Annotated in this window: 56 protein-coding genes (2 of these 56 cut by a window edge); 16 read left to right on the top strand and 40 right to left on the bottom strand. The window is 64.1% G+C overall.

Features of this window, described 5'->3' with window-relative positions; genetic code table 11:
• Positions 1–946: the start of an excinuclease ABC subunit UvrA gene (locus ASH00_RS15635; protein WP_200954836.1), read on the bottom strand. The gene continues 1673 nt to the left of window position 1, outside the view; only the first 946 of its 2619 coding nucleotides appear in the window; the start codon lies at positions 944–946; its stop codon lies beyond the left edge, outside the window.
• 103 nt (positions 947–1049) lie between these two features.
• On the opposite strand from ASH00_RS15635, the gene ASH00_RS15630 reads away from it, so the two are divergent.
• Positions 1050–1352, top strand: coding sequence for a DUF4193 domain-containing protein (locus tag ASH00_RS15630; protein ID WP_056550228.1), 303 nt, complete (start codon positions 1050–1052; stop codon positions 1350–1352).
• Positions 1353–1362: 10 nt separating this feature from the next.
• Here the strand turns inward: ASH00_RS15630 and ASH00_RS15625 are convergent, their stop codons facing one another.
• The 3 genes from ASH00_RS15625 to ASH00_RS15615 form a co-directional block, all read right to left on the bottom strand.
• Entirely contained in the window at positions 1363–1620 is a 258-nt protein-coding gene (locus ASH00_RS15625) for a YegP family protein (RefSeq protein ID WP_056550225.1), read from the bottom strand.
• A 63-nt stretch (positions 1621–1683) separates the two neighbouring features.
• Positions 1684–1977 (bottom strand): DUF503 domain-containing protein, encoded by a 294-nt coding sequence (locus ASH00_RS15620; protein WP_056550222.1) that lies wholly within the window; start codon positions 1975–1977, stop codon positions 1684–1686.
• Between the two features lie 6 nt (positions 1978–1983).
• Positions 1984–2742, bottom strand: a complete 759-nt coding sequence (locus ASH00_RS15615) for an SDR family NAD(P)-dependent oxidoreductase (protein WP_056550219.1) — start codon at positions 2740–2742, stop codon at positions 1984–1986.
• 150 nt (positions 2743–2892) lie between these two features.
• On the opposite strand from ASH00_RS15615, the gene ASH00_RS15610 reads away from it, so the two are divergent.
• Both ASH00_RS15610 and fdhA read left to right on the top strand, forming a co-directional pair.
• Positions 2893–3351 (top strand): DUF4383 domain-containing protein, encoded by a 459-nt coding sequence (locus ASH00_RS15610; RefSeq protein ID WP_056550216.1) that lies wholly within the window; start codon positions 2893–2895, stop codon positions 3349–3351.
• A 201-nt stretch (positions 3352–3552) separates the two neighbouring features.
• Entirely contained in the window at positions 3553–4770 is a 1218-nt protein-coding gene (gene fdhA / locus ASH00_RS15605) for a formaldehyde dehydrogenase, glutathione-independent (RefSeq protein ID WP_056550213.1), read from the top strand.
• 71 nt (positions 4771–4841) lie between these two features.
• On the opposite strand, the gene ASH00_RS15600 is transcribed toward fdhA, so the two are convergent.
• Entirely contained in the window at positions 4842–5273 is a 432-nt protein-coding gene (locus tag ASH00_RS15600; RefSeq protein ID WP_056550342.1) for an acyl-CoA thioesterase, read from the bottom strand.
• Positions 5274–5633: 360 nt separating this feature from the next.
• Between ASH00_RS15600 and ASH00_RS15595 the strand changes: the two genes are divergently transcribed.
• Complete coding sequence (locus ASH00_RS15595; protein ID WP_056550210.1) at positions 5634–6317, top strand: LysM peptidoglycan-binding domain-containing protein; 684 nt, start codon at positions 5634–5636, stop codon at positions 6315–6317.
• 93 nt (positions 6318–6410) lie between these two features.
• On the opposite strand, the gene ASH00_RS15590 is transcribed toward ASH00_RS15595, so the two are convergent.
• The 3 genes from ASH00_RS15590 to ASH00_RS17125 form a co-directional block, all read right to left on the bottom strand.
• Entirely contained in the window at positions 6411–8837 is a 2427-nt protein-coding gene (locus ASH00_RS15590; RefSeq protein ID WP_056550208.1) for a Tex family protein, read from the bottom strand.
• Between the two features lie 54 nt (positions 8838–8891).
• Entirely contained in the window at positions 8892–9536 is a 645-nt protein-coding gene (locus ASH00_RS15585) for a hypothetical protein (protein ID WP_157359181.1), read from the bottom strand.
• Positions 9537–9598: 62 nt separating this feature from the next.
• Positions 9599–10678 carry a hypothetical protein gene (locus tag ASH00_RS17125; RefSeq protein WP_268760532.1) on the bottom strand — a complete coding sequence of 360 codons (1080 nt, stop codon included), beginning with the start codon at positions 10676–10678 and terminating at the stop codon, positions 9599–9601.
• Positions 10679–10794: 116 nt separating this feature from the next.
• Here ASH00_RS17125 and ASH00_RS15575 point away from each other — a divergent pair, with 116 nt between their 5' ends.
• Genes ASH00_RS15575 through ASH00_RS15565 form a run of 3 tightly spaced genes read left to right on the top strand, consistent with a single transcriptional unit; the run spans position 10795 to position 13732 of the window.
• Positions 10795–11931 carry a type III polyketide synthase gene (locus ASH00_RS15575; protein WP_056550202.1) on the top strand — a complete coding sequence of 379 codons (1137 nt, stop codon included), beginning with the start codon at positions 10795–10797 and terminating at the stop codon, positions 11929–11931.
• Positions 11932–12618 (top strand): class I SAM-dependent methyltransferase, encoded by a 687-nt coding sequence (locus tag ASH00_RS15570; protein WP_056550199.1) that lies wholly within the window; start codon positions 11932–11934, stop codon positions 12616–12618.
• Positions 12611–13732, top strand: a complete 1122-nt coding sequence (locus ASH00_RS15565) for an FAD-dependent oxidoreductase (protein ID WP_056550196.1) — start codon at positions 12611–12613, stop codon at positions 13730–13732. Before ASH00_RS15570 ends, ASH00_RS15565 begins: the two co-directional genes overlap by 8 nt.
• Positions 13733–13760: 28 nt before the next feature.
• Here the strand turns inward: ASH00_RS15565 and ASH00_RS15560 are convergent, their stop codons facing one another.
• The 10 genes from ASH00_RS15560 to ASH00_RS15515 form a co-directional block, all read right to left on the bottom strand.
• Positions 13761–14849, bottom strand: a complete 1089-nt coding sequence (locus ASH00_RS15560) for an NAD(P)/FAD-dependent oxidoreductase (RefSeq protein ID WP_082566202.1) — start codon at positions 14847–14849, stop codon at positions 13761–13763.
• A 172-nt stretch (positions 14850–15021) separates the two neighbouring features.
• Positions 15022–15648, bottom strand: coding sequence for an FMN reductase (locus ASH00_RS15555; protein ID WP_056550191.1), 627 nt, complete (start codon positions 15646–15648; stop codon positions 15022–15024).
• A 73-nt stretch (positions 15649–15721) separates the two neighbouring features.
• Positions 15722–15925, bottom strand: coding sequence for a DUF2945 domain-containing protein (locus ASH00_RS15550; RefSeq protein WP_056550188.1), 204 nt, complete (start codon positions 15923–15925; stop codon positions 15722–15724).
• A 36-nt stretch (positions 15926–15961) separates the two neighbouring features.
• The gene (locus ASH00_RS15545; RefSeq protein WP_235563348.1) at positions 15962–16972 is read right to left on the bottom strand and encodes an arabinan endo-1,5-alpha-L-arabinosidase; all 1011 of its coding nucleotides are present in this window, start codon (positions 16970–16972) and stop codon (positions 15962–15964) included.
• A complete protein-coding gene (gene arfA, locus ASH00_RS15540; RefSeq protein WP_056550338.1) occupies positions 16972–18474 on the bottom strand; it encodes an arabinosylfuranosidase ArfA in 1503 nt (500 codons plus the stop codon). Before arfA ends, ASH00_RS15545 begins: the two co-directional genes overlap by 1 nt.
• Positions 18475–18593: 119 nt before the next feature.
• Positions 18594–19310 carry a YesL family protein gene (locus ASH00_RS15535; RefSeq protein WP_056550180.1) on the bottom strand — a complete coding sequence of 239 codons (717 nt, stop codon included), beginning with the start codon at positions 19308–19310 and terminating at the stop codon, positions 18594–18596.
• Between the two features lie 2 nt (positions 19311–19312).
• A complete protein-coding gene (locus ASH00_RS15530; protein WP_056550177.1) occupies positions 19313–20641 on the bottom strand; it encodes an arabinan endo-1,5-alpha-L-arabinosidase in 1329 nt (442 codons plus the stop codon).
• 3 nt (positions 20642–20644) lie between these two features.
• Positions 20645–21598 carry a carbohydrate ABC transporter permease gene (locus ASH00_RS15525; protein ID WP_082566201.1) on the bottom strand — a complete coding sequence of 318 codons (954 nt, stop codon included), beginning with the start codon at positions 21596–21598 and terminating at the stop codon, positions 20645–20647.
• A gap of 11 nt (positions 21599–21609) precedes the next feature.
• The gene (locus ASH00_RS15520) at positions 21610–22509 is read right to left on the bottom strand and encodes a carbohydrate ABC transporter permease (protein WP_056550175.1); all 900 of its coding nucleotides are present in this window, start codon (positions 22507–22509) and stop codon (positions 21610–21612) included.
• Between the two features lie 128 nt (positions 22510–22637).
• The gene (locus ASH00_RS15515; protein ID WP_157359180.1) at positions 22638–23972 is read right to left on the bottom strand and encodes an ABC transporter substrate-binding protein; all 1335 of its coding nucleotides are present in this window, start codon (positions 23970–23972) and stop codon (positions 22638–22640) included.
• A 450-nt stretch (positions 23973–24422) separates the two neighbouring features.
• Here ASH00_RS15515 and ASH00_RS15510 point away from each other — a divergent pair, with 450 nt between their 5' ends.
• Positions 24423–25916 (top strand): arabinan endo-1,5-alpha-L-arabinosidase, encoded by a 1494-nt coding sequence (locus tag ASH00_RS15510; protein WP_235563347.1) that lies wholly within the window; start codon positions 24423–24425, stop codon positions 25914–25916.
• A 95-nt stretch (positions 25917–26011) separates the two neighbouring features.
• Positions 26012–27019, top strand: a complete 1008-nt coding sequence (locus ASH00_RS15505; protein ID WP_056550172.1) for a LacI family DNA-binding transcriptional regulator — start codon at positions 26012–26014, stop codon at positions 27017–27019.
• A 28-nt stretch (positions 27020–27047) separates the two neighbouring features.
• Here the strand turns inward: ASH00_RS15505 and ASH00_RS15500 are convergent, their stop codons facing one another.
• The 4 genes from ASH00_RS15500 to ASH00_RS15485 all read right to left on the bottom strand — a co-directional run bounded on the left by ASH00_RS15500 (position 27048) and on the right by ASH00_RS15485 (position 31479).
• Entirely contained in the window at positions 27048–28055 is a 1008-nt protein-coding gene (locus ASH00_RS15500) for a nitronate monooxygenase (RefSeq protein WP_235563346.1), read from the bottom strand.
• 39 nt (positions 28056–28094) lie between these two features.
• A complete protein-coding gene (locus ASH00_RS15495; protein WP_056550169.1) occupies positions 28095–29777 on the bottom strand; it encodes a thiamine pyrophosphate-binding protein in 1683 nt (560 codons plus the stop codon).
• Entirely contained in the window at positions 29777–30760 is a 984-nt protein-coding gene (gene speB / locus ASH00_RS15490) for an agmatinase (protein WP_056550167.1), read from the bottom strand. Before speB ends, ASH00_RS15495 begins: the two co-directional genes overlap by 1 nt.
• A gap of 311 nt (positions 30761–31071) precedes the next feature.
• The gene (locus tag ASH00_RS15485; RefSeq protein ID WP_056550163.1) at positions 31072–31479 is read right to left on the bottom strand and encodes a VOC family protein; all 408 of its coding nucleotides are present in this window, start codon (positions 31477–31479) and stop codon (positions 31072–31074) included.
• A gap of 160 nt (positions 31480–31639) precedes the next feature.
• Here ASH00_RS15485 and ASH00_RS15480 point away from each other — a divergent pair, with 160 nt between their 5' ends.
• On the top strand, positions 31640–32596 hold the full coding sequence (locus ASH00_RS15480; RefSeq protein WP_056550160.1) for a carbohydrate ABC transporter permease: 957 nt from the start codon (positions 31640–31642) through the stop codon (positions 32594–32596).
• 2 nt (positions 32597–32598) lie between these two features.
• Complete coding sequence (locus ASH00_RS15475) at positions 32599–33540, top strand: carbohydrate ABC transporter permease (protein WP_056550156.1); 942 nt, start codon at positions 32599–32601, stop codon at positions 33538–33540.
• An 80-nt stretch (positions 33541–33620) separates the two neighbouring features.
• Here the strand turns inward: ASH00_RS15475 and ASH00_RS15470 are convergent, their stop codons facing one another.
• Together ASH00_RS15470 and ASH00_RS15465 are read right to left on the bottom strand one after the other, a co-directional pair.
• A complete protein-coding gene (locus tag ASH00_RS15470; protein WP_056550153.1) occupies positions 33621–35000 on the bottom strand; it encodes an extracellular solute-binding protein in 1380 nt (459 codons plus the stop codon).
• 193 nt (positions 35001–35193) lie between these two features.
• Positions 35194–35772, bottom strand: a complete 579-nt coding sequence (locus tag ASH00_RS15465; protein ID WP_056550151.1) for a helix-turn-helix domain-containing protein — start codon at positions 35770–35772, stop codon at positions 35194–35196.
• A 142-nt stretch (positions 35773–35914) separates the two neighbouring features.
• On the opposite strand from ASH00_RS15465, the gene ASH00_RS15460 reads away from it, so the two are divergent.
• Positions 35915–37447 carry a sodium:solute symporter gene (locus ASH00_RS15460; protein ID WP_056550148.1) on the top strand — a complete coding sequence of 511 codons (1533 nt, stop codon included), beginning with the start codon at positions 35915–35917 and terminating at the stop codon, positions 37445–37447.
• Between the two features lie 90 nt (positions 37448–37537).
• On the opposite strand, the gene ASH00_RS15455 is transcribed toward ASH00_RS15460, so the two are convergent.
• From ASH00_RS15455 to ASH00_RS15445, 3 genes are all read right to left on the bottom strand, one after another.
• Positions 37538–38680, bottom strand: a complete 1143-nt coding sequence (locus tag ASH00_RS15455; RefSeq protein ID WP_056550145.1) for an AI-2E family transporter — start codon at positions 38678–38680, stop codon at positions 37538–37540.
• Positions 38681–38750: 70 nt separating this feature from the next.
• Positions 38751–39077 (bottom strand): DUF202 domain-containing protein, encoded by a 327-nt coding sequence (locus tag ASH00_RS15450; protein WP_056550142.1) that lies wholly within the window; start codon positions 39075–39077, stop codon positions 38751–38753.
• Between the two features lies 1 nt (position 39078).
• Complete coding sequence (locus ASH00_RS15445) at positions 39079–39465, bottom strand: YidH family protein (RefSeq protein ID WP_056550334.1); 387 nt, start codon at positions 39463–39465, stop codon at positions 39079–39081.
• A 242-nt stretch (positions 39466–39707) separates the two neighbouring features.
• Between ASH00_RS15445 and ASH00_RS15440 the strand changes: the two genes are divergently transcribed.
• Entirely contained in the window at positions 39708–40802 is a 1095-nt protein-coding gene (locus ASH00_RS15440) for a VIT1/CCC1 transporter family protein (RefSeq protein WP_235563345.1), read from the top strand.
• Here ASH00_RS15440 and ASH00_RS15435 read toward each other — a convergent pair.
• Positions 40763–41833, bottom strand: coding sequence for a DUF808 domain-containing protein (locus ASH00_RS15435; protein WP_056550139.1), 1071 nt, complete (start codon positions 41831–41833; stop codon positions 40763–40765). The two genes, ASH00_RS15440 and ASH00_RS15435, sit on opposite strands and share 40 nt — an antisense overlap.
• 299 nt (positions 41834–42132) lie before the next feature.
• Here ASH00_RS15435 and ASH00_RS15430 point away from each other — a divergent pair, with 299 nt between their 5' ends.
• The gene (locus ASH00_RS15430; protein ID WP_235563344.1) at positions 42133–43686 is read left to right on the top strand and encodes an LTA synthase family protein; all 1554 of its coding nucleotides are present in this window, start codon (positions 42133–42135) and stop codon (positions 43684–43686) included.
• Positions 43687–43959: 273 nt separating this feature from the next.
• Here ASH00_RS15430 and ASH00_RS15425 read toward each other — a convergent pair whose 3' ends face one another.
• The 7 genes from ASH00_RS15425 to ASH00_RS15395 all read right to left on the bottom strand — a co-directional run bounded on the left by ASH00_RS15425 (position 43960) and on the right by ASH00_RS15395 (position 50235).
• Positions 43960–45012, bottom strand: coding sequence for a S66 family peptidase (locus tag ASH00_RS15425; protein ID WP_056550136.1), 1053 nt, complete (start codon positions 45010–45012; stop codon positions 43960–43962).
• Positions 45013–45057: 45 nt separating this feature from the next.
• Entirely contained in the window at positions 45058–45417 is a 360-nt protein-coding gene (locus ASH00_RS15420) for a hypothetical protein (RefSeq protein ID WP_056550133.1), read from the bottom strand.
• Between the two features lie 4 nt (positions 45418–45421).
• Positions 45422–45688 carry a glycosyltransferase family A protein gene (locus tag ASH00_RS15415; RefSeq protein WP_157359179.1) on the bottom strand — a complete coding sequence of 89 codons (267 nt, stop codon included), beginning with the start codon at positions 45686–45688 and terminating at the stop codon, positions 45422–45424.
• Positions 45685–47178, bottom strand: coding sequence for a D-glycero-beta-D-manno-heptose 1-phosphate adenylyltransferase (gene rfaE2, locus ASH00_RS15410; RefSeq protein WP_056550128.1), 1494 nt, complete (start codon positions 47176–47178; stop codon positions 45685–45687). Before rfaE2 ends, ASH00_RS15415 begins: the two co-directional genes overlap by 4 nt.
• A complete protein-coding gene (locus ASH00_RS15405) occupies positions 47175–48590 on the bottom strand; it encodes an aldehyde dehydrogenase family protein (RefSeq protein WP_235563343.1) in 1416 nt (471 codons plus the stop codon). Before ASH00_RS15405 ends, rfaE2 begins: the two co-directional genes overlap by 4 nt.
• Positions 48591–48690: 100 nt before the next feature.
• The gene (locus ASH00_RS15400; RefSeq protein ID WP_056550125.1) at positions 48691–49632 is read right to left on the bottom strand and encodes a Rieske 2Fe-2S domain-containing protein; all 942 of its coding nucleotides are present in this window, start codon (positions 49630–49632) and stop codon (positions 48691–48693) included.
• A 393-nt stretch (positions 49633–50025) separates the two neighbouring features.
• Positions 50026–50235, bottom strand: a complete 210-nt coding sequence (locus ASH00_RS15395) for a hypothetical protein (protein WP_056550121.1) — start codon at positions 50233–50235, stop codon at positions 50026–50028.
• Positions 50236–50398: 163 nt separating this feature from the next.
• Between ASH00_RS15395 and ASH00_RS15390 the strand changes: the two genes are divergently transcribed.
• Entirely contained in the window at positions 50399–50602 is a 204-nt protein-coding gene (locus ASH00_RS15390; RefSeq protein ID WP_056550118.1) for a YegP family protein, read from the top strand.
• A gap of 44 nt (positions 50603–50646) precedes the next feature.
• Complete coding sequence (locus tag ASH00_RS15385) at positions 50647–51840, top strand: glycosyltransferase family 9 protein (protein ID WP_056550115.1); 1194 nt, start codon at positions 50647–50649, stop codon at positions 51838–51840.
• Here ASH00_RS15385 and ASH00_RS15380 read toward each other — a convergent pair.
• The 5 genes in view from ASH00_RS15380 to ASH00_RS15360 are tightly spaced (at most 28 nt apart) and all read right to left on the bottom strand, a layout consistent with a single transcriptional unit that may run on beyond the window.
• Positions 51806–52513 carry an SDR family oxidoreductase gene (locus tag ASH00_RS15380; protein WP_056550113.1) on the bottom strand — a complete coding sequence of 236 codons (708 nt, stop codon included), beginning with the start codon at positions 52511–52513 and terminating at the stop codon, positions 51806–51808. The two genes, ASH00_RS15385 and ASH00_RS15380, sit on opposite strands and share 35 nt — an antisense overlap.
• Positions 52514–52541: 28 nt before the next feature.
• Positions 52542–53942, bottom strand: coding sequence for a PfkB family carbohydrate kinase (locus ASH00_RS15375; protein ID WP_056550110.1), 1401 nt, complete (start codon positions 53940–53942; stop codon positions 52542–52544).
• Positions 53939–54622 carry a D-sedoheptulose-7-phosphate isomerase gene (locus tag ASH00_RS15370; RefSeq protein ID WP_056550107.1) on the bottom strand — a complete coding sequence of 228 codons (684 nt, stop codon included), beginning with the start codon at positions 54620–54622 and terminating at the stop codon, positions 53939–53941. Before ASH00_RS15370 ends, ASH00_RS15375 begins: the two co-directional genes overlap by 4 nt.
• Positions 54619–55935: a glycosyltransferase gene (locus tag ASH00_RS15365; RefSeq protein ID WP_056550104.1), complete on the bottom strand. Its 1317-nt coding sequence runs from the start codon at positions 55933–55935 to the stop codon at positions 54619–54621. Before ASH00_RS15365 ends, ASH00_RS15370 begins: the two co-directional genes overlap by 4 nt.
• Positions 55932–56002 carry the final stretch of a glycosyltransferase gene (locus tag ASH00_RS15360; protein WP_056550101.1) on the bottom strand. 931 nt of this gene lie beyond the right edge of the window, so the window shows 71 of its 1002 coding nt (coding positions 932–1002); the start codon falls outside the window, past its right edge; it ends in the stop codon at positions 55932–55934. The genes ASH00_RS15365 and ASH00_RS15360 overlap by 4 nt, the downstream gene beginning before the upstream one ends.

Here is a 56002-nt window from a genome sequence, read left to right as displayed (position 1 = left end):
CGTTGAGCTCGGCGATGGTCTTCCCGGCGAACGTCACGGCGAGGGCATCGGGCCTGAGGCCGCTGCCTCCGCAACGCGTGCACGGTCCGGTGTGCATGAACTGCAGCACACGGTTACGCATGGTGGTGCTCTGCGAATCGGCCAGAGTGTGCAGGACGTAACTGCGGGCGCTCCAGAACTTTCCCTTGTACGGCTTTGCTACGCGGTCCCGCTCCGGGGTCACTTCGACGACGGGCTGCTCTTCCGTGAAAAGGATCCAGTCGCGGTCCTTTTTCGGCAGCTTTTGCCAGGAAGTTTCGACGTCGTAGCCGAGGTGGGTGAGGATGTCACGCAGGTTCTTGCCCTGCCAGGCGCCCGGCCAGGCAGCGATGGCTCCGTCACGGATGCTGAGCGAGGGATCCGGCACCAGCGAATCCTCGCTGACCGTGTGCGCAATGCCGAGGCCATGACATTCCGGGCAGGCTCCCGCAGCGGTGTTCGGAGAAAACGCATCCGAATCAAGTTGCCCTGCGCCGGGAGGGTAACTGCCTGCCCGTGAGAAAAGCATGCGTACAGAGTTGGACAGGGTCGTTACTGTGCCAACGGAGGACCGGCTGCTCTGGGCGCCGCGGCGCTGTTGAAGTGCCACCGCAGGAGGCAGACCGGTGATCTGTTCCACTTTGGGGTTGTGGCCCTGCTGAATGAGCCGGCGGGCATACGGCGCCACGGACTCGAAATAACGTCTCTGGGCTTCGGCGTATATAGTACCGAAGGCCAGGGAAGACTTGCCTGAGCCGGACACCCCGGTGAAAGCAACGATCGCATCGCGGGGAACGTCCACGTTCACGGCGCGCAGATTGTTTTCGCGGGCGCCGCGCACCCGGACAAAGCCATCCGTGGGACGGGTAGGGTCCGGCGTCAGTAGCATCTGGTCGGGAAGTTTGGAGGCGTGCTGTTCACTTTGCATTGATTCGACACTATCGCCGAATCGCGGGAACAAAGGCACGCACATATGTGTTGCAAGATTGCTGTAGTAACAACCGCTAACGCCAGAGAGAAGAACATCCAAAGTGGCAACCGATTACGACGAAGTCCGTTCCGACGTCAAGGAATCTCAGGACCGGTCGCTGGAGGCACTGCAAGCCGCCAACGCCCCCGATGCGAAGAGAGTCGTCACTGAGCTGGACGAGTCCGATTCCCTTGACGAAGGACATACGCCCGGCGGGGAAATCGTCTCCGAAGAGCTGATCGTTCAGGTGGTCCCTCAGGGTGAGGACGAGTTCACGTGCTACTCCTGTTTCCTGGTCCGGCACCGGTCTCAGAAAGCGCGGGAAAGCAACGGGCACACCTACTGCGTCGAGTGTGAAGGCTAGGAGCGAAAGCTCAGGCCGAAAGGCGCGGCTTCGCTACGGCATGGGTGGATTGCTCCCTGGCAGCGTGACCGTGGGACGCCTGCTCCTTGCGGGTGTGGTCCATCACGGGACCGGTACCGGCGATTTCACGGATGACGTCGATGCCCTCGATGGCAGCCTGTTTGGTGGGGAAGTACGCGGAGACAGCAACCAGGGTGCCGTCACCGGCCATGAGTTTGAGCCGGTACCCATGATCATGGGCGTCAACCAGCTTGAAATATCCAGACACGGTCTTACCTCCTCGTAAGTACGCCTCAACATTCCCATGGTAGTAAGGTCACTGACGATCCCGTTAGTCATCGCTGGTCACAATTCGGCGTCGAGCACTCAAGAGTTCAAGTTCCGGCCTCGCAGCGACAAACCGCTCAACCTCATCCAGCACCTCGACAACATGCCTGCGATCCCCCGAAACCAGGCCCACGCCAACGGTTGCGCGGCGGTGGAGATCCTGCGTACCGACTTCGGCAGCTGACACCTCGAAACGTCGCCGCACCTCCGCCACCAGCGGCCGAACCAGCGAACGCTTCCCCTTCAGTGAGTGCACGTCCCCCAGTAGGAGGTCGAACTCGATGAACCCCACCCACATATTCGCTCACCTGCCGCGCGCGGCGAGCCTGGCCACCAACGACGACGGCGCATTCCTCGCAACGAACGCAAGCACCTTATAGCGAAGGCTGGGAATCGACACCGCCTTGCCGGCGGAAAGATCCTTCAGGGCAGCGCCCACGACGCCCTGAGCATCCAACCACATCCAGCGTGGAACGGAGCCCTTGTCCATGCCCATACGCTGGTGGAATTCAGTGTGGACGAAGCCGGGACACAACGCCATTACGGTCACTCCCCGGGACTTGTAGGCGAAGTTGGCCCAGGTGCTGAAGTTGATCATGGCTGCCTTCAGCGCGCCGTAGGTCCCGCGCGGAGTGAATCCGGCAACGCTGGCCACGTTCACTATCTGCCCGGAACCGCGTGCGAGCATGCCCTGCAGCGCGGCATGGCTGAGCGCAAGGGGAACGGTGAGATGAATCGCCGCGTGGTTCAGTTCGTCCTCAAGCGGATTCGCCTCGAAGGATTTGGGCAGGCCATAGCCTGCATTGTTGACCAGGGTTGACACCGGCTCCGTGCTGTCCCGGATCCTGTCGAGGACACGGCGGACGCCGTCGTCGTCATGCAGGTCCGCAGCCAGCACCTCCACCGCCACGCTGAAGCGGGAGCGAAGTGCAGCCGCTTTTTTCTCCAGCCTGGCCGAGTCCCGGGCAACCAGGACAAGGCCGTTCCCCTGACGGGCAAGTTGCTCCGCGAACTCCGCTCCAAGGCCTGCAGTTGCGCCGGTAATCATTGCCCAGTTGGCCATGTTTTCCCTTATCAGGTGGGTATTTCAGCAGTAAAATGAGAGTGCTGGTTGGGTGCGGTTTGCGCTCTTCCAACGGCGGTGCAGGCGATTCGCCTCTCCTGACGTTTTCGCGGCACCGCGAAGAGTCATATTCACACATGAGGAGGGGAGATGACTACCGCATCACACCATGCGCATGATTTCCATGTGACGCGCGATCACGTTCGCAGCGCCTCGATGGGGATGGGAGTAGTTTTCCTGCTGGTGGGGATTCTCGGATTCATCCCGGGCATCACCACACAATACGGTTCCATGACCTTTGCATCCGGTTCCGAAGCAATGCTCCTGGGCGCGTTCCAGGTGTCGGTGCTCCTCAACCTGCTGTATCTAGCCATGGGAGCCGCCGGAGTCTGGATGAGCCGCGGAGTGCTTTCAGCTCGAAACTTCCTGCTCGGAAGCGGCGCGGTCCTGCTGGTCATGTGGCTCTACGGACTGATTGTCGGCACCTCTGCCGCCAACATTCTGTCGACCAACGCATCCACCAACTGGCTCAACCTGATCCTCGGCGTCGTCGCTGGTGGGCTGGGCGTTGCCTATGCCATGCGGCACCGTGGTAGCCGCGCTGTCTAGCGATTCGCGCCCTCAAGCATGTCCCGCCCGAGAATTGGGCGGGACATGCTTTTGTACGTCTGGAATGTTTATCAAATCGGTATACGCCGAAGCCTTTCAGACCTAGACTGACGGCGAGGCCACCTTCTGACAGACGCGGTCAGTTGCGGCCTCTGAAAGGGATGTTCGAAGACGAACTCCCATCACATCGGAAGGATCACCATGTCAGGAAACAGGGCTGTGGCCTACAAGGGCCCCGGCAAGGTCGAGATCATCGATACCGACTACCCCACGTTTGAACTCAAGGACGGTCCCGGGGTCAACCCTGCGAACGTCGGCAGAAAGGTCAATCACGGCGTCATCCTGAAGACTGTCGCCACAAATATCTGCGGCTCGGACCAGCACATGGTCCGTGGACGGACCACCGCACCCGCGGACCTCGTGCTGGGGCACGAAATTACCGGCGAGGTGGTGGAGGTCGGAAGCGATGTCGAATTCATCAAGAAAGGTGACATCTGCTCGGTTCCGTTCAATATTTCCTGCGGACGGTGCCGGAACTGCAAGGAACGCAAGACCGGTATCTGCCTCAACGTCAACCCTGACCGGCCGGGCAGCGCCTACGGTTACGTGGATATGGGCGGCTGGGTCGGTGGCCAGGCAGAGTACGTCCTGGTGCCCTACGCGGACTGGAACCTGCTGAAGTTTCCGGATCGGGACCAGGCGCTGGAGAAGATCCTGGACCTGACGATGCTCTCGGATATTTTCCCCACCGGTTACCACGGTGCCTACACGGCCGGCGTCACCACCGGCTCCACGGTCTACATCGCGGGCGCAGGCCCGGTGGGTCTGGCGGCTGCACTCTCCGCGCAGCTGCTGGGTGCCGCCGTCGTCATCGTGGCCGACCTCAATGAGGAGCGGCTTGCACAGGCCCGCACTTTCGGGTGCGAAACGGTCGACGTCTCCAAGGGCGACCCCAAGGACCAGATCGAGCAGCTCCTCGGAGTGCCGGAGGTGGATTGTGGCGTTGACGCCGTCGGGTTTGAGGCCCGCGGTCACGGCAAGGACTCCTCGCACGAGGCTCCAGCCACCGTGCTGAACTCGCTCATGTCGGTAACCGCCGCTGGTGGCGCGCTCGGCATCCCGGGACTCTACGTCACGGGTGATCCGGGCGGAATTGACGAGGCAGCAAAGGTCGGTTCCCTGTCGCTTTCGCTCGGTACCGGCTGGGCGAAGTCTTTGTCCTTCACCACAGGCCAGTGTCCGGTTATGAAGTACAACCGCGGCCTCATGATGGCGATCCTGCACGACAAGGCGCACATCGCCAAGGCCGTAAATGCCAAGCCGATTCCGCTGGACCAGGCACCGCAGGGTTACGAGGAGTTCGACAAGGGTGCGGCCACCAAGTACGTGCTGAACCCGAACGGCTACATCGCCGCCTGACCCCTCGTTGAGTTGGCAGGACACACCCCTTTTGAGCGCCCATACGGGGCGTGTCCTGCCAACTCATGGGTCTATCTGAAGAGGCCGGGGCCCACGTAGGGCGCCAGCTGCTGCTTCTGCTCAGCAGTGATGCGAAGCAGCGACTCCGATTCGCCGTGCACGAAAGCCAGCGTGGTCTGCGCCAGCACGCACACCCGGCGAGTCACCGGATCATGGATGCGGTACGCGATGTTGAGGCTCGCAGCTTTCAGGTCTGCAATCCACACCTCGATTTTCAACGGGACGTTCCGGTAGTCCAGGGTGGCCGTGTACTTGATGCGGTGTTCCACCACCAGCGCCTGCACTCCTGCGGCCACGGAGCTGAAGAGAGGCACCGGCGGATCCTGGCCCGCGGCACCGGTCCCTCCCGGCGGGCCGAACGCCTGGATACGCGCTTCCTCGAGAAGCCGCACCACCTGGACGTTATTGATGTGCCCGTAGGCGTCCATGTCTGACCATCTCATAGGGATTTCACAGGTGACTGTCCGGTGCGCGTCCATTCCTATGTTTTACAGTGGTCTGCGGGGTTTCCACTACTGCGCGGTAAGGAACCTCTGCACGTTTTCCGTCAATAACCGCCACGTCTCGATTTGGCAACGATTGCAAAACAGTCTACGGTAGACAGGAACCCGCTTCGGGTATCCACAAAGCAGACGGCGCTCTACGCGTCTGCCACATAATGCCCTGGTGCTGTCCCTCCACCGTACGTTGCTCGTCCGGCAGACACCACAGACAAGACCAATGATCAGTCAAGGGTGAGCAACGTCGCAAAGACGTCCGGGGACGGAACGAGTGCAGGTGGCCTTTTGGAGCATCGTACCCATATGAAGAACCAGAAACTTACTCTTAACGCGCGCCGTGGATTTGCAGCGGCAGCTCTCGTCGGTGTTGGAATCACCGCTTCCGCAGGCGCAGCCAACGCTGCTCCTGCCAGCACCTGGGACGCCCTCGCACAGTGCGAGAGTGGCGGCAACTGGGGCATCAACACCGGCAACGGTTTCTCCGGCGGCCTGCAGTTCACCCCGTCCACCTGGGCCGGCTTCGGCGGCCAGGGCCTCCCCCAGGACGCCAGCCGCGCAGAGCAGATCGCTGTTGCTGAGCGCGTCCTCGACGGACAGGGCTGGGGCGCATGGCCCGCATGCTCGGCCAAGCTCGGCCTGACCGCCGGCGCCAACCCGACTCCGATCCCCGCTGCTCCGGCACCCGCCCCTGTGCAGGTCCAGTCGCAGCAGGTTCAGGTTCAGGCTCCTGTTGTCCAGGCACCTGTTGTCCAGGCACCTGTTGTCCAGGCTCCTGTTGTTCAGGCACCAGTTGTTCAGGCGCCTGCGGCTCCTGCCGTTCAGCTGTCCGGTGACACCTACACCATCCAGTCCGGCGACACCCTCAGCACCATTGCTGCCAAGCTGGGCGTCGAAGGTGGATGGCAGGCCCTTTACCAGGCCAACGCCGACACCCTCATCCACGCCGACCTGATCTTCACCGGCGACGTTCTGCAGCTGCCTGCCTAAGGTTTCAGCTACACACGAAAGAGCCCTGCAACGTTCCCGTTGCGGGGCTCTTTCGTGTCCGGAACTGGAAAGCCGCGGTTGTCGCTGCCCGCGCTAGTCCCGCGGCGCCAACCCCGCAGCCCGAAGCGCCTCCGCCATTGCGCTGTTCGCCGGAGCCGGTGCGCCCTTGCCGCCCTGCTTCGCCGCTCCCGCGCTGGAGATGCCTCCCGGCTTTGAAGAGCCGGGCTTCGGACTGCCCCCTTGCCCACCGCTCGGATGACGACGGCGGTCCGTCTCTTCACCGCGTCGCGCGCGACGATCGGACCCGCCGCCCCGCGCCCCACTGTCCGGTCTGGCCCCCCGGTTCGCGGCGTCCTCAGTAAGGCGCAGGCTGAGGGAGATCCGTTTGCGGTCCGGGTCCGCCTCCAACACCCTGACCTTTACTACCTGGCCGGACTTCACAACTTCATGGGGATCGCTGATGAAGCGGTCGGCCATCGCTGAAACGTGCACCAGCCCATCCTGGTGCACCCCGACGTCCACGAACGCGCCAAAAGCAGCAACATTCGTGACCACCCCGTCGATGATCATTCCCGGGCGCAGATCTGAAATCTTCTCGACATCAGCAAAGGAGGCCGCGACAAACGCGGGCCGCGGATCCCGCCCCGGTTTCTCGAGCTCAGTGAGGATATCCTGCAGCGTGGGCAGCCCGATCGAATCGTCAACGTACTCCGCGAGGTTCAGTGACCGAAGCGAGCCACTGGCGTCGTTCACCATTCGCCGCGCCACAGAATAAGCCTCGGGGTGCACGCTGGAGGCATCCAGCGGCTCAGGTCCGCCGGCAATCCGGAGGAAGCCTGCACACTGCTCGAACGCCTTGGCGCCAAGCCTGGGAACCTTTAGAAGGTCGCTTCGGCGTGCAAAGGGTCCGTTCGCATCCCGGTGCGCAACGATATTCCCGCTCAGCAGGGACCCCACGCCGGCCACCCTTGTCAGGAGCGACAGCGATGCGGTATTCACGTCCACCCCCACGGCGTTCACGCAGTCTTCGATCACGGCATCAAGCGAGCGCTCCAGTTTGGCAGGACTCACGTCATGCTGGTACTGGCCTACGCCGATCGACTTCGGGTCAATCTTCACCAACTCGGCCAGCGGATCCTGCAGCCGCCTGGCAATCGACACAGCACCACGCAGCGACACATCCAGCTCAGGCAGCTCCGCCGATGCCAACGCTGACGCTGAATACACCGACGCGCCTGCCTCGGAAACAACCAGTTTCTGCAGGGTACGCCCGGACATAAGCGAGATCAGTTCGGACGCAAGCTTGTCCGTCTCCCGTGACGCCGTGCCGTTGCCGATGGCGATGAGCTCGACGTTGTGGGTGGTTACCATCCGCGAGAGCACAGTCAACGCGTCATCCCACTTCTTCGCGGGGGCGTGCGGATAAATTGTCGCTGTTTCGAGGACCTTGCCCGTCCCGTCCACCACGGCGACCTTCACACCGGTCCGAAGGCCGGGATCCAGCCCGATGGTGGTACGTCCACCCGCGGGCGCCGCGAGCAGCACATCGCGCAGGTTCGCAGCGAAGACCCGCACCGCTTCCGTCTCCGCCTCCACAAACAGCCGCACCCGGAGGTCGATCGAGAGCTTGGCGAGCAACCGTCGCCAGGCCTGCTGGGCCGTCACCATGAGCCACGCATCCGCCGGCCGGCCCTGATCCGCAACGCCCAGGAAGGCGGCCACGGAGTTCTCGAAGCGGCGCTTGGCACGCAACGCAGCCTCAGCGTCGGTGGAGTCAGCCTCGGTGAGCGTCAGCTGCAGCACGCCTTCCTTCTCGCCGCGCAGCAGTGCCAGGGCCCGGTGCGACGGCATGGCGGACGGCGCCTGCACAAAGTCGAAGTAGTCGGAGAACTTCTGGCCCTCGGCTTCCTTGCCGGAAACCACCTGCGAGCGCAGCCGGCCCTGCCTCCACAGCCGTTCACGCAGGTCAGCGAGCAGGTCGGCGTCCTGCCCGGCACGCTCCACGAGCAGCGCCCGGGCACCGGCCAGCGCGTCTTCGGCCGTGGGAACGCTCTCGTTCAGGAAGCGGCCTGCTTCAGCAACGGGTTCGAGCGATGGGTTGGCGAGAAGTGAGTCCGCGAGCGGCTCCAGCCCGGCTTCCCGTGCAATCTGAGCTTTGGTGCGCCGCTTGGTCTTGAAAGGCAGGTAGATATCCTCCAACCGCGCCTTGGTGGTAGCACCGACGACGGCGGCACGAAGCTCAGCGGTGAGCTTGCCCTGCGCTTCGATCGCCTCAAGCACGGCCGCGCGCCGCTCCTCAAGTTCGCGCAGATAGCGCAGCCTCTCCTCCAGCTCACGCAGCTGTGCGTCGTCAAGGGTTCCGGTTACTTCCTTACGGTAGCGAGCAATGAAGGGAACGGTTGATCCGCCGTCGAGCAGGTCCACCGCGGCCTTGATCTGCCATTGCTGGACGCGGAGTTCCTCAGCGAGTTGCTTGAAGATGGACAAGGGAGTAGTAACTGGTGCGCTCACGCCTGCCATTGTGGCATTCACGCAGTCAGCAATCTAAAAGGCTGCCCCGCTGTGGAGGGAGGATTAGGCGCAGCTCTCGCGGTTCAGCTCGATCGCAAGCGGGTGGGTACCCGTGAATTCCTGTCCACTGGCAGAGTACGCAACGGAAACGCCCTGGGACGTGCCTCCGTCAACACCGTCAGCGATCGAGACCGCCACCACCAAATTCACGTACTCATGGGTGGTGATGTTGTAGCCCTCCGCTGGCACCGGCTCAACCGGGCCGGCCGGCTCAGCCGTCTCGGCAGGAGCTGCAGGCGCCGGTTCCGCGCTGTGCGTGCCGTGAGCGCCGCCGTCGTCCTCGCCGTGTGCCTTGTGGTGACCCTCCCGGTTGGCCGTGGACACCTCAGCGCTCACGAGGGTGAGCCCCTCAGGATTCTGCAGGGTGACGTCGTCGAGAGTGAAGGTTTCAAGCGCCTCGTTGTGCACCAGGACCGTGAATTCCTGGTAACCGATGTCAGGCTGAGTGGCGCAGAGCGTGGCGCCGTTCTCGGCGAGGTTCAGGGGGTCCTCACCGAAGTCCGCCACCGTCTGCTGGACCGCGCTGACGTTCTCCTGCGAGCGCGGAGAGTTCACGTCGAGCGGGTTCTCCTCGACAGCCATGCATCCGCTGGTGAAGAGCGCAGCGAGCAGGGCGCCACCAACCAGTGCTGCCGATCGAACCGCCATGTCCACCATCCCTCAAAGAAGCCTTTACCTGTGTTCGGCAACACAGGGACTCTGGATGGGTCCTACTCGTACAGAACGTACTCCGGCTGCGGTGTGAGCGCCAGGACCTCGGCCGGCGTCATCAGCGGACCCAGCACCACGTCCTCCTCGAAGAACAGCTTGAACCCTGGGTGGACAGTCGGAGGGAGGTCTTTCATCAGCAGGTTGTAGGTCTCGATTTTCATCGCCGCGGACCCGATTCCGTCCACGCTCCGGATAACTTCCACCCCTGCGTATTCCTGGATCGCCGCCACATTACTGACGACGCCGGGAGCGACCTGATGAAACACGAGCGGCTTCTGCGGAAGGTTATTCTCGGTCACCAGACCATCGAGGTACGCAGCAATCTCGTTGATTTCCTCACCCGTGGTGTGCCCGTAGGAACGCCCGGGAAGCTGCTCCGCCGTAATGTCCCACTCGGGATCAAGCGCCACACCGACATCCGGCTCCACCAGCCACTTCTCAAGCGCACGGACTTCCTCCGCCATGCTCGCCCGGCCGGGCTGGACATTCAGGATCAGCATCCCGTCATGCCTGCGGGCGGCCTCGAGGTACCCGCTGATGATCTCATCGGACGCGCGGGTCCGGTAGGCGCCGTCGGCACCCGGATCAGCCTGCACGACGACGGCAATCAGCTCCAGCGCCGGCATCACCTTGCGCTCGCCGGCCAGCTCCTTCCCGAGTGCCTCGATCTCGTCCACCCGCTCATCGATTGCACCGATGCCGAGCCTGCCCAGTGCGGCTGAGTAGGGATGCCCGCTGAACCCGACAAGGCGGTAGTCCGGAAACAATTCCACCCCGCCGCGGGGAAGCTCGAAACGCTCCGGGGTGGGTTCGGCAGAGGGCGTGGGTGTTGCAGACGGAGTGGGCGTTGCAGGTGCGGTCGGCGAGGACCCGGGAGTCGGCGTTTCTGAAGCGGTTGGCGTGGCTGCGGAAGACGAGGCAGATGTTTCAGGAGACTCCGAAGCGGTGTTCGGAGGTGCCGCACTGCACCCGGCCAGTAGCACCGCCGATACCGCCCACACCGAGCCATGGCGGAGCATACGGCCCGCTTGCTCGGGGCCGCGTGTGCGTCGTCGTTGTACGTTCCGGAGCAGTGCCATAGCAACACGCTACGCCACGGGCGGCGGGCGTCTCAGAGGCACAGCGCAGGGGCAGCAGACTTCCCGGCGGACTGGTTCGTATTGTGTTCAGTTACTCGGTCGCCTAACAATGAACTATGACAGTCCTGATGAGGTCCCTCGAAACCGCCGTACCGACCACCGTCATGGTGCAGTCCCAGGTACGGGATGTCTTTGCAGCGCAGCCGGGGCTGAACAGGTTGGGGCAGCGGCTGGTGACTGCCGCGTTCGATTCCTCCGGCATCGATACGCGTTACACGGCGGTGGAGGAGCTCACCCTCGAACGCCACAGCGAGGCCCCGGTGTTCTTCGACTCGGACACCATGACCATCCTCAGCCCGGGCACCAAGGCCCGGAACGAGGTCTACGCCGAAGCCGGCACCAAGCTGTTCGTGGAAGCTGCACAGAAAGCGCTGGATGCAGCAGAGGGAGTTGAAGCTGAGGACATCACGCACGTGGTGACAGTTTCCTGCACCGGGTTCTTCAACCCGGGCCCGGACTACAAAATCGTCCGTGCACTGGGCCTGAACCCGTCCGCACAGCGCTACCACCTCGGCTTCATGGGGTGCTACGCGGCGTTCCCGGCGCTGCGCGCGGCGAAATCTTTTTGCGACGCCGATCCCAACGCAGTGGTCCTCGTGGTCAGCGCCGAGCTGTGCTCGTTGCACGTGCGGTCCTCCAACAACCCGGACACGATTGTGGGGACGTCCCTCTTTGCCGACGGCGCAGCGGCAGCGGTCATTACCGCGCGGACTGATCTGGCGCCGCCGTCGGGACCTGCCCTGTCCCTCGACTTCTTCGAAACCACCCTGACCCCGGTCGGCGAGGAATCGATGGCCTGGAACATCGGGGACGAGGGTTTCGAGATGGTCCTCGGAACCTACGTGCCGCACATTATCGACGAGCACATCGTCGGCGCCCTCGCCCCCCTGCTCGAGCGCGATGAGTCCCTGATCGGGCTTGAGTACCGGGACATCGAGCACTGGGCCATCCACCCGGGCGGCCGCAGCATCCTGGACAAGGTGCAGGCCAAGCTGAAGCTCAGTGATGACCAGCTGGTCCCCGCCCGGGAAACGCTGCGGAACTACGGGAACATGAGCAGCGCCACCGTGATGTTTGTCCTCAAGCACATCCTGGACCAGCCCGGCTCGGACACCGATGAGCGCATCTGCTCGATGGCCTTCGGGCCGGGGCTCACGGTGGAAACCGCCCTCCTGACCAAGACATCCGCCTGAATGACCTTCCTCGCCTCCCGGAACCTCACGGCAATCGAGGAGATGGACAAGCCGGACTGCGATCCGTCCAAGCTCGACCGCACCTACGCCCAGTTCCCGCTCGTCAACCGTTCGGTCGCCGGTTGGCATCGCACCTGGGCGCGCTACATCCGGCCAGTCCTGCCTACGTCGCGTACCAATACGCTGCTCGACATCGGCTCAGGCGGCGGCGACATCCCCCGCGCGCTTGCCCGCTGGGCTGCCCGCGACGGCTTCAGGCTGGAGATCACCGCGATTGACCCCGACGCACGCGCGAATGCGTTCGCAAACAGCCAACCGACGACGCCGGGGCTCACGTTCCGGCGCGCGTTCAGTTCGGAACTGGTCGCCGAAGGTGCCCAGTTCGACGTCGTTACCTCCAACCATGTGCTCCACCACCTCGCGCCGGACGAGCTGAGCGGACTGCTCAGCGATTCGGAGAAGCTGGGCACGCGGCTCGCCCTGCACAGTGACCTGTCGCGGACCCGGGTGGGGTTTGCACTGTTCTCCGTGGCCACCCTGCCGTTGCCCGGTTCCTACATCCGCGAGGACGGGCTGACGTCGATCCGGCGAAGCTACCTCGCGGAGGAACTGCGCGCCGTCGTGCCTTCTGGCTGGCGCGTGGAGCGGCAGGTGCCGTTCCGGAACCTGCTGGTGCACCGTGCCTGATGTCCTGATAGTCGGCGGTGGGCCGGTAGGGCTGTACGCCGCGATCCTGCTGGCGCAGTCAGGTGTTGAGGTTCAGGTCCTGGAGCGCCGCACCGAGCGCAGTTCGCACTCCCGGGCGATAGGCATCCACCCACCGGCGCTTGCCGCACTGGAACAGGCTGGAGTAGCGGAGAGCCTGGTTGCCGCGGGCGTTCAGATCCCCGGCGGTGTTGCGCGGAGCCGCGGTCGGACGGTCGCGGAGCTGTCGTTCTCGTCCCTTCCCGGCAGGCACCGTTACGTGCTCGCGATCCCCCAAGAGCAGACGGAGCGCATCCTTTCGGAGCGGCTCGCTGAGCTGGCACCGGACGCGCTGCGCAGGGGCGAAACCGTCGAGGCCGTTCACGACGTCGGGAGTGAGGTTCTGACCATTACGGACAACGGCACCCACCGGTCCACGTTGCTCATCGGGGCCGACGGGGCCAGAAGCACCGTACGCGATGCGGCGGGCATCGGCGGGAGCATCCGGCCGTATCCCGACGCCTACGTCATGGGCGATTTCCCTGACACCACCGGTGACGGAAGCACCGCTGCCCTGTACCTGGAGCCGGCCGGGATTGTTGAGTCTTTCCCGTTGCCCGGCTCGGTCCGACGCTGGGTTGTGCGGATGCCGTCGCTGGTGAAAGACCCCACGGCCGAGGCAGTCGCGGAGCTGGTGGCGAGCCGCACCGGTGTGGGCGTCGATACCCGGAACAACACGATGTTGAGCTCCTTTGCGGTACGGCGGCGCATAGCGGAACGGTTTGTGCAGGGGCGTATTGCGCTGATCGGCGATGCCGCGCATGAGGTGTCCCCTATTGGCGGGCAGGGCATGAACCTGGGGTGGCTCGATGCCGTGCAGCTCGTGCCGTTGGTCATCGCTTCGCTGGCGGGCACCGACGTCGGGCTTGGACTTCGGCGCTTCAACGAGGAGCGGCGCCGGGCAGCCCTGGCAGCCTCGCGTCAGGCGCACATCAACATGATCCTTGGGCGTCCACTGCCGCCGGGCATGCTGGGACTGCGTAATCGGGTGATGGGCAGGATGGCCGGAGTACCCAGCGTTCACGATGCCGTAGCCCGCACCTTCACGATGCACTGAGGCTCACGGCACGGGAAATGCCGGCGGATCAGCCCTTGCCGAGCTGCGCTTCCGGACGCAGTAGGGACGGCACGACGCCGGACAACGCAGTTTCGGCCAGCGCCTCCCCCAGCGCCGGTGCCTGTTTGAAGAGGTTATGGCCGGCAATGGCGCTGATCTTGCCTGTGGACCAGACCCCGACACCGTCCTCCCCCCAGGGCAGACGGGTCACCCAGCAGTGCACGTAGCCGGACGGCTCGGAATTCAGTCCCGGCAAAGCGTGGCGGACATAGGCCGCTGCACGGTCCGCGAGGGATTCGAGTGCAGGAGGATCCGCGAGGCTTCCGTCCTGCCGTACCCTGGTTGTTTCGCTGAGGCCTACCGAGTAGGAACGGTTATCGGCTGAAGGGGCCGCGTAGACTCCGGTTTCTCCGAAAGTTCCGCTGCCGTCCTGGAAGGTGGGCAGCGGAGTTCCGGCGGCTTCCCGTACCTCGAACGTCACGCGGGCATGGGCGGCAAGTTCAACGGGGATCTCGAGCCCTGCATTCCGCGCCAGTGGGGCCGTGCCTCGGCCCGCGCAGAGGACAGCATGGTCGAAACGGTCCACCCGGGTTCCGGTACGAATTTCGACATCGCCGTCGCTGGTGTGCTGGACGGTCAGTACGTGATCCGCCACCAGCGCGGCCTGCAGGCTCACGGTCAGCGCACGGAATGCGGCGAGCGTACGGATAGCACCGCCGTCCACATCGAGCATGGCCTTACCCTGGAAATCAGCGAGGATCGGCAGAGCGGATCCGAGTTGGCCCTGGGCCAGGAGCGCCACGCGGATATGTGGAAGGTCGCTGAGGATGCGCAGCTTGTCCTCGACGCTGTCGCCGATCGCCACCGCTCCGGCATCGGACACCAGTTCCACACCGAACTCGGCCTCCCACTGCCGCCAGAGAGTGCGGCTGGAGCTAACGAATCCGGCAAGCCGGACGTCGTCATGGGCGTGCCGGAAGATTCGCCCGTCACCGGCGGACTGTCCGCCGCCGGGCGTTCCGGACTCGTAAATAGTGACGTCCGCGCCCGTTTTCCGAAGGGCATGTGCCGTAGCCAGCCCGACGATTCCTGCTCCCACCACTGCTATCCGATTCATGGGTCCAGCAAAACACGGTTACGCCTGCTGATGCAGCCCCGCCGGATGTGAAACCCGGGCTCCGACTATCCCACTGAACCGGCGCGTTCAGTGGGAAGAAGACGCCCGTTCCCACCGAACCCGCATGTTCAGCGGGAAGGGCGGCAGGAGGATCAGCAGCGCGGGTTAGGAACTAGCGGCCCTGCACCTGCGCCAGGAGCTGCTCGAACGGAAGGGAGGCCTGCGCGCTGTTGGGGCGACGCGCCGTCGTCGTTCCCGCAATCATGCCCGCGAGTTCGCCGGCCGCGCGGGTGACGCGCTGATCCAGTGCCGGTGCGCCGTCAGATCCGGTTCCCCAGTCCTCGGGACCGGCGTAGACCCCGGTCGAGACAACGCGGGCCCGGAGATACGTGAAGAGCGGGCGCATGGCGTGGTCAAGCATGAGTGAGTGCCGGACGCTGCCACCGGTTGCGGCGATAAGGACGGGCATCGAGTCCAGTGCGGTGTTGTCGAGGACATCGAAGAACGATTTCAGCAGGCCGCTGTAGGAGCCGGAGAAGACCGGGCTGACAACAATGAGCGCATCAGCATCCGCCACAGACTTCAGCGCGTCTGCGAGCGCAGGCGGAGCGAAGCCGGTGACCATGTTGTTCGCGATGTCCACGGCCAGTTCGCGCAGTTCGATGGTGGTGATGTCGGTGTGCACGTCGACGCGCTCGAGCTCGCGACGGGCTGCCTCTCCGAGCTGATCCGCCAGCATCCGGCTTGACGATGGCGTTCCCATGCCGCCTGACACCACTACTACTCGGCGTGTTTCCATGTGCCGGTTCTCCTTCGCTGCGCTTCATGCATTTGCATCTAGTTGAACCAGCGAACAGCCGGAAACATTCCCACTACTGTTTGTCGAGCGCGCTTTCCTTGTGGGCGGCCTGCTTGCCCGACTTCTCGCTCTCGACGATGTAGTACGGCTCGTCCTTGGAGGCGTTGAACTTCTGACCGTCGAACGTGAACTCCTTGTCCTTTTTCTCCACGACCGTGCCGTGCGTCTTGCCCTGCGACGTGTTCCAGCTGACCTTGGTTCCCTTGCTGTATGACATTGCTTCAGCGTCTCACCTCGGCGCAGCCGGTGCCACCTATTCCCAGCGCGCTGTAGGCCAGCCGTCCTCCCAGGTCAAGGGAACCAGGCCGAGCCGGAACGCGCCGTCGAGTGCTTCGTCGTAGTAGTGAAAGGCGAGCAGGTCACCGGAAACGGATTGGCCGCCCGGACCCACACGCGGCCCGTCACTGGCCAGCAAGGGAGTCCCGCCGTCGTCGAGCATGGACACACCGTCGCGGTCCACGTAGGGCCCCTTGATCTCCGTGGACCGCCCGACCGCCATGTTGTAGGTACTCTCAAGGCCTTTGCAGCAGAAGTCCTTAGAGACGAACAAGTAGTAGTAGCCGTCGCGCTCAATCAGGTACGGCGCCTCAATGGCATTCGGCGGTGTCCCCCGGTCCGCGATAGTGACCGGCTCGACGGCCGGATCGGCGAGGAACCCCGACGGCCACTCGAGCTCCACAAGCTGCAGGCCTCCCCAGAAGGAGCCGAAGCTCATCCACGGCGTGCCGTCCGCATCCTCCGCAATGCCGGGGTCGATGGCGTTGAAATTCTTTCCCGCCGACGCAATGACCTCGCCCTGGTCGACCCACTTATAGGCGGGGTCCTCCGGATCGAGGGTGGTATTCGTCGCCAGCCCGATCACCGAGTTATTGCTACCGAACGTGGACGCGGAGTAGTAGAGGTACCAGGTGCCGTTGTGCTCGTAGAGCTCCGGTGCCCACAAATTGTCGACGCCGGGGACCGCCTCGGTGAGCCACTCCGGCTTCTCCTGCCACACCTCGCCTGCGTATTCCCAGTGCACGCCGTCGTCCGAGCGGCGGACCTGGATATTGCCGTCGGCCACCTGCCCGTCGCCGGTGGAGTAGACGAACCAGTCATCCCCGTCGTGTGAGGGACCGGCTACCAAAGCGGGATCGTGCGTGAAATAGTCCCCGCTCAGCTCCCACTCCCCCGACGAGGACGGCGAGGACGCCGGCGCGGCACAGCCCGCCACCCCAATAGTGAGTGCAAGGGTGGCGGACCAGGCCGCTGCGCGTCGTTTCACTAGCCGAGGGCGATCGCTGACCAGGAAACCGGAGGCAGCGAGACGGTGAGGACACCGTCGTCGAGCACTGCGCCGGACAGCTGCTTCAGGCCCACCCGGAACTGGTCCTCACGCGTGTTCTTGGCGTAGACGTCCTCATCATGCAGGGTGAGCGCCTCAGTGATGACTTCGGCGCCGAGATCCTTCACGTCGACCGACACGTCAATGGTCTCGGTCTGGCTGCGGTTGACGAGGAACAGCGCCGACTTCCCGCCGTCGACCGTGGCCACGGCATCGACCAGCGGCGCGTCGCCGTAGACCTTCGTGGAGTACGTGCCGGCGTCGATCTGCGGACGCAGCACCTCACCCTTCGCCAGCCGCGAGGTGACGGAGAAGGGGAAGAAGGTGGTCTGGCGCCAGGTGTCGCCGCCGGGCTCGGTCATGATCGGTGCAATGACGTTGACCAGCTGGGCAAGCGACGCCGACGCCACCCGATCATGGTTCTTCAGCAGCGTGATCAGCAGGTTGCCGAAGACTACTGCGTCAGCGACGGAGTACGTGTCTTCGAGCTGGCGCGGGGCTACGCGCCATTCATCGTTGACCTCATCGGATGCCTGGTGCTCCTCGAGGTACCAGATGTTCCACTCGTCGAAGGAGAGCTTGATGGTCTTCTTGCTCTTGAGCTTGTGTTTGACGTGGTCCGCCGTGGCCACCACAGTCTCAATGAAGTACTGCATGTCCAGCGAGGAGGCGAGGTAGGAACCGAGGTCCCCGTTGCGCTCCTGGTAGTACGCGTGGCAGGAAATGTAGTCCACATAGTCATAGCTCTGCTCGAGGACCACGCGCTCCCACTCACCGAAGGTCGGCATCGAGGAACCGGAGGAACCGCACACCACCAGCTCGAGGTCCTTGTCCGCCGTCTTCATGGCGGACGCAGTGCGGGCGGCGATCTTCCCGTAGTCCTCGGCGGACATGTGCCCGATCTGCCAGGGCCCGTCCATCTCATTGCCCAGGCACCACATGCGGATGTCATAGGGTTCCTTGGCGCCGTTGGCGATGCGCTGGTCACTCAGCGCTGTGCCGGAGGGATGGTTGGCGTATTCGAGGAGGTCGAGCGCCGCTTCGATGCCGCGGGTGCCAAGGTTGACGGCCATCATCAGCTCGGAGCCGGTCAGCTTGCACCAGCGCGCGAACTCCTCGAGGCCTACCTGGTTGGTCTCGATGGAATGCCAGGCGAGGTCGCGGCGGACGGGGCGCTGGTCGCGGGGGCCTACGCCGTCTTCCCAGCGGTAGCCGGAGACGAAGTTGCCGCCGGGATAGCGGATGGTCGTGGAGCCGAGTTCGCGGACAAGCTCGACGACGTCCATGCGGAAGCCGTCCTCGTTGGCGGTCGGGTGACCGGGTTCGTAGATGCCGTCATACACGCAGCGGCCGAGGTGCTCAACGAAGGAGCCGAAGATTCTTGGGCTGACGGGCGCGACTACGGCGGAACGGTCAATGCGGATGGTGGTCGGCGCTTCCACGGGAAGCTCGCCGCTTGCCGCGGATGTCGTGGCCGCCGTCGAATCGGGCGTGGTGGTGGTGGTCACGGATAAGATCCTTTTCTATCGGGTGGTCTGTGCGTCTGTGTTCAAGCTCGAAGTCAGGCGGTGAGGTAGTGCTGCCTCCCGGGATGCAGGCGGCGTGCGGGGGCGCCGTCGTCGTTCTGGGTCTTGTTCTCGGCCTTGTATCCGGCAAGAGTGTCAAGGCGATGCCCGATGAGCAGCCCGGAAACCAACAGCGGGAGCGATGCCCCCACCAGCGGCAGCAGTGCGCTGACGCCGGTGAACAGAACGGCGACGCCGGCCATCGTCACCAGCCAGCTCAGCGTCATCACGGGCGAGGCCAGCGGAAGCACCAGCGCGGAGCGCCAGGTCCGCCGCACCGTATCCCGGTAGCGGGAACACATTACGACGGCGGCACCCGCTGACACTGCCAGCGCTCCGGACACGACGACGGCCAGTGCGCTGAGCACTACCTGCATGCCTCCCTCCGCTTGAGCGAGGGTTGCTGCGTTGAGGACGGCCAGCAGGCCGGCGAGCGCGAACAGACTGCCGACCTTATTGGCGTGAAGGAACTGCGCACGGTAGGCGGTGACGAAGTCGCTGATCAGCCGGTCCCCGGGATCTCCAGCGCGGAGGCGTGCCAGAAGCGCAGTGGTGGCGACAGCGCTGGGAAAGATCCCGAGGATCCCCAGCCCAGCCAGTGCGCCTGTCAGGAAGAGAAGGTTCAGGAGAACCAGCTGGAGGACAAACCGGAGCCAGTCCATCAGGCGTCCCGCCCAGCCCGGGGTGTCGGTATGCAGGTTGTCGTTGCGCATGATCAGGCTCCCTGGGTTCCGGAGTAGACAACACCGTGCTCGTCGATTCCGCTGAAGGACAGCGCGGACCTGTTCCGCGAGAAGTCCCACGATCCGAAGACAACTGCATCCAGGTGTGCGTCGACCCCGTCTCCGGAGAGGGTGAGGCTCGCCCTGCAGGGTTCACCGGCGGAGGTGACGGCGCCGTCGTCGTGCACGGTCATAGGCTGGGCTTCGACCGGCTCGGGAGATCCCGGCGCGAACCGCACCACTCGCCAGATGCCGGTGATTCCTGCGGCAGACGCCAGGGTTTCGCGTTCCGGCCCGGCGTAGGGCTGGGGCGAGACCACGGGCCAGCCCTTCGCCGTGGTGAAGACCCGGCGAAGCTGGACAATGTGTTGAGTGGCATCTTCGGCGAAACGAACGTGGTGCACCATGAACTGTTCCTCCACACCGCTCTCACCGGTGGGAACGGTGAGGATTGAGTTGTGTCCGGGCGCCAGCCAGGAGGTGTCGCCGTCGAACCGGTAGCTGCCCAGAACCTTCGTGCCTACAGCGTGGGGAGCGGTGTCGACGTCCGTCATGTCGGCGCCGTTCACATCGCGGTAGGGCCCGGTGATCTCTTCGGCCACCGCAACACGGACGTTGTAGGTATTGAACAGCGAATCGTAGGAGACGAAGAGGACGTAGCGGTCATCCTCCGCGCGGTACTGGATGAAGGCTCCCTCGATGGCGCGGTCGACGTCCGGACTTCTGCGGGCAATGCAGGTTCCCAGGTCTTCAGGACTCTGAGCCATACCCGTTTCCGGGTTCAGGCGCAGCGTATGGATGCCGGAGAAGAAGGAACCGTAGGTGAGCCACGGGTCGCCATTCCGGTCGAAGGTGACGGCGGCATCGATCGCGTTCTGCGAATCCCTGCCGGCGAGTGTCCGGACCACCAGGCCGCGGTCTTCCCACGGCCCGGTGAGCTTGTCCGCGACGGCAAGGCCGATGGCCGACGTGCTGGAACCAAAGGTGGAGGCCGAGTAGTACATATGCCACCGGTTCTCCCCCGCAGCAGACGGCCAGCGGACAACCTCCGGCGCCCACAGGCCCTTCGCGCCGCTCCACTCGAAGGCGGGTTCAGGCACACCGTCCAGCGCCGTGCCGCGGTACGTCCACTCCAGGAGATCCGGTGAGGAGCGCACATGCACTCCCGCGGGAATGTTCGCTGAGTTGGCAACCGCGTCGGTCGAGAACAGGTAGTAGGTGCCGTCGTCGTCCCTCACCACGGTGGGGTCGTGTGCGTGGCGGGCGCCCCAGGTTTCCGGGCCTGTGGTCAGTGCGGGCTGCAGCTTTTCCAGGAGTGTCATGTCTCAGCCCTTCGAACCGGTGAGTGCGATGGACTCGATGATCTGGCGCTGGAACACGATGAAGACAATCAGCACGGGGAGCAGAGCAACGAAGGAAGCCGCCATGATGAGCGGGTAGTCGGTCTGGATGGCGTACTGGGCGTTGAAGTTCGCGATGACCAGCTGCAGCGTCTGCACCTCGGGCGAGTTCAGGTAGATGATGGGCGCAAGGTAGTCGTTCCAGACGGCCATGAACCACAGGATGAACTGCGCGGCGATCGCGGGTTTGATGATTGGGAAGATCAGTTTGAAGAAGATCTGCAGGTAGGAGGCGCCGTCGATCCTCGCTGCCTCGATGATCGAATCCGGGACGGAGTTCAGGTACTGGCGCAGGAAAAAGATCATGATGATGTTGCCGAAGATGAACGGCACGATCAGCGGAAGCAGGGTGTCCACCCAGCCGATCGAGGCGAACATGGTGAACTGCGGGATCATCAGCGTGGGAAAGGGCACCATGAGTGCTGCGAGCAGGCTCAGGAACAGGACGTTCTTGAACGGCATCCGCATCTTCGCAAAGGCAAAGGATGCCAGCGCGGAAAAGAGCGTCCCGACGATCGTGACCGTGCCCGCCACAATGAGACTGTTCTGGATACCGGTGAGCAGCGGTCCGGCAGACCAGATCCGAAGGTAGTTCTCCCAGACAAAGGGATCAGGAATCCACTGCGGCGGAAGGGCGAAGACGCCCTCACGGGTTTTCAGCGACGTCGAGAATGTCCACAGCAGCGGAGCAACCATGACGACGGCGCCGAGCGAGAGCACGATCGTCACGATGGCGTTTCCCACTCGGTGCTTTCGCTCCGCGATGGACAACCTGGTGCGCGCCTTGGTGTGTGAAGTTGCGCGGGATGATGTGTGGTCCGGGGACTCCTGCTCGGGCTTGAGCGGCGGAGGGGATGGGAGGACGCGTTGGGAGGACATGGTGACCTGCCTCAATCAATCGAAAACTGGTTGCGGCGGTTGAGCCGGAACTGGATGAAGGTAATAAGGAACACCATGAGGCCGAGCACAATCGACATGGCGGATGCGTAGCCCATCTGCAGGTTGTCGAAAGCCTTCTGCCAGATGTACCAAACAATGGTGGCGGAGGAGAACTCCGGACCGCCCGTCGGGGTCATGATGTTGATTTCGACGAACACCTGGGATCCTGCGATGATGCTCGTCACGACCAGGAAGAAGGTGACCGGGCGGACCATCGGGACGGTGATGTGGCGGAACTGTTTCCAGGCGCCGGCGCCGTCGAGGGCCGCGGCCTCATACAGGTGACGGGGAACGGACTGCAGGGCGGCCAGGTAGAGCAGCATCGAGAAGCCCAGGCCCTTCCAGATGGCCATGATGATCAGGGCCGGTTTCACAGTTGCCGTGTCCTGCAGCCAGTTGGGTCCGTCGATGCCGACGAGCGCGAGGACCTGGTTGATGAGGCCGAAGTCCCCGTTGAACGCCCACTGCCACAGGATGGCCACTGCGGCGATCGAGGAGATCACCGGGACGTAGTAGACGGTGCGAAAGAAAGTGGAGCCGCGCATCTTCCGGTTCATGGCGAGCGCCAGGGCCAGTGAGATGACCAGCCCGATCGGGATCCCGAGCATCAGGAAGAACGTGTTGTACATGGACTCCAGGAAATAGGGGTCCTGGACCATGGTGATGTAGTTGTCCAGTCCGCTGAACACCGGAGGGGTGAGTCCGTTCCAGTCGGTGAATGAGGCGTAGATGGAGAACAGCATCGGGTAAAGGGTGAACAGCAGAAACCCGATAACCGGCAGGGCAACGAACGCCAGCGCAGTCAGATGTTCCTGCCGGTGTAGCCGTGACCGGCGCGTGGTGGTGGACATCTGAGATCCTCGTTGATTCAGGAGGGGTGGGGATGGCCGGGCGGAAGCCTGGCTGGAGAGTGCCGCGGCCGGTCAACGCTTGGCCGCGGCACCCGATCGGGTCAGTTCATCGTTAGTGCTGCAGCGGTCTAGCCGCCGATACCTGCCTGCTGGTTGGCCGAGTCCAGGAACTGCTGCATTTTGGGCTGCGCTTCCTTGACGTATTCAGCCGCAGTCTTCTCACCGTCCAGTACCGGCTGGATGTTGGTGAAGAACTCGTCATACCACTCGGCGTTGTACGTGAGCTCGCTCGGGAGCGGGCGGCCGTAGTCCCGGATCACCTGAAGGAACTCCTCCTTGTTGGCGGGCTTGGTGGTTTCGTCGCTCGCCCATTCCTCGGCCATGTCCTCGAGGTTCGGGATCTGGACTCCGGCGTCGGTGAGGGTCTGCTGTGCTTCCTCGTTGGCGGAGAGATAGGTTACAAGCTTCGCCGCTTCCTCCGGGAGCTCAGTGGAGTTGGAGACTGCAATGCCGAGGGTTCCGGTGTAGGTGGCGGGTTCACCGGTTGCACCGACGGGGTACGGAATCAGGTCGTATTCGAACGGAAGTTCCTCGTAGGTGGCCAGGTCCCAGGGACCGACCGGGAAGAAGCCGATCTCGCCCTTCATCCACCTCTGGTAGGTGTCCAGGGTCTGCGCCTCGCCGGCGGACGGGGTCACCTTGTGCACGTTCTGGAGGTCAGCGAACCACTGCAGCGCTTCAGCGAATTCCGGAGTGTCGATGGTGACTTCGGTGCGGTCCTCATTCAGCCAGGATCCGCCGTTGGACCAGACAAACGCCGGCAGGTTCCAGACCACGTTCAGGCCGGTGCCCCACTGATCCAGCTTGCCGTCGCCGTCGGTGTCCTTGGTCAGCTGCTTTGCTACGTCGACGAACTCTTCCATGGTGTAGGGCTTATCCGGATCCGGGAGCGGGATACCCGCTTCCTCGAACATGGTCTTGTTGTACCCGAAGGAAAAGGGGCCCACATCCTTCGGTAGTGCGTAGATTGAACCCTGGCCTGAAAGCTGCCCGTCGAAGCGGTAGCTGTCAACGCCGTAATCCCAAATGTTGTCCAGGTCGATACTCTCGGAGCCCTCAACGTACTCAGTGATGTCTTTGATGATGCCGTTCTTCACGTACGCCTGGACTTCGCCAGGGCTGATGTAGAAGACGTCGGGGATCTGCCGGCCGGAAATGGCCGCCTTGAGCTTGGTACTGTATTGGTCGGCGGTGGTCTGGATCATCTCGACCTCTACGCCGTTGTCCTTCTCGAACTGCGCGACTGCCTGCTCGTAGGCCTTCTTGTCATCAGGCCCGCCGCGGTACATGAAGGTAAGGGAGTCGTCGTCGCCTCCGCCGGCAGCAGCAGCACATCCGCTGAGCAGGAAGCTTGCCGCCGCTGCTGCGGCGATGGTCTTGGTGATGGTACGTGACTTCATCATCACGTGGTCCTTCCGGTTAGAGGGTGGGCGGCACACCAGTTCATCCTGATTGCGAAGCCGGAGTTACAACGTTGATTACAACGTTGAAAACGAGAATGGCATAGATCACACTGGCCCGTCAACAGTGTCGTTGAAAGTTTCTGCGGGACACGGCGGCGGGGAACTCTTGCGGACTCTCGTCAGGGTCTTCGGTGACCCCCCGCGCGCCTAGTGATAGCGAATCCGGTCAGCGATAGAGGTTCGCGGCAATGATAGAGGTTAACCGCTATCGTCAACCCGAACCGCTATCTGAGGCGCCGCGCACCCACTGTCCGCAGATGGCCGCGCCGGCGGCGCGGGACGTATCGGCGGCAGGCACACCCCAAGCACCCCTTGACGCCCAGGAACGCGCGTGCGATATTTGCAACGTTGTAATCTTGCACCGCCTCCCGGACCGAAAGGACCGTGATAATGACGTCACGATCACCGCAAAGCCAGCGCCTTATTAAAGCAACAGCCGCTATTACCAAAACGACAGCCGCCGTCGGGATGAGCGTAGGCCTCATCCTCACGGGTACCGCTACCGCCCCGGCAATCCAGTCCGGCAATACCCAGAACAACGTTCCACAGACCTGGACCGCCCAGGGCACTCCTTTCGCCGAAGATCTACCCGGCGGAAAGACTGTTGTGGGTCAGACCTCCCCCATTCATGACCCAGCCCTCATCATCGATAGCGACGGCACCTGGTACGTCTACTCCACAGGCCTGGTCAACAGGGAGAACGGCGGAACCATCCAGGCCTGGTCCTCGCATGACAAAGGGACCACCTGGGAGTACACCGGTACGGTCTGGGACGAGATTCCCGCGTGGATCGACGAACACTTCTCCGACGGCGAGCTCCCCGGCAACCTCTGGGCTCCCGAGATCTACGAGAACGACGGCACGTATTACCTGTACTACTCGGCGTCCCGGTTCGGCGGCAACAACTCCCTCACCGCACTGGCCACCAACACCACCCTCGACCCTGAGGATCCCGACTATGAATGGGTTGACCAGGGCCTCGTGGTCTCCTCCCCCGCCACAGGCCTGGACCCCAACAATCCAAATAAAACGTTCAACGCGATTGACGCCGGCATCGTGGAGGGCGAGGACGGCAAGCCCTACATGGCCATCGGTTCCTTCTGGTACGGCATCTTCCTGGTCCCGATCGAATGGCCCAGCGGAAAGCCCGTCGACAACTGGCAGTCCCAGACAGTGAATATCGCTGACAGGTTCATGGCTGGTAATCCCATCGAAGCTCCGTACATCACAAAGAACGGGGACTACTACTACCTCTTTGTCTCGTTCGACTCCTGCTGCCGCGGCGGCGACTCCACCTACAAGGTCGCGGTGGGCCGGTCGAAATCCGTCACAGGCCCGTACCTCGACAAGGACGGCCGGGACATGTTCGGCGGCGGAGGGTCTGTGGTGCTGGACGCACACGGTGCCATCACGGGGCCGGGCGGCCAGTCCGTCTTCGGCGATTACCTCGCCTTCCACTATTACGACGGCGGCAACAAGGACATCCCCTACTTCCCCACGCTGGGACTCCAGAAGATCGACTGGGTGGATGGCTGGCCTGAGTTCAACCAGACCGTCGATCTTCCACAGGTGACGGAGGCTCCGCAGCCGGACGCCGCCGTCGTCGGCGGAAAGGCGACCTTCCGCGCTGAGGCTACGGGCACACCGGCGCCGGTCGCGGAGTGGGAAACATCGGTAGACGACGGCGAAACGTGGCAGCTCGTTGCCGACCAGCCCACTACGATCAACTCCGGAGACCGGCGGCGATCACAACTGGAGCTGAAGAAGCTTACTCCCGGGCAGGACGGGTTGCTGGTGCGGGCCGTCTTCTCGAACGCGCACGGCAGTACCGCCACCGCGCCGGTGGAGCTGGACATCCGGACAGCCGGATCCGGCCGACGTTAGGCCCACGGGAACGCGTAAGCGCACCAACGCGATATTCTGCCGGTGGGACACCACGATGTGTCCCACCGGCTCCAACTCGACAAAGGACTCTCCACATGGCGGCGACCCTGCATGATGTGGCCCACGTGGCCGGGGTGTCGTTCAAGACGGTGTCCAACGTCATCAACGACCACCCGAACGTTCGCCCCGCAACACGGGAGCGCGTTCAGAAGGCCATCGCCGAGTTGGGCTACCGGCCCAACCTCACGGCGCGCAGTCTTCGATCCGGCCATACCGGTGCCATCACCCTTGCGGTTCCCCAGCTGCGCCTCCCCTACTTCGCTGAATTGGCCGACGCCGTAATCCGCGCCGCCGAAGCCCGCGGTCTGGTGGTGCTCATCGAGCAGACGAGCGGCGAACGCGACCGTGAACTCGAAGTCCTCAAAAGCCCCAGGCTGCGCATGTCGGACGGGTTGATCTTCAGCCCTCTCGGTCTCGGTGAAGAGGACGCCGCGCTGGTCACCGCCGAAGTGCCAATGGTGTTGCTCGGCGAACGGATCTTCTCCGGCGGCTGCGACCACGTCACCATGCAGAACGTCGAAGGCGCCCGTGCCGCCACCGAACACCTGCTGGATACCGGGAGGCAGCGCATCGCCGTCGTCGGTGCGCATGAGGGCGAGGTTATCGGCTCGGCAGGGCTTCGCCTCAAGGGCTACCGTGAGGCGCTTGAATCGCGCGGAATAGAGTACGACGACGGCCTGGTGGCCTATGTCGGCACGTGGCACCGCGCGAATGGTGCCGAAGCGATGCATGAGCTGCTTGACCGCGGCGTCGAGTTCGATGCGGTGTTCGGCTTCAACGACACCCTGGCACAGGGCGCCATGCGGGTGCTGCAGGAGGCCGGCCGGCGCATCCCCTCCGACGTGGCCGTGATCGGCTTCGACGACCTCGACGAAACCCGCTACTCCATCCCCACCCTGAGCAGCGTCAACCCCGGACGAGAAGAAATTGCCGAGACCGCGATCAGAGTACTCATGGAGCGCATCAAGAACCCGGCGGGCCCGGCGCCTCGCGAGATCCTGACGCAGTTCGAGGTCATTGCACGCGAATCCACGGCCGCCTGACCTCGGGCCCTTTATTGAGACGCTGTGTTCAGGCCAGGGACCGGATAATTTCCGCTGCCGGCCCCGGCCGTACCGAAGCAAACCCGGTCCCCGCCCACAGATGCGCCACATCGGCATTCCCCTGCGCCACCGCGGCCTTGCGGAGCGGCGCCGTCACGTAGTGCAACTGCGGATACCCGGCAGGCGCGTCCTGATGCTCACGAATGAACCGGTTCGTCAGGCCGCGCGCATACCGTCCGGTGTAGGCGCGGGTAAGTGACGTCCCTGCGAATCGACCCTCGCTCAGCGCTGCCCGGTGCAGCGGATTGGTGCCCGCTTCATCCGAGAGCAGCAGGGCGGTGCCCACCTGCACCGCATCGGCGCCCGCTGCACGCAAACGCACGACGTCGGCTGGCCCGGACACTCCCCCGCCCGCAGCCAGCGGCACCTCAGTTCTGGACCGAATAGCGGCAAGCACGTTCTCGAGCGGATCCAAAGCCGGTGCCTTCCCCTGATCGAACGTCCCGCGGTGGCCGCCGGCGTTCGGCCCCTGAACGGCGAGCGCCCGAGCCCCTGCCGTGACCGCATACTCCGCCTCAACGGGGGTTGTCACGGTGACGATCGGAAGAATCCCCGCGTCGGCCATCCTCCCCAGAACCGCGGCGTCCGGGCAGCCGAAGGTGAAGGACACCGCGGCGGGGCGGAAATCCAGAACGAGAGAGAGCTTCTCATCCCAGCCGTCGTCGTCGTACCGGGGTTCACCTAACTCAGCTCCAAGCGCGGCAGCCTTTGCTCGCAAGGATTCAACATAAGCACCGAGGAGCGCCGCGTCCGGCTGGAAGGCATCCGGCACAAACAGGTTCACCCCGACGGGACCACTGCTCAGCGTTGAGACGCTGCGCAGCTGCGTCTCGAGATCCTCCGGCGCACGGTACCCGGCTGCGAGGAAACCCAGACCGCCGGCATTGCTCACCGCAGCGGCAAGCTCCGGCGTGGTAGGCCCGCCGGCCATCGGCGCTCCGATGATGGGCCTGTCCAGTTCGCGCAGATCAAACACGGCGGGGCCTCCCAGAGTCAGCGGACTTCGCCTCCCAATTTACAGGTGTGTGGGAGCGAAGAGCTTCAGCAGCGTCTCAACAACGACGACGTTGGGACCCTCCGCAGCGAAGCTTGTCTCCAGTGCCTCCCGCACGTCTTCCGGCGCCACGCGGACAGCGGGGACGCCAAAGGATTCGGCCAGCTTTACGAAGTCCGGCCGGGTGAGCTCGGTGGCTGTTGCCTTGCCGAACGCGCCCTCCATGTATTCGCGGAGGATGCCGTAGCCGCCGTCGTCGACAATGAGCCAGGTGACCGGCAGATTGTGCTGGCGGGCCGTGGCAAGCTCAGCGATCGAGTACATGGCCGAGCCGTCGCCAGACACGGCAAGCACGCGGTCAGACAGCCCCTTCGATGCGAGCCCCACCGAGCCGCCAATAGCGCTGGGGAAGCCGTAGCCGAGGCCTCCGGCCCCCTGCGCCGAGTGAAATTCTCCATCCCGGGAATCCCAGCAGCTCCAGGCCCAGTACGCCGCGATGGTCATGTCCCAGAACGTCTGCATGTCATCGGGTGCGGCCGCCCGGATGTCGGCCATGAAGGTCCGCTCCTTGCCCAGGTCCTGCTCATCAAGGCGCGCCTGCACCTTGGCAAGGGTCTCGGCAACGAGCCTGCGCGGATCGTAGTCGCCGGTGCGGCGCCCGGCCGGTTCGAGTGCGTCATCCAGCGCGGTGAGTGCCTGGCCGGCGTCGGCCCGGATGCCGAGGGCAGGACGGTTGGATTCGAGGACCCGTGGTTCGGCGTCGATCTGGATGATGCGGCCTCGCGGCTCGAGGCTGAAGTAGTTGGACGTCACCTCACCGAGCGAGGAACCGATCACCAGGAGCACATCGGCGTCTTCGAGCACTTCGGTGACGTAACGGTCCTCAACCCAGGATTGCAGCGACAGCTCGTGGTTCCAGGGGAAGGCGCCGTTGCCGCCGGGCGAGCACAGCACCGGCGCATCCAGCTTCTCCGCGAGCGAGAGCAACTCCTTCTCGGCCTTGCCGCGCCGGGCGCCGCCGCCGGCCACAATCGCTGGGCGCTTAGCGTCCGAGAGCCACTTGACGGCTTCACGGACCAGCTCGATGCGCGGCGGATTATCGAACGGCTCTGCCAGCGCATCCTCGACCTGGGGCACAACGACGGCGTCCAGCAGCACATTCTGAGGAACCTCCACCCACACCGGCCCCTGGGGCGAAGAGACGGCTTCGGTCCACGCATCCTGAATTGCGGACGGGATGCCGGACGCGTGCTGGATCAGCCGCTGGCTCTTGGTGACGTTGGCGGCCGAGGCCTTCTGGTCATCGAGCTGGTGCAGCATGCCCTTCCGGCGGGCGCCCAGGCCCTCAAGCGGGATCTGGCTTGCAATGACGACCATCGGCACTCCAGTGGCGTATGCCTCCTGCAGCCCGGCCAAGGAGGTCAATGCGCCGGGTCCGGTCGAGAGGAAGAGCACTCCCACTTCACCGGTGGCACGGGAGAATCCGTCGGCGGCAAATGCGGAGTTGTTTTCCACCCGGGAAGAGACGAACTGCAGATTGGAACGGGACAACGCATCGAACAGGCCCAGCGCGTGCTGGCCCGGGATGCCGAAGACGGTGGAGGCGCCCAGCGCGCTCAGCGTCTCGACAACCAGGTCACCGCCGTTGCGCTGGCCCGTGACCGGCTGTGGGGGAACTGTTGCATCACTGTCAACGGACTGCATCAGCCGTCCTTTCGCGTGGAGATTTCGTCGGCCATCAGACTCACCAGATCGTAGGCGACATGCGACGCCGCCACACCGGTAATCTCTGCGTGATCGTACGCGGGGGCAACTTCGACGACGTCGGCGCCCACCAGATTCATTCCGCGCAGACCGCGCAGGATCTCGAGCAGTTCACGGCTGGTGATCCCGCCGGCTTCGGGGGTGCCGGTGCCCGGCGCGTGTGCCGGGTCCAGCACGTCGATGTCGATCGACACGTAGAGGGGCTGGCTCCCGATCCGGTCGCGGAGCTTGGCGACGGTCTCGTCAACACCCTGGCGGAACACATCGGAGGAGGTCACAATGCCGAAGCCGAAGCGCCGGTCATCCTCGAGGTCCTTCACCCCGTACAGCGGCCCGCGCGTGCCGACGTGGGAGATGGCCTCGGTGTCCAGGATCCCCTCCTCCACCGCGCGGCGGAAGGGCGTTCCGTGGGTGTACTCGGCGCCGAAGTAGGTGTCCCAGGTGTCCAGATGGGCGTCGAAGTGCAACAGCGCAACCGGCTCACCGGCGCGCTCGGACGCGGCACGCAGCAACGGCAGTGCGATGGTGTGGTCACCACCGAGTGTGACCAGGCGGGCGCCGTCGTGCGTGAGGTCCAGTGCGTTCTGCTGGATGGTCTCAATGGCCTCGTTGATGTTGAAGGGATTCACGGCCATGTCACCGGCGTCAGCGACCTGCACGCGCTCGAAGGGCGAGATATCCATCGCCGGATTGTAGGGGCGCAGCAGCCGCGAGGCCTCACGGACATGGCTGGCGCCGAACCGCGCGCCCGGCCGGTAGGAGACACCGGAGTCGAACGGCACACCGACAACGGCGATGTCGGCCTTCTCCACCTGATCGATCCGCGGGAGCCGCGCGAACGTGGCCGCTCCGGCGTACCGCGGAATGCGGGCCGAATCGATCGGCCCCAGGTTGCCGCCTGCCGTGACGCGCAGCTCTTCCATGTACATCTCCTTAGTCCCCGTGACGTCCGCTCATACTCCGGACGTAGTTGCCCTATAGGCATCAACTGTTTCTCGTAAGGCTAATTGTGGTACGCGTCTCAGTCAAGGTCGCTGCACCGTGCGGACCGGTTTGCTCAACTTCCCCGGGCGGGCCCAGCGCCAGGCCTCGACACCGCGCCAAAGCCGAACAACAATGACTGCTACAAAGCCTTAAAACATGGGCAGACCGGAACACCGGACCCGCCGTAGCAGATCATCGCGAACAACCGCGCCGGTGGCTGGCGGAAACTGAAGCAGGGCGAGCCAAACACCTAGGAACGCGGGATTAGCGGCTTCTCTGCGCGGGCCTTGATCTGCTGCACAGCCCAGGAATTGCCATCAGGGTCATCAAAGCCAAAGAAGGTGCCGCCGTCGCGCTCGTCAAAGACGGTGACGTCGCCAACCTCGACGCCTCGGTCCAGCAGCTCTTCACGCGCCGCGTTGATGTCGGCGACCACAAGTTGAGGGCCTTTCAGGGTGCCCGGCTGCATCGCGTCCATGCCCGGGCCGTTGCCGAACACAATGGAGCAGCCGGAGCCGGGCGGCGTCAGTTGGGTGAAGTGCATACCGCCCGCGTCCGTCTCGAAATCCTGAACGAATCCAAGTTTGTCGCGGTAAAACTCGATCGAGCGCGCGATGTCACTCACCGGCACCACAACGACTTCCAGCGTCCAGTCCATTGACAGCTCCTGACCTTGAGAGGGATGGCTCACGTTATCGGACCACCCTCTGGGCGTATAGCCCATCGATTCTCGAATGGGAAGATTTGTGCCGTAAACAAAGCATGCTGATGGCTTACTCTGTTCAGAAGCGACTCTGCCGACAGCAAGGAGGTGCAGCATGGCCATAGCGGTTGACTCCCCCCGGAAGAGACGGCTTCGGCGTCCCCGCTGGATCAAGGAACCCTTCAACAGGGAGGCGAGGGCAGGGTATCTGTTCATCCTTCCCTGGGTGGTTGGGTTCCTCGTGTTCACGCTCGGAGCCATGGTGTACAGCCTCGTCATCTCCTTCACGAATTACGACCTCTCCACCGACACCGCCACGCCTGTGGGCTTCAGCAACTACGAACTGCTGTTCAAAGATCCCAAGGTGATGACGTCCCTGGGCAACACGCTGTACTACGCCGTACTGTCAGTGCCCCTCGAGATCTGCTTCGCTCTGCTCCTGGCCTATCTGCTGCACCGCATTCCCGAACGGGGGGCCGGCGTCTTCCGCATCATCTACTACCTGCCGAAGATGACGCCATCTGTCGCTGCCGCGTCCATCTTCCTCCTGCTCCTCAACGGGAACTCCGGGGCGATCAACGGCTTCCTGGGCATTTTCGGGATCGACGGGCCGCAGTGGCTGATTGACCCGGACTGGATGAAGCCGTCCATCATCATCATTGGCCTGTGGAGCGTCAGCGGCACCATGCTGATCCTCCTTGCGGCGCTGAAGAATGTCCCGCAGGACCTGTACGAGGCAGCGTCCCTCGACGGCGCAGGGGCCATCCGGCAGTTCTTCTCCGTCACCCTGCCGATGATCTCCAACGCCCTGTTTTTCTGCACCATCGTGCTGACCATCGCCGCGCTCCAGGTCTTCGACCAGGCGTTCCTGCTCTTCTACAGGGACACGACAAGCGCAGCACCCGACGCCGCACTCTTTGTCGGTGTCTACCTGTTCCAGCAGGCTTTCCAGCAGTTCAACATGGGTTTCGCTGCGGCCATCGCCTGGCTGCTGTTCGTCATCATCCTCCTGATCACGGTCTTCCAGGTCCGCTTCGGAAACAAGTTCGTCTACTACGAGGGGGGCCGGTAACCATGGCATCAGTTCTCAAGTCGCAACCGCAGGCTGCCGCTGAGTCGGATCCGCGGGACAAGTCCGCCGCAACCCCCACGCAGCGCTTCCCCTGGTACAAGCCGCGCAGCATCATTGGGCGGGTCGTCCTCTGGGCGCTTCTCCTGGGATTTTCCGTGCTGTTCCTGTACCCGTTCGCGTGGCTGCTGGCGGCAACGTTCAAGCCACGCCAGGACGTCTTCGACAACCGGCTCATCCCGGAAACCTGGGTCTTCACCAACTACGTTGAGGTGTGGGACCAGCTGCCGCTCCTCGCCTGGATCTCCAACAGCCTGATCATCGCCCTGCTGGCAGCCGGGCTGGTGACCTTCTCGAGCTCTCTGGTGGCCTTCGGCTTTGCCTACTTCCGTTTCCCGTTCCGCAACCTGCTGTTCGGCCTCGTGCTTGGAACCATGATGCTGCCCGGAGCAGTGACCATGATCCCGGTCTACCTGATCTGGAAGGAACTCGGCTTCCTCGGCACAACAGTGCCGCTGTGGGGAGCCAATCTCTTCGGCTCAGCGTTTTACATCTTTCTGCAGCGCCAGTTCTTCCTTGGCCTGCCCCGGGATATCTTCGAAGCCGCCCGCATCGACGGGTGCAGCTACTTCGGATTGTTCCGGCGGATCGCCATGCCGCTGTCCATCCCGTCCTTCATCATCGTGTTCATCTTTGAGTTCCAGGCGAGCTGGAATAACCTGCAGGCGCCGCTGATCTACCTGAACTTCGGCAGCCCGGACCAGTACACGGTGCCGCTCGGCATTTCCTACGCGATGTCGCTGTTCAGCCCGACCTCCGGCGGTGAGGCCGACTACCAGTACGTGATGACAGCGGCCCTGCTGGTAACGCTGCCCATGCTGATCCTGTTCGCTTTCGGTCAGCGGTACTTCATCGAGGGCCTGGCGGGACAGGGCCGCAAGGGCTGACCCACCACCGGGGCGCAAAGAGAGGGGAGCCAGCCTTGCGGCCGGCTCCCCTCTTTACGTCTTAACAACGACGGCGGCGCCTACTGTGCGCCGGCGGTCGCCTGTTCGTATACGAGCATTGCGGCGGCCTGCGCATCGCCCAGTGCTTCCTCGATGGTCTTGTCACCGGACATCGCGGGAGCCATGGCGTTCTGCAGTTCGGTCTGAATTTCAAGGCCAGCCGGCGATGAACCGAGCGGCACACCGTTCTCGAGTGCCTGGTAATAGGAGTCGATCAGCTGGTCGAAGCCCTCGTTGCCGGTCGGCTCCAGGTACTCCTCCTTGATCAGCTGGTCTGCGGTCTGCGAACCGGTGAAGATGCCGGTGAAGATGCCGCCCTCTTCCATCCCCGAAACGCGCGCCTCGGCTGCTGCCATCCAGGCTTCATCCGAGGTGTTGGTGACGGCCCACTTACAGGCTGCCGCCTTGTTCTTGGCACCCGTCGGGATCACGTAGGACTGCCCGCCGGCAACGGCGATGGCCTCACCGTCCTGGTTCCGCAGCGGAACACCGGAAATCTCGAGCTTGTCCGCATAGTCGGCCAGGACGTTGGGGTACCACTGGGCGTACAGCCCCGCACCAACCTGGTCAGCAACGAACTGGTTGTTCTCGCCGAAGAAGTCCCAGGTCTGGCCGAAGCTGTAGGCCGTCTCGTAACCACCCTGGGCGTCGTAAATCTCCTTCAGCCAGGTGAGCGCTTCAATATTGGCTGGGTCATCGAGAGTCGGTTTTCCGTCCTCGTCCATGATCTGCCCGCCGAACGCGGCGAACCAGATCGGAGCCTGTGACGGCATCTGAGGATCGAACCCGAGACGGGTGGGGTTCTCGCCGTCGGACTCGTACATCTTCTCTGCAGCGGCGAGAACGGCATCAGGATTCGAGGTGTCAAGATCCTCGGCCGTCACACCGGCTTCCTCCATGACGCGTGTGTTGGTGATGATTGACCAGGGCTGCCAGAACTGGGGAATGCCATACACCTTCCCGTCATAGGTGACGTCCTGGAGCACCGCAGGGTAGTAATGCTCCTCAGCGTTGACATCGTGGGTAGTGAAGCATTCATCAACCGGCTCGATCAGCCCCTTGGCCGCATAGGTCGCCACATACTGGCGGTCCATCACCACAAGGTCCGGCAGTGTTCCGCTCGCGGCCTGCGCAGCGAACCGCTGGGGATCGAAGTTGCTCTCGTTGATCTCAACGGTAACGCCGTCCTCCTCCAGGGCGGCGGTAGCAAGGTCCGCACGGGACGTTGCCACCTCATCGCCCAGAGTGAAGCCGCCCGTCGTCATGGTGCCGGAGAGTTCTGCTCCGTAATCTGCGGCCTCGCCGCCATCGGCAGTCCCGCCGCCTCCGCCGCCACATGCCGTGGCGGTCAACGCAACAGCCGCAACCACCGCAAACCCTGCTGTCCGAAAAGTTTTCATCGCTCCAGTCCCTTCACAAGCTAGCGCGCCGGGCACCGGCGCGGCGTCGTCGAGGCATCGAGGCGAACAACCGGTATGAGCCGGCCTGCCGCGATGAGTGACCACAACAGTCGCCGATCCTGTATAGACCGGCGTCATTCGATCAGTATTCCATAAGCTCGCTTGGTATCCCGGTAACGATTGGGACAGGAAATCAGCTTCTGGACGCCGCTGGGACCAGGGTCCACAGCACCACCGCTTCCTCGTCGGAGGGGTTCACCCAGGTGTGCGGTTCCCGGCCCGGGAAGGTGATGGTGTCACCCGCTTCCATCGCGTACCGGTCGTTGGAGAAAATCAGCTCGAACCGGCCAGCCACAATATGCAGGGTCTCCACTTCGCAGTCCACCGAGTACAGATCCGACTCGCCTTTGCCATTGGGTGCAACAACAGCCCGAATCATCTGAAGGCGTTGCTCCGAACGCGCTGTCATGAGCCGCTCGTTGATGCCTTCACCACCGAGACTGATCTTCGGTGCTTCACTCAGCCGGGTGAGATGCGTTTCCGGGACGGTGAAGAGATCCCCGATGGAGATGGACAAAACCTGGCACAGCGTCACGAGAGAAGCGACCGACGGCGACGTCAGGTCCCGCTCCACCCTGCTGAGGAAGCCTTTGGTCAGCCCGGTGGAGTCTGCCACCTGTTCGATCGTCATGCGCTGGGCCTGCCGCGCTGACCTGATCCGCGAACCAATCGCGACCGGCGCGTTGCTCGGTTCTACTGGGAGAGCCTTCACTGTGGTTCCTTCCGGGACTGCTGGTTTACGAGCATACAGACGCTGTCCGCTCCGTCACACTTGACCTGTTACTTCGGTCACAACTAGCCTAATACGCAACATCTGTTGCTTATAGGTGAAACCGCCCGTTCTCAGGAGAATCATGGAATTCGTCAACGTCGCCATCGTGGTGGTCTACCTCGCCTCGATGCTAGCCTTCGGCTGGTGGGGCAAATCGCGCACCAAAAATACCAGTGACTATCTCGTTGCCGGACGGCGGCTGGGGCCGGTGCTGTACACCGGCACCATGGCGGCGGTCGTCCTGGGTGGAGCCTCCACTGTCGGCGGTGTGGGACTTGGCTACCAGTTCGGTATCTCCGGCATGTGGCTGGTTGTCGCCATCGGCACCGGCGTCCTGGTGCTCAGCCTTTTCTTCGCCCCTACCATCCAGAAGCTGAAGATTTACACGGTCTCCCAGATGCTCACCCTCCGGTACGGGCACGAGGCCACCAAGATCGCAGGCTTCGTCATGCTCGCGTACACCGTGGTGCTGTGCGCCACGTCAACCGGCGCTTACGCCACCATCTTCGTCGTGCTGTTTGGCCTGGACCGCTGGCTTGCGATTGCACTCGGCGGAATCATCGTGCTGATCTATTCGACCATAGGCGGCATGTGGTCCATTACGTTGGCAGACATGGCGCAGTTCATCATCAAGACCATCGGCGTCTTCGCGCTCATGCTCCCCTTCGCGCTCTCCGCCGCCGGCGGGTTCGACGGCATCCGGGAACGTGCCGGGGAGGAGTTCTTCAGTATCACCGGAATCGGTGCGCAGTCCATCATCACCTACTTCGTGGTGTACACGCTGGGGCTCCTCATCGGTCAGGACATCTGGCAGCGCGTCTTCACCTCCAGAACGCCGGGCGTCGCCCGATGGGGCGGCACAACTGCTGGAATCTACTGCATCCTCTACGGCGTCGCCGGAGCCCTGATCGGCATGGCAGCCAGCGTGCTGCTGCCCGTCCTCGAAAACACCGACGACGTCTACGCCCAGGTTGCCATCGACGTCCTTCCCATCGGCATCGGCGGGCTGGTCCTTGCTGCCGCAGTCGCGGCAATGATGTCCACTGCGTCCGGCGCATTGATCGCCGCGGCAACCGTGGCGAGCTCCGACGTCGTACCTTTTGTCCACAGCTGGCGGCGCCACGGGCTGCGCGGCGGTGCCACGGTGGCTGCAGAGGGCCACAGGGAGTCCGACCCGGAGCACGACGTCGCGAGCAACCGCATGTGGGTACTGGGGCTTGGCGTTCTGGCGGTGCTGGTTGCGATCGTCCTGAACGACGTCGTCGTCGCGCTCACCATTGCCTACGACATCCTGGTGGGCGGTCTGCTGGTTGCCATCCTCGGGGGTCTGGTGTGGAAGCGCGGCACCGGCCCGGGCGCAGCGGTTTCGATGATCGCGGGGTCGGTCGTCACACTCGGCACGCTCGCGGTCTACGCAGGACTGGCGATCGGTGACGGCCTGTACGCGAACGAGCCGATCTACTTCGGCCTCATTGCCTCGGCCGTCAGCTACATTGCAGTCTCGCTTGCCACGAAGCCAACGGACCCGGCGGTCATGACGGCGTGGAACAAGCGGGTGGCGGGCGAGGTCCAGGAGGAAGTTCCCCTCGAGGGGCCGGTGACTCCGGTTCGCTGACGCTGTCCGCTCCCCAGTACAAAAACTGCCCGCAGGTGCAGGGCTGCCGTTTCGAACCGGCGGCCCTGCACCCGCGGGCAGTTTCTGTGTTTACGGTTCCTGCGCAGGCACCGCCCCGGCGCCGTCCGGATCGGATGTCGCAGGCACAGCAGCCGGCTCCGGCTCATCCTCCTCGTTCCATGCCTTGATCGCCGCCCACGTAACTGCGGCCACCGGTACGGCAAGAATCGCACCGACGATGCCGGCCAGGATGGTCCCCGCGGTCAACGCCAGCAGGATCACGAGCGCGTGGATGTTCAGCGAGCGCCCCATGACAACCGGCTGCAGGAAGTTGCCTTCCAGCTGGTTCACAACGACGACGGCGAGAATCACCATCAGCGCAACGAACGGCCCGTTGGCCACCAGTGCAACCAGCGCGGCGAGGACTCCCGCAACGGTTGCGCCGACGAGTGGAACGAATGAGCCGATGAACACGATCACGGCCAGCGGGATGGCCAGCGGCACACCCAGAATCAGCAGGGCGATGCCGATGAACACCGAGTCCACGGTGGCAATAATGGCCGTTCCCCGAACGTAGCCGCCCAGCACGTCCAGGCTCCTGTGCCCAACGCGCTGCGCGCGGTGCAACCGTTCCCCGCGGAAAGGCCGCAGCATGAAGGCCCAGATCTTGTCGCCGTCCTTAAGGAAGAAGAACAGGATCACCAGCATCAACAGCGCGCCTGTGAGAAAGCTGCCGGCTGCGCTGAGCCCGGTCAGCGCAGTACTGCCCACGGTCGAGCTCGTAGCGAAGTCGATCAGAGATTGCCGGGCGCTTTCGATTTGCTCCTGGTCAATCGGGATGGGTCCGGTCTGGATGAAGTCGTAGACCTGCTGGAAACCCTCGTTGGCCTGCTGGATCAGCTCGTCGAGCTGACTGCGTACCGCGAACACGATCCCGGTGATGACGCCTCCGAGCACCACCAGCAGCAGCAGGAAGGAGGTGGCAGTTGCCAGCGCGCTCGGCCAGCCGCGGCGTCGCAGCATGTTGACCAGAGGGCTGATGGCTGCGGCGAGGATCAGCGCGAGCAGCAGCGGAATGACCACGAGCCGCACCTGGATCAGACCGTAGATCGATACCACCAGCAACGTCAGGAGCAGGAGCAGCTGCGCACTGCGGAGGCTCACCCTTCCGAGGCCGTCCCTCCACGGGCTCGGCTGGTTGCGTGCTGCATTGGTGTCGCGTCTGTACTCCACGGCGCTTCTTCCTGGTATGAGAGGGCATGCTGAAAGCAGGCGGGTTCGCTACTACCCTACGTGCAGCCTGTTACAGCGGCAGGAACAGCACGGTGTAGATTCCGATCGAGCCCACCGCGAACACCGCCAGCGAGGTAGACATCACCGCCACAACATCCGCGTCCACCCGTCCCCGCGAAATCCCTGCGACGCTCCGCGCATACCGGCGGCGCTGGCTCACATAAATGCCGAGCGCCGCCGCCAGTGTTCCAGCCACAAGCGTTCCAGCGAACCAGCCGTAGGTTGGCACCCACCGCAGGAACAGGAGACTGGAGCCGACCAGCGCCGTCATTGTCCTACCCCAGGCCAGTGATGTCCGCTCCGGCTGAAGGCCGGAGTCCCGGACCAGCGCTGTCACCTCAGGTGCCCCGCATCAGCACGAAAACAACGACGACGGCGGCAACTACCGACCCTCCCAACGCCAGCAGCGGCGCCAGGAAAGGAAGCGGCAAAGGCGTGCCGTGCCGCATCGCACGCTCAACATTGAGCCAGCGAAAACACGCCACCGAAGAGATGATCATCGCATGCAGGAGCAGCAGGACGGCCAGGGCGGTCCGCAGCTGCGGCTCGAAGATCGCGGTGGTGAACGCCTCCACTGCGATCCCACCGGCCATCAGCGCCAGTGAGGTGCGGATCCACGCAAGGAACGTACGTTCGTTCGCAAGCGTAAACCTCGGGTCCGGCTCGGCACCTCCGCGCAGGAGGCGGCGGGCGAGACCACGCCGAGCGCCGTCGTCGTCGTTCATTGCGGTATCCACCGCCTCATCCTAACCAGTGCCGGCTTCAGGCTCCGTTGCGGGTACCATGGATGTTTGCGAAGGGGAGTAGTTCCGGAGTGCAATGCGCTCCGCGGCCTGTCGACATACTGGTGATCAGCGATGATGCCCGGCAGTCCACCGCATCAGCGGCGAACGAGACCTTCGGCCATGCATTCGTTAATGGCCGGAGCTCCTCAACAGCCCTGGCCGGAGAAAATCAGGAGCCGGCTGTGAGCCCCGAGGTAACCCGAACACCCGCCGAGATCAAGCGTTGGCGGCAGTATCTCGCCGACGAACGGGCAGAGGCTGCAACCTACCGCTACCTTGCCCGCAAGCGCGGCGGCGAGGAGAAGGAAATCCTCCTCGCTCTCGCCCAGGCTGAGGGACGACACGAACAGCACTGGCTCACCCTGCTGGGGAACGACGCCGGCAAGCCGTTGCGTCCGTCGCTGCGGAACCGGATTCTCGGCTTCCTTGCCCGGCGCTTCGGCTCCGTGTTTGTGCTGGCCCTGGCCCAGCGTGCCGAGGGCCGCTCCCCCTACGCTGCGGACCCTTCCGCGACCAGCGCAATGGCTGCGGACGAGCAGATTCACGAGGAGGTTGTGCGGGGCCTCGCAACGCGTGGACGCAATCGGCTTTCCGGCAACTTCCGTGCCGCGGTCTTTGGTGCGAATGACGGCCTGGTGAGCAACCTGGCTCTTGTCATGGGTATCGGCGCAACAGGAGTCTCGAGCGCTTTCGTGCTGTTCAGCGGTCTCGCGGGCCTGCTCGCCGGCGCGCTGTCCATGGGCGCCGGCGAATACGTGTCGGTGCGGTCGCAGCGGGAGCTTCTGACAGCGTCACGTCCCACGCAGGTCACCCTGACGGCAGCCAAAGAGCTCGATATCGACGCCAACGAACTCGTGCTGGTCTACCGCGCACGCGGCATGTCCCCTGAGGCAGCAGAACATCGTGCAGCCGAACGCCTGGGGCAATTCAGCTGTGACTGCGATCCGAGTTTCTCGCTCCAGCCCGAGCGTCAGGAACGGCAGGACGACCACGAGAGCGTGGGGACAGCGATGGGAGCGGCGGCCGCGAGTTTCTGCTTCTTTGCCTCCGGGGCAGTGATCCCCGTTCTCCCGTACATTTTCGGGCTCACCGGAATCACGGCTGTGATTGTCGCCTGCGCCCTGGTGGGGCTGGCGCTATTGGCGACAGGCGCCGTCGTCGGTTTGCTTTCCGGCGCCTCTCCGCTCAAGCGGGCACTGCGTCAGCTCGCCATCGGACTGGGAGCGGCCGCAGCGACCTACGTTCTGGGATTGGTGTTCGGCGTCTCTGTTGTTTGAGCGGAAGTTGCCTGAGCGGAATCGGAGTTGTGTTTCTTCGGTCGATAGCCCGCGATTGCTGCGCGTACATCTCCCTCCTCGTGCCCGCCTTTGTCCTTGCCGAACGGCAATGCCTTCAGCAGCGGGTGCACGATGGCCATGACGGCGAGGCCCCAGGCAAGTCCGACGATTGCCGACAACAGCGTGTTCACGAGCCAGGCCAGCAGCCCACCCACCACTGCAATACCCACGAACGGTTCTTCGAGGGAGTGGATGAGGTCGTACGGCGGGTGCCATCCAAGGTCATGGACGCCCTGCACCATGATGTGGCCACCTACCCAGAGCATGGCGATAGTGCCGATGAAGGTAATCGCGGCCAGCACCGCGGGCATGCCCTTGACGAGCAGCTCACCGAACCGCTTGGAGCCTGCAGAGTCTTTGGTTGTCAGGTGCAGCCCGATGTCGTCCATCTTGACGATCAGACCAACGGCTCCGTAAACGAGCACGGTGATCGCGATAGCCACGACAATCAGGATGAGCGCACGGGACCAGATGGACTCGGCGGCCACCTCGTTCATCGAGATGACCATGATTTCGCAGGACAGGATGAAGTCGGTGGTGATCGCACCCTTGATGACCTTGGCTTCTGCCTCGGGACCTCGCTCCACCGCTGGCGACTTCTTCGCATCGTGCTGACCGCGGAGCTTGTGCCAAACCTTCTCGGCGCCCTCAAAGCATAGGTAGGTGCCGCCCAGCATCAGGATGTAGGGGATGATGCCCGGGACGAAGGCACTGACGAGGAGCAACGCCGGCAAAATGATCAACAGCTTGTTGCGCAGCGAGCCCCAGAAGATTCGCTTGATCATTGGCAGTTCGCGGGACGGGTCAGCCCCGGAAACGTACTGCGGGGTGACTGCAGCATCGTCAATCACAACGCCGGCCGCCTTTACGCCGGCTCTTGCGGCTCCGGCTGCAACGTCATCCACCGACGCGGCCGCTATGCGGGCCAGGGCTGCGACGTCGTCCAGCAGGGCTACCAGACCGCCGCTCACCGAGTGCTCCCGTGATTTTCAGGGTCGGACGGCTGACCGTGGAGGCCTCGGTCGAGGCGCTGTGAAGACATGCTCCGAGTATATTCTGATGTCCCGGTCACCGCCCCGGGGACGGACCCGTGCTGATGATCTGTGATGGTGACACAGCAGAGGTTCAGGCGGGTGTTCGATGAAGTTTTCCTTCGTGGCTCGCGCATGAAATCCTTATGAACAATGGATATACGACTGGGCACCCGTGAACCGGACCACGATCGAGGGTGTTCAGCGGACATCCGAGCTGCGAAACGCGAGGGGTTGCCGTGCTCGGCTCAATTCTTTCAGTGACCCGGCGCGCCGGCACCTTCCTCGGCCGCACGTGTATCTACGCGCTGATCTGGGCGGGCCTCGCACTGCTCATCGCTGCTGCCATCATTCGTTCCCACTGGGGCGAAATCTCCGTTGGTCAGATGCTGCTGAACCTCGTCTCCGTGGAAACCGACGGCGGTGGCGGCCCCATCATCTGGATCGCCGTCCTGGGTATTGGTGTAGTTCCGCTGCTCATCACCGCCGGGATCGCGCTGTGGCGCTACGCCCGGCATCGTAGGCGGCGGAACAAAACGGCGGTCATTCCGCCGCGATCGCAGTGGATCATGAACACTGTCTCCGGCGTTCTGGTGGCCGGGCTGGTTGTCGCGGGCACCACGTCCTTCGCCAGCACGGTCAGCCTGTGGGATTACATCAAGGCGGCGAATTCGTCGTATGACATCGGCAACTACTACGTGGAGCCGACGGTCACCGGCGATGCGCTCAAGCGAAACCTTGTGTTGATCTATCTTGAGTCCGGTGAGGGCACCATCGCGAATGACCAACTCTTCGAGAAGGACGCATTCGCTTCTCTCAAAGAGGTCACTAAGGCTTCAGACGGTTGGCAAAGCGTCGAGAGTTTGCGCGAGTACAAGGGTGGTGGCTGGACAATGGCCGGCCTCGTTTCGACGCAGTGCGGCATCCCGTTGAAGGGCACAAGCTCCGCCATGGGAAGCGGCGCGCTGAACAGTCTCGGCGGTGAAGTCGACACCTATCTGGGTGGGGCTACCTGCCTGGGCGATCTTCTGGACGAGCAGGGATACAAGAACGTTTTCCTGGGCGGCGCCAATGCTTCATTCGCCGCTAAAGACGTCTTCCTGAGCAGTCACGGCTACTCCGAGATCAAAGATCTCTCCGACTGGCGAGCAGCCGGTGAACCAGAGAACAACTTCCGCAGCGACTGGGGCCTGAGCGATGAACGGCTGATGGCCTACGCCAAGGATGAGATCGACGTGCTGCACGCCGAGGCGGAGAACACCGGGCAGCCGTTCAACCTCACAATGCTGACGCTGGACACACACGCCCCGCTGCACGTCTATGACTATTGCGACGTGGACACGGAGAACGCGACCACCTCGGTGTTCGCCTGCTCCATGACCCAGGTGGCCGGATTCGTCGACCACATGAAGGAGAAGGGCTATCTTGAGGACACCGCCGTGGTGATCATGGGCGACCACCTCAAGCAGCTGACTACCGGCGACCCCTTTGAGGACCAGTTAAGCGGGAATGACAACCGCACCATCTTTAATCGGATCTGGATCCCGGGAGCGGACAGCAGCACCATCGTGCGCTCCGAAATGGACCAACTGAATCTGTACCCAACAATTGTGGAGGTGGCCGGTCTTACGCTCCAGGATCAGGAGGCAGGCCTGGGCGTGTCAGCCTTCGCTCCATCAGTGCCCGCTGACTCAGCGCAAGCGATGAATCCTGATGCCTACGCTGAGCTGCTCGACGCGGCCTCTGCGCAATTCTATGCAAAGGCCTGGGCCGGCGAACCAGCCATCGAATAGCGCTGAACCGAAGAGTCACACCTGTTGTTCAGCGAACGTTCCCTGCTCAAGCGAGATCGATCCAATAGCGACGCTTGCGGCCGGCGCCCGCGCCCACGTTGTCCAGAACGCCACGACACCGCTCGATCGTTGCAATCGACCCTGGGTTGTCGTCGTCGCAAGTAACTAGCGCATGGAGCCCGCAGCACTAACTGCCCAGGAGCATCCAGCCGCGATGGGCCGGGAGACTGTGGCGTCGGCATTTTCAAAACCTTCCCAAGGACTCGATCAGGCCTACCTATAAAGGGCGTTTATGGTGCGGGCCTTCCCGTCCATCGTGATCGGTCCGCCATAAGGCAGGATCCATTGTGGCCGCGTATGCCCGAAGGGCACACCAGCGCAGACTACGGCGCGAGGGTTGTATGAAGTTACCTGCTCGATGACAGCACCGTACTGGGCTGCCCGTAGGCCGGCGCGTTCCCGCCGCTCAGGGCGGGCTCCGAAGTCGCTGGTGGGAGGCCGCGCAAGCAGAACCCCTTCTACTGCTTCGAGGATGCCGCGTTCCCCAAGTGCCCGAACCCAACGTTTTACCCAGTCCGCAGGAGGAATGAGCTCGCTGGTCTCCAGCAACAATATTGACCCGCGGAGATCCGCGGCCCGCGGTAGACGATCGGCCAGGGCGAGCTGATCGATGACCTCCAGACAACCTCCCCAGGTCCGCCCGGACACCTTGCGTTCGGGTCCAGCCCAGGTCCACGCTTCGGTGGGCTCCCGCTCTCCGAACTCGACAAGCGCATCAGGGTCTTGCCAATCAAGTCCGAAGTCTTCTGATTCACCGGGCTCGACGATTTCCAACTCTTCGCCCGTCATCAACGCAGCTTTCAGGGAGGCACGGTGGATGCCGTCAATCTGAGGTCCCGGTCCGAGGTGAACCTGAGTTGACCCGCCGTAGAAACCTGACACGCCCTGCTGCCATAACCAATTGAGCAGGTTCGTATTGTCGCTGTACCCAAGGAAGATCTTCGGATCGGCACGAACCGCCGCCGGATCCAGCAGTGGGATGACGGTGATCTGGTCGTCACCACCGATCGTCGACAGAATGGCGCGAATGCTGGTATCCGCGAATGCAGCGTTGAGGTCAGCAGCGCGAGCTTCGGCTGTCGCCCCGAGCAGACGAGTCGTGGGAAACTCCACGGGAATGAGCCCAGTCGCAGCGGCTAGGCGGCTCATTGCCTGCTCATGAATGGCCGGCGCGAAGCCAGGTGCCGCAAACGAGGGCGACAACACCGCAACACGATCACCCTTGGCGAGTTTCGGCGCCGACACAATTTCCCCCGTGGCAAGCATCCCGCAATTCAAACACAGCAGCGTTCGGTCCGGAATTCGCTCGACCTAAACCTCATCGACACCAAGCACGACGTCGGCCGCATCCGTTTCGCGGTACGGCACCGTAGTGGGCGATTCGAGATGCACTGCTCGCGATGGCAGAATTCCGGCGCCGCCGTACCGTTCCATCACGCGCCACTGCGCGGCAACGTCCTCGCCTGCAAGGTCGACGGGCAGCTGGTCCCAAAATCCAAACCCGCCGCAATCCACCAGTGCGTCCCGGTCGAAGAGAACACATCCTCCCACCCAGGCCACCTTGTACAGCCGCCAGTCCTCCGGGGCTAGGTTGAGCTCCGCTGCAGCGTGTGTGAGGTTGGCGGCGTTGTGCAGCGCCCACCGGCCAAAAGACGGGTCATCCCGCCGCACTCGCTCAGGGCGGACACCTTCTCTCCCACAGTTCAAGCGGTTCACGCTCGTGCTCCCGATAGTCATCGAGAAAGGACAGCCCCTGAACCGAGGCGCCCACGAAGCCGCAGCCCGCTTCATTCAGAGCGGCGTGCATGCGGGCAATCATTCCTGGTTCGAGCCAGACGTCATTATCCAGAAACAGCGCCTGCTGCGCACGAGAGTGCTCCAGCAGCATGTGCCGCTGCTGCGCCACTCCGCGTCGAGGCAGATTCCGCTCGAGCCGGCTCATTGCGCAGCAGTGGGAGCGGTACGGATTTTCTTGACCATCGCCGTCGTCGAATGCTCGGATACGTAGTCGAGGATTCGGACCACTCCCCCGCAGCGCTCCACGACCGGCGCCTCCTCGAGCATCTGGGACGAGTAGTCTCCGCCCTTCGCGTAGATATCCGGCCGCAACGCTTCAATGAGCGGCACCGGGGTGTCGGTGTCAAAGGCGGTTACATAGTCGACACAGCTGAGCGCCGCAATGACCCCCGCCCGGTCGGCGAGCGAGTTAATAGGGCGGTCCGGTCCCTTCAGACGACGCACCGAGTCATCGCCGTTCAGGGCCACAACCAGCACGTCGCCCAACTGCTTGGCCTGCGTCAGATAGCGCGTATGGCCTCGGTGCAGCACATCGAAGCACCCATTCGTCAGGACAATCCGCCGGCTCTGCTCCCGCTCTGACTCCACCCGCTGCAGCAGCTCATCCAGCGGCAGGGTTGTCGAGGACAGGCCACCCAGGTACTGCGCAAGATCGGCAGTGGAACACACCGATGTTCCAGCCCGGCCCACCACAACATCCGCCGCAGCCTGCGCCAGATCGAGCGCAGCGCTCATCGGCATTCCCGCGGCCCGCCCAGCCGTCAGGCAGGCAACGAACGTATCTCCTGCCCCGGACGCCTGTTTCTCGGATGCGGGCCGCGCCCACGTCCGGTGCGCCTGACCCTCCTCAGCGAGCAGCACTGTTCCGTCCCGGTCCAGCGTCACGACGACGGCGCCCGCACCCGTCGCCGCGAAAAGCTCCTCCCGGTGTTCGGTCACCAGGTCCACCCGTTCTCCCGCAGCAGTGGACGGGAACGCGGTGCCCAACAGCCGCGCCGCCTCCTGTGCATTCGGCGTCACGATAGCCGGCGACAAGTCCGACCACGGCCGCGGGTCATGCGCATCCACCACCGTAAGCGCCCCGCCAACGTGGTCCCGCAGCGCTTGCCGCACGGCGCCGCCCAGCGCTCCGGTGCCATAATCACAAACGACGACGGCGGCACTGCCCTGCAGCGCGGCCGGAACCGCCGCGGCTAGCGCGGCCACGGAATCCGCGGGCGGCTCACCGTCCTGATCATCAAGGCGCAGCATCACCTGGTCGCCGCCGATGACGCGGTTCTTGGTAGTTGTGCGGACGCCGGGCGCGGCGATCAGTCCGGAGGTGTTCACCCCCGCGCTGTCCAGCAGCGCGCGCAGCCGGGTGCCGGCGTCGTCGGTTCCGACCAGGCCAACCAGACGCACGCTGGCGCCGAGAGCAGCAAGGTTCATGGCTGTGTTTGCTGCGCCGCCGGGAGCGTAGTCCCTGCGTTGGACGTCGACGACGGGCGCGGGAGCCTCGCGGCAGAACCGTTCAATGTTCCCCCTCCACCAACCGTCCAGGATCACGTCGCCAACCACGGTCACCACCGGTGCCGCACGGGCAAGCTCGAGAGGCACCCACTCGGTGAGGCCACGGGTTTCCGACAGCGTAGTCATGATCCGATGGGCTTTCCGGGCGCCTCGATGTGCACTACCTTCACCCTGCAGAACTCGTCTAGCAACTCCGGTCCGTAGCCGAAGCCCTGGCCGCTCTCACCGCGCGGTTGGGCAGAGCCGCCGGGAGCGCCACCAAAGACTGCGTTGACCTTGACCGTTCCGGCTGGAAAAGCAGCAACTGCCTTCTGCGCGTGCGTGATGCCGGCGGTCAGGACATTCGCCGCCAGGCCGTACTTCCCCGCCGCTGCGAGTTTCAGCCCTTCCTCGAAGCTGCCCACGCGCACCACGGGAGCCACCGGGCCAAAGGTTTCCTCCGTCATGATCTCCATCCGGTCACTGCAGTTCAGCAGGACAGTCGCCGGGTAGTAGGCGCCGGGTCCATCCGGAATCACCCCACCTTCTGCCGGTTCGGCTCCTTCAGAGACCGCCGCCTGGACCTGCGCGTGAACGGCATCGCGCAAGCGGCGGTCAACGAGCGGCGCGAAAGTTCCGGACTCGTTGCGCCGTCGTGCTTCAGTGACCAGCGCGGCACAGAACTCGTCTGCAATCGCGTCCACAACGTAGATGCGTTCGACGGCGGTGCAAATCTGTCCGGTATTGCTGAAGGCGCCGATAGCGGCCTGCTCCGCTGCCCAGGCCGGGTCCACGTCGTAGTCAATCAGCAACGGATCATTGCCACCGTTCTCGCGGAGCACATGTGCGCCGGTGAGCACCGCAGCACGCGCAATGCGGGCGCCGGTGGCGCTGGAGCCAACGTGAGCGAAGACGTCAACGCCGTCCTCCGAGGTGAGCATTGATCCGACCTCGGGACCTCCGGTAAGGGTGGTCAGCACACCAGCAGGAAAACAGGGCGACAGGAGCTCGCCGAGCAGTTGGCCCACGTGCGGACAACGTTCGCTGGGCTTGTGCAGGACAGTGTTGCCGGTGACCAGGGCTGCACCGAGCAGTCCCGCAGCAACGGCAACCGGATCATTCCAGGGAGTAAGCAGCACCGCCACGCCACGCGGCTCCGTAACCGTGTAGTCAGAGGCGAGTGCGGACCCGCGGAGGCTGTGGCCGCGATGCAGCGGCCCCAGCTCGGCATACTGCTCAAGGGTGGAAGCTCCGGCCTCAATGCCGGCAAGGGCCTCCTCGCGCGGCCGTCCGGTCTCCCTGCTGTTCAGCTCTGCCAACGTGTCCGCACCCGCGCGCAGTGCGCCGGCTGCGGCTCGAACCATGGCTGCCCGCTCCGCGGGTGCCGTCGCGGCCCACTCCGGATGGACGGTCCTTGCGAGCTGGACGGCGAGCGCAACCTGCTCTCGCCCGGCGCTCTCGAGTGTTCCTACGGTGCTGCCGTCCCGCGGGTTCCAGATGGTCAGGGCGGATTCCTCGCCGACGCTGCCGCGGGTCATGGTCTGGGGCTCGCTCGTCATTGCGCTCCTTCGTCTCGCAGCTGTTGCTTCGTGCCAAAGAAGTACCCATTCGGCGGCGGTTTACACAGCCTCGACAACGCTTCTGCGTCAGAGTGGGCGGTTAGGAGCTGCTTCCGCCACCATTCAATCCCGCGCTACCGGTCACCGGTTCGGTCCGGAGGCTGCCGGGATCGGCAACCGCCCGTACCTGGACCCGGCCGTCTACCGCGCGCACCTCGAAAGCCCGCTGCGGCCTGGTTGCAGGGCCCCGGTCGATTTGCCCGTCCGCCAACCGGAAGCGGCTGCCGTGCCACGGGCATTCCACACATCCATCCGCGATCGTTCCCTGGTGGAGTGGTCCTCCGCGATGCGTGCAGCGGTCGGAGATCGCCCGCACCTCGCCGTCATGGCGGACAAGCAGCACGGCAACTCCACCGGCGTCTACACATACCGGTTTGTCGGTGACGTCCTCGAGAGCGGCAACATCGGTCCAGTCCGTCGGCGCAACCTCGAACGCAGTGGTGTCGGTGCCCACGCCGCGCGCGTAGGCCAGGTGCCCGCCGAGCCAGCCGGACGCTGACACGAGACCCATGCCAAGCGCCGCTGTCAGGACGCCGGCACCGCGCGCCTGGGTTGCGCGCGCAGCGGCGCTGGCGGTGAAGACCCCAAGAGCGGCGACGTTGAGGGCTGCGTGGACAAAGCCCACCCTGCGCTCGGCTCCCTGGGTATCTGCCCAGTCGCTCAGCCCGGTCAGGGCCGTCGGCAACGCCGTGAGGTTTCCGAGGATGATCAGCCTGCGCGCCGCCGTCGCACTCCCTGGGTTAGGTCCACCGGCCACGTCAAGGAAGAAGGCTGACGCCCACGATCCCAAGGGGAGCAGGACCAGAATGGGGTGGGCCGGATGCCCTATCCCGGTACCGCTGAGAAGATTTTTGACGGGTCCGGGCTTCAGCCACTTGCCCACCAGGTTTGCGAGCGCATTGGCCGGGCGGTCGAGGGCTTCGGCCCGTTCCACCCGCCCGATGACATTATCCAGCGACGCGTTGATGGTGGCCATGTCCATGGCAGCCACTCCTTCTGAGACGGTGAACCAGCAGATAGTCCGACGCTAGCCCAGCCCCCACGGAAGGGGAAGCAATAAGTACGCTTATTTTATGGGAGTGGATGCTCGTGAGCTCCGGATTTGAGCAACGTCATCCTCAATCAGCGCAGCATTCACCGCCACTGCGAGCCGGTAGAATCACCGGCGGCAACGATGACCTGGGCCGCCGGATCGGCAGCGTTCCCGGTCGCCCAGACTCCCTCGACGCCGGTCCGGCCCAGCTCGTCGGTGGTGACGCACCCCGTCCCGTGCCCGGCCGGGCACCGGGCAGCTTAGGTGGAGACGTCATTTTCGGTGTCTTCGGCGAGATGGGTAGATCTTCGTGGCGAGGTGAATCACTGTGCGTCATGGTTATCACTCCGAAGGTTCTGTGGCTACGTCCGATGGCGCTTCGTCGCCGTCCGCGCCATCCTCAAGGTCATCGTCAATACCGTTGTTGTCGTCGAACTCGGTTTCTTCAACTTCTTCCGGCGAGTTTCCTTCGCCCGGATCGTCGCACCCGGTCAGCAGCACGGCACTGATACCCGCCGCCGCTGCGATTGCCCAGAGCTTCTGCTTTGCCATGGCCAGTCTCCTTCCGCTCAAGGATTCGGGGCGGATCACCCCATATCAATCAACAGTATGCTTACTACTTTCCTCTTGTCGATGCTTGTCGGTATCCCCTCTATAAGTAGGCTGATAATCTAGGATGAATGGCGCTGGACACCATGTAACGAGGGAGTTGGAGATGGCGGGTAAGTTCGAGCTCTACTTCGATGATGCGAAGCAGTACCGGTTCCGGTTGACCGGGGATGACGGCGCAACCCTGATGACGAGCGAGCCGTATACCGACAAACCCACGGCTGTGTCCGGGATCAATGGCATCCGCGATTGCGCATCCACGGCGTTGATCAGCGACCTGACTGACGGTGACGGTAACGAAACCGAGTAGCGCTTCTCCCGTGCGCGCTGAGGACCCTGGACCCTAAGGTGACTATGACCAACAGCCTGGCAGCGAACCGGAAATCCGCAGCAATGGGCTCGGGCGTCGGCCCGCTTCTGGACACGTTCCCCAACGTCGAGCGCATCGCCGTCCTGCGGGGCGGCGGCCTGGGTGACCTGATGTTTGCCTATCCCGCTCTCAGCGCCCTTTCCGCGGCGTATCCGGAAGCGTCAATCACCCTGCTCGGAGTTCCGCTGCACGCAGAGCTCCTACGGAACAGGCCCGGTCCGGTCGCTGAGGTGGAAGTCCTTCCCTACGCGTCCGGAGTCCGGCCCGGGCCCGAGGACGGGACGGCGACCGCCGACTTCTTCGCAACGATGCGCTCCCGCAGCTTCGATCTTGCCGTGCAGATCCACGGCGGCGGCCGCAACTCCAACCCGTTCCTCCTCAAACTGGGCGCACGGCATACCGTCGGTACCCGCACACCGGACGCCGTCGAGCTGGAGCGCAGCGCTCCCTATATCTACTACCAGAACGAGTTCCTGCGATCCCTTGAAGTGGTGGGCCTCGCGGGAGCCGCACCGGTATGCCTTGAACCGCAACTGGTGGTGACGGAAGAAGAATGGGCTGCCGGGCAACGGATTACGGGCGCCGGAACACGGCCGCTTCTGGTGATCCATCCGGGTGCCACCGATCCGCGGAGGCGGTGGCCGGCGTCGTCGTTTGCCACGGTTGCGGCGTGGGCTGCACGCGACGGCAGCGATGTGGTGATCGTGGGCGACGACGGCGACGCCCCCTTGGCCGCGGAAATTGTCCGGTTGGCAGCCGGTCACCAGGCAGCGGGTCACCAGGCAGCCGGCCAGCACCGAGGTGGAGCCGCGTGTATCCGGTCCCTGGCCGGACGACTCTCGCTCAGCGAGCTCACCGGCGTGCTCTCAGCAGCAACCGTTGTTGTCGGTAATGACAGCGGACCACGGCACCTGGCCCAGGCGGTCGGGACGCCGACAGTAGGGATCTTCTGGGTGGGCAATGTCATCAACGCCGGAGCGATGGGGCGCGTACTGCACCGCGTGCATGCGGCGTGGACAACACAGTGCGCGGTGTGCGGCGTGGACGTGACGCAGGTGGGCTGGACCGCTGAACGGTGCGAGCATGATGACTCGTTTGTCCAGCAGACCCAGCCCGATGCCGTTTACGACGACGTCCGGGACCTTACGGCCACGACCCCTCTTCTTCGTGGCAGATAAGCATCTGCCGGACTTCGCAGCCCCGCGGCTGCGATAGAGCGAACAGGATTGCCTCCGCCACGCGCGCCGGGTTGTTGAGGCGTGAGTTGTCCTGCGGCTTGTACTTCTCATCGCGGTCATCGAAGAACTTGGTCTCCATGCCACCCGGGATCATGGTGGTGACCCCCACTTCTCCTGCCATTTCCGCTGCCAGCGCATGGCTGAAACCCACCACTGCAAACTTCGAGGCGCAGTAGGCGGTGGCGTCCGCGACGGCCCGGATACCCAGGGTCGAGGCGATGGTGACCACCCGTCCGTGGCTCGTCTTCAGGTAAGGCAACGCTGCACGGACGGTGGAGACTGTGCCGGTGAGATTGACCGCCAGCACCTTTTCCCATTCCGCGGCCGCCACGTCCTCAAGCCGGCCGCAGCGGTCTATGCCCGCAGCCGTGACGACGGCGTCCAGTCCGCCGAGCGTATCGCCCGCCTGCTGCACGGCGCCGGTCACCGCCTCACGGTCTGCGACGTCGACCTCCAGCGCTTTCACCCCGGAGACACTGCTGATATCCCGGTCCAGCACAATGGGGGTACCGCCGGCGTCGAGCACGCGGGCTACGACCGCCGCTCCCAGCCCGGATGCTCCGCCGGTGACCAGTACACGGCCCGGATTGAAGGTGCTGTTGCTTTCAGACATGTGGTCCTCTCTGTGCTCTTTGACTGTGCTAGCCAACCTCGGCAAGTGCCGCGGCCAGGGATGTGGTTGATCGTGCAGGTATATAGGGAACAGTGACGGTCTGCCCGCCCCACGAGCGCAGGAGCGCTGATTCGGGCAGCTCCGTTGCTGAGTAGTCGCCGCCCTTGACCCAGATGTCAGGGCGCAGGGCGGCGAGGGCCTCCTCGGGGGTGTCCTCGCCGAAGACGAAGACCGCGTCGACGCACTCGAGGGCTCCGAGCAGTTCCGCGCGGTCGTCCTCGCCCATGATCGGGCGTTGGCTGCCCTTGAGCCGGCGGACGGACTCATCCGAATTCAGGCAGACGATCAGGCAATCCCCCAAGCGACGCGCCGCTGACAGCGTGCGTGCATGTCCGGCATGCAGCAAGTCGAAGCATCCCCCCGTCGCCACCACTGTGCCGCCGGCTTCCCGGGTTTTCCGGGCAACGCGGAGTGCATCGACAGCGGGACCGTGAAGCTGCGTCGGCTCCGGCTCCTCGCCCAGAGCGGAGACGCCGCCGCGGCTGAGGAACTCGGCGGCACGCTGGACTGCGGCTTGTACTGCGTCCTCGAGCTCCGCTCCCGTGCCGAGGGCGAGCGCCAGGGTTGAACAGAACCGGTCGCCGGCTCCGCACGGGTCCGCAGCCCCGATCGCAGGCGCAGGAACCAGGTGCGGCAGCTCAGCGCCCTCACCTTGCCTGTGAAGGAGCGCCCCACGCTCACCCAGCGTCACAATGACCGCTTTGCTCTGCCAACGCCGCTCGAGGAGTGCTGCAGCGTCAGCTGCTTCCCGCACCGTGTCTGCCCTGCCGCCCTGTCCCGTTCCCGCCGCTTTGAGCGCTTCGCTGAGGTTCGGCGTCACGGCGGCAACTCCCGGAACCGGATCCGGGCCTGCTGGGTGCGGATCCCACACCACCGGGATCCGGCCGGCAATGCGCTCAAGCAGCTCCCGCAGCTCAGTATTGGCGGCCAACCCACGCCCGTAGTCGGACACCAGTACGACGTCGGCGCTCTCCACTGCGCGCAGCATCTCACCGGTCACGGGCGGTACCGGTGCTTCCGCGCAGCCTTCATCGAATCGTACGATGGCTTGGCTGCCTGCCCGGATCCTCGTTTTCACCGGCGTGGGGGCGCCGGAGGGTCCGGTGACGAGCGGAATGTCCGTGAGCTCCGCGCGCAGGTGTGCGGCGGCGTCGTCGTCGGACAGGACCGTGACCAGTTCAACTGTGGTTCCCTGCCGGCTCTCCTGCACGTCCTGCTGAAGCATGCGGGCCACCAGGCCGGCACCGCCGGCGCGGCGGCGGGCGGCGGCGACGTCAATCACGGGCACGGGGGCATCCGGGCTCAGGCGGCTGGCGTCTCCGGACAGGTCCACGTCGAGCAGCACATCGCCCACGACAACGATTTTCATGATCCCTCCCCTGCCCGGCAGCGCCTTGCCTCCGAGTCAAACGCCCTGCAGATAGCGTGAAGCGCGATGAGGTGGCCCTCCTGTGCGTTCGCTGACCGCGCCTCCACTGCCACGTAGTCATCACACGCAGCGGTGAGCGGGTTTGGGCCGGGACCAGTGAGTGCCCAGCTCGTGACGCCGATTTTCCGGGCGGCTTCGGCGGCGCGTAGCAGGTTCGGGCTGTTTCCGCTGGTACTCAGGAGCATCAGGACGTCGCCCTGCCGTCCGTGGCCCTGCACCTGACGGGCAAACATGTTCTCGTAGCCGTAGTCATTGGCAATCGCGGTGACCGCGGAGGACTCCGCGTGCAGGGAGATCGCTGAGAACGGTTCGCGATCGCCGTCGAACCTGCCCACCAATTCCGCAGTGAGGTGCTGCGCTTCCGCCGCTGATCCGCCGTTCCCCGCGGCGAGCAGTCGCTGACCGGCCATGAGCCGCCCGGCGAGGTCCACACCCCAGTCGGCGAGGTGGGCAGCCGAGGCCATCAGCGATTCCACCGCAGGAAGGACCTGCTGCAGGTGCCGCACGACGGCGTCGAAGGCTGCGGATTCGGTAGCCGGCGCCGGAACGGGACGCGGCGGAACTGCGATCAGCGGCTGCCTGTGTCCGGGGCGGACGGTGGCCACGTACTCAGCGCTCATCGTGCGCTCCTTCCTGTGCTTTGTAGACGTGGACTGTGTGCAAGCGCTGCAGCGGTGCCCTGCTGAGATCCCCGGCGGCCGGACTGCGAGTGCCCGCTCGCCTGGTTGAGGGTAAGCTGGTAAGCCTTTTCGGTTTCCGCCGCAATGCGGTCCCAGGAGTAGCGGGCATGAACCCTCGCCAGCCCTGCCCGTCCAAGTTCCCGGGCTGCCTCCGGGTTTTCGATCACCTGGCGGATCGCTTCGGCGAGCGCATCCACATCCCGCGGCGGGACATGCAGCCCGGTCTGGCCGTCCACCACGGTGTCAATGAGCCCTCCGACGGCCGCAGCGATCACCGGGACGCCGCACGCCATCGCTTCGAGCGGGACAATTCCGAACGGCTCATACCAAGGCGCGCAGATCACCGCGTCGGCACTGCGTAGTAGCTCCGGCATCCGCTCGCGGGGCACCTGGCCCTCGAGGACCACCTGATCCGCAACGCCGAGCTGGGTTGCGAGGGCCAGCAGGCGCTGGGCTTCCGGATCTTCTTCGAGGCGCTTGGCGTCGCCTCCGCCGCCGACAATCACCAGTTCGACGTCGTGAATCCCGCTGTCCGCCAGCGTCTTCAAGGCGCGGATCGCCAGGTCCACGCCCTTGCGCGGCACCAGCCGCCCGACACTCATGATGCGATGCGTTCGCCGGCGGGCGGCGGCGGGGCCGTCAGCACCGAACAGCGTGAGGTCCACTCCGCACGGCGCCACCGACACGCGGGTGCCGTCGACGCCCATTGCTTTCAGTTCGAACACCTCGTCCGAGCAGGTGGCGATGACCCTGTCTGCCTGGCGGCCCACCGAGGGTTCCAGCCAGGCGCGTTCCATCGGGCTCGTGTCTTCCTTGCCCTGATGCCGCCGTTTGACCGTCCCGAGCGCGTGGAAGGTCTGCACCATGGGGACGGCATAACCCAGGTCCTCGCGCCGTGCCGCGTCCAGAGCGGCGAGACCGGACATCCAGAAGTGCCCGTGCACAAGGTCCGGTGGACGCGTTCCCCAATCGGCTGCAATACCGTCGGCGAGCGCTCCCATATAGGGCAGCAGCTCATCCTTGGCGATGGCAGTGGGCGGGCCGGCGTCGACATGGACCACCTCGAGTCCGGGGCCGGCCTGCACCCTCTCGGGCAGGTTTTCGCTGTCCCTCCGCGTATACACAGTAATGGTGTGGCCCCGCCGTGCCAGCCCCAGGGACAGCGCGGCAACGTGCACGTTCTGCCCGCCGGCGTCCACTCCGCCGAGTGCTGCGAGCGGGCTTGCGTGCTCCGACACCATGGAAATCCTCATCGTGGTCTCCTCTCGGAAGCTGCGGGAATGGGCGTGCGTTCCGTTGACCGGCCCAGAATCTCGTCCC

It is taken from the genome of Arthrobacter sp. Soil782 (genome assembly GCF_001428435.1).
GTDB classification, from domain to species: Bacteria; Actinomycetota; Actinomycetes; order Actinomycetales; family Micrococcaceae; genus Arthrobacter_D; species Arthrobacter_D parietis.
The sequence above is the reverse complement of the archived record's forward strand: the minus strand, read 5'-3'. Positions and strand labels throughout refer to the sequence as shown.

What these genes read in the sequence shown, in the direction of transcription:
- ASH00_RS15380 (WP_056550113.1), bottom strand. Translation starts at nt 52,513, where the DNA reads ATGTCTGAAAGCAACAGCACCTTCAATCCGGGCCGTGTACTGGTCACC.
- ASH00_RS15460 (WP_056550148.1), top strand. Translation starts at nt 35,915, where the DNA reads ATGGAATTCGTCAACGTCGCCATCGTGGTGGTCTACCTCGCCTCGATG.
- ASH00_RS15600 (WP_056550342.1), bottom strand. Translation starts at nt 5,273, where the DNA reads ATGAGATGGTCAGACATGGACGCCTACGGGCACATCAATAACGTCCAG.
- ASH00_RS15370 (WP_056550107.1), bottom strand. Translation starts at nt 54,622, where the DNA reads ATGAGCGCTGAGTACGTGGCCACCGTCCGCCCCGGACACAGGCAGCCG.
- ASH00_RS15560 (WP_082566202.1), bottom strand. Translation starts at nt 14,849, where the DNA reads ATGAATCGGATAGCAGTGGTGGGAGCAGGAATCGTCGGGCTGGCTACG.
- ASH00_RS15395 (WP_056550121.1), bottom strand. Translation starts at nt 50,235, where the DNA reads ATGGCAAAGCAGAAGCTCTGGGCAATCGCAGCGGCGGCGGGTATCAGT.
- ASH00_RS15510 (WP_235563347.1), top strand. Translation starts at nt 24,423, where the DNA reads ATGACGTCACGATCACCGCAAAGCCAGCGCCTTATTAAAGCAACAGCC.
- ASH00_RS17125 (WP_268760532.1), bottom strand. Translation starts at nt 10,678, where the DNA reads ATGGCACTGCTCCGGAACGTACAACGACGACGCACACGCGGCCCCGAG.
- fdhA (WP_056550213.1), top strand. Translation starts at nt 3,553, where the DNA reads ATGTCAGGAAACAGGGCTGTGGCCTACAAGGGCCCCGGCAAGGTCGAG.
- ASH00_RS15385 (WP_056550115.1), top strand. Translation starts at nt 50,647, where the DNA reads ATGACCAACAGCCTGGCAGCGAACCGGAAATCCGCAGCAATGGGCTCG.
- ASH00_RS15555 (WP_056550191.1), bottom strand. Translation starts at nt 15,648, where the DNA reads ATGGAAACACGCCGAGTAGTAGTGGTGTCAGGCGGCATGGGAACGCCA.
- ASH00_RS15405 (WP_235563343.1), bottom strand. Translation starts at nt 48,590, where the DNA reads ATGACGAGCGAGCCCCAGACCATGACCCGCGGCAGCGTCGGCGAGGAA.
- ASH00_RS15470 (WP_056550153.1), bottom strand. Translation starts at nt 35,000, where the DNA reads ATGAAAACTTTTCGGACAGCAGGGTTTGCGGTGGTTGCGGCTGTTGCG.
- ASH00_RS15595 (WP_056550210.1), top strand. Translation starts at nt 5,634, where the DNA reads ATGAAGAACCAGAAACTTACTCTTAACGCGCGCCGTGGATTTGCAGCG.
- ASH00_RS15480 (WP_056550160.1), top strand. Translation starts at nt 31,640, where the DNA reads ATGGCCATAGCGGTTGACTCCCCCCGGAAGAGACGGCTTCGGCGTCCC.
- ASH00_RS15475 (WP_056550156.1), top strand. Translation starts at nt 32,599, where the DNA reads ATGGCATCAGTTCTCAAGTCGCAACCGCAGGCTGCCGCTGAGTCGGAT.
- ASH00_RS15515 (WP_157359180.1), bottom strand. Translation starts at nt 23,972, where the DNA reads ATGATGAAGTCACGTACCATCACCAAGACCATCGCCGCAGCAGCGGCG.
- ASH00_RS15400 (WP_056550125.1), bottom strand. Translation starts at nt 49,632, where the DNA reads ATGGACATGGCCACCATCAACGCGTCGCTGGATAATGTCATCGGGCGG.
- ASH00_RS15550 (WP_056550188.1), bottom strand. Translation starts at nt 15,925, where the DNA reads ATGTCATACAGCAAGGGAACCAAGGTCAGCTGGAACACGTCGCAGGGC.
- ASH00_RS15390 (WP_056550118.1), top strand. Translation starts at nt 50,399, where the DNA reads ATGGCGGGTAAGTTCGAGCTCTACTTCGATGATGCGAAGCAGTACCGG.
- ASH00_RS15610 (WP_056550216.1), top strand. Translation starts at nt 2,893, where the DNA reads ATGACTACCGCATCACACCATGCGCATGATTTCCATGTGACGCGCGAT.
- ASH00_RS15485 (WP_056550163.1), bottom strand. Translation starts at nt 31,479, where the DNA reads ATGGACTGGACGCTGGAAGTCGTTGTGGTGCCGGTGAGTGACATCGCG.
- ASH00_RS15375 (WP_056550110.1), bottom strand. Translation starts at nt 53,942, where the DNA reads ATGAAAATCGTTGTCGTGGGCGATGTGCTGCTCGACGTGGACCTGTCC.
- ASH00_RS15585 (WP_157359181.1), bottom strand. Translation starts at nt 9,536, where the DNA reads ATGGCGGTTCGATCGGCAGCACTGGTTGGTGGCGCCCTGCTCGCTGCG.
- ASH00_RS15620 (WP_056550222.1), bottom strand. Translation starts at nt 1,977, where the DNA reads ATGTGGGTGGGGTTCATCGAGTTCGACCTCCTACTGGGGGACGTGCAC.
- ASH00_RS15570 (WP_056550199.1), top strand. Translation starts at nt 11,932, where the DNA reads ATGACCTTCCTCGCCTCCCGGAACCTCACGGCAATCGAGGAGATGGAC.
- ASH00_RS15425 (WP_056550136.1), bottom strand. Translation starts at nt 45,012, where the DNA reads ATGCTTGCCACGGGGGAAATTGTGTCGGCGCCGAAACTCGCCAAGGGT.
- ASH00_RS15415 (WP_157359179.1), bottom strand. Translation starts at nt 45,688, where the DNA reads ATGAGCCGGCTCGAGCGGAATCTGCCTCGACGCGGAGTGGCGCAGCAG.
- ASH00_RS15525 (WP_082566201.1), bottom strand. Translation starts at nt 21,598, where the DNA reads ATGTCCTCCCAACGCGTCCTCCCATCCCCTCCGCCGCTCAAGCCCGAG.
- ASH00_RS15520 (WP_056550175.1), bottom strand. Translation starts at nt 22,509, where the DNA reads ATGTCCACCACCACGCGCCGGTCACGGCTACACCGGCAGGAACATCTG.
- ASH00_RS15590 (WP_056550208.1), bottom strand. Translation starts at nt 8,837, where the DNA reads ATGGCAGGCGTGAGCGCACCAGTTACTACTCCCTTGTCCATCTTCAAG.
- ASH00_RS15615 (WP_056550219.1), bottom strand. Translation starts at nt 2,742, where the DNA reads ATGGCCAACTGGGCAATGATTACCGGCGCAACTGCAGGCCTTGGAGCG.
- ASH00_RS15575 (WP_056550202.1), top strand. Translation starts at nt 10,795, where the DNA reads ATGACAGTCCTGATGAGGTCCCTCGAAACCGCCGTACCGACCACCGTC.
- ASH00_RS15505 (WP_056550172.1), top strand. Translation starts at nt 26,012, where the DNA reads ATGGCGGCGACCCTGCATGATGTGGCCCACGTGGCCGGGGTGTCGTTC.
- speB (WP_056550167.1), bottom strand. Translation starts at nt 30,760, where the DNA reads ATGGAAGAGCTGCGCGTCACGGCAGGCGGCAACCTGGGGCCGATCGAT.
- rfaE2 (WP_056550128.1), bottom strand. Translation starts at nt 47,178, where the DNA reads ATGACTACGCTGTCGGAAACCCGTGGCCTCACCGAGTGGGTGCCTCTC.
- ASH00_RS15530 (WP_056550177.1), bottom strand. Translation starts at nt 20,641, where the DNA reads ATGACACTCCTGGAAAAGCTGCAGCCCGCACTGACCACAGGCCCGGAA.
- ASH00_RS15365 (WP_056550104.1), bottom strand. Translation starts at nt 55,935, where the DNA reads ATGAGGATTTCCATGGTGTCGGAGCACGCAAGCCCGCTCGCAGCACTC.
- ASH00_RS15445 (WP_056550334.1), bottom strand. Translation starts at nt 39,465, where the DNA reads ATGAACGACGACGACGGCGCTCGGCGTGGTCTCGCCCGCCGCCTCCTG.
- ASH00_RS15535 (WP_056550180.1), bottom strand. Translation starts at nt 19,310, where the DNA reads ATGCGCAACGACAACCTGCATACCGACACCCCGGGCTGGGCGGGACGC.
- ASH00_RS15495 (WP_056550169.1), bottom strand. Translation starts at nt 29,777, where the DNA reads ATGCAGTCCGTTGACAGTGATGCAACAGTTCCCCCACAGCCGGTCACG.